The organism is Haloferax denitrificans ATCC 35960 (assembly GCF_000337795.1).
GTDB classification, from domain to species: Archaea; Halobacteriota; Halobacteria; order Halobacteriales; family Haloferacaceae; genus Haloferax; species Haloferax denitrificans.
Window position 1 is genome coordinate 388460 of the sequence record NZ_AOLP01000009.1, and the last position, 56208, is coordinate 444667.

53 protein-coding genes and 1 tRNA gene (1 of these 54 running past the window's edge) are annotated in these 56208 nt (G+C 67.9%); 36 read left to right on the plus strand and 18 right to left on the minus strand.

Annotated features, from left to right (window positions below; genetic code table 11):
- Positions 1–12 precede the first annotated feature (12 nt).
- From C438_RS09060 to C438_RS09085, 6 genes are all read left to right on the plus strand, one after another.
- Positions 13–2937, plus strand: coding sequence for a DNA-directed RNA polymerase subunit A' (locus C438_RS09060; RefSeq protein WP_004969059.1), 2925 nt, complete (start codon positions 13–15; stop codon positions 2935–2937).
- Positions 2930–4189: a DNA-directed RNA polymerase subunit A'' gene (gene rpoA2, locus C438_RS09065; protein ID WP_004969060.1), complete on the plus strand. Its 1260-nt coding sequence runs from the start codon at positions 2930–2932 to the stop codon at positions 4187–4189. The genes C438_RS09060 and rpoA2 overlap by 8 nt, the downstream gene beginning before the upstream one ends.
- Positions 4190–4191: 2 nt before the next feature.
- Positions 4192–4611 (plus strand): NusA-like transcription termination signal-binding factor, encoded by a 420-nt coding sequence (locus tag C438_RS09070; RefSeq protein ID WP_004044572.1) that lies wholly within the window; start codon positions 4192–4194, stop codon positions 4609–4611.
- A 54-nt stretch (positions 4612–4665) separates the two neighbouring features.
- Positions 4666–5559 (plus strand): mechanosensitive ion channel family protein, encoded by an 894-nt coding sequence (locus tag C438_RS09075; RefSeq protein ID WP_004969061.1) that lies wholly within the window; start codon positions 4666–4668, stop codon positions 5557–5559.
- Between the two features lie 227 nt (positions 5560–5786).
- Positions 5787–6215: a 30S ribosomal protein S12 gene (locus tag C438_RS09080; protein ID WP_004044570.1), complete on the plus strand. Its 429-nt coding sequence runs from the start codon at positions 5787–5789 to the stop codon at positions 6213–6215.
- Between the two features lie 2 nt (positions 6216–6217).
- Positions 6218–6832, plus strand: a complete 615-nt coding sequence (locus C438_RS09085) for a 30S ribosomal protein S7 (RefSeq protein WP_004969062.1) — start codon at positions 6218–6220, stop codon at positions 6830–6832.
- A gap of 112 nt (positions 6833–6944) precedes the next feature.
- Here C438_RS09085 and C438_RS09090 read toward each other — a convergent pair whose 3' ends face one another.
- Positions 6945–7700, minus strand: a complete 756-nt coding sequence (locus C438_RS09090) for a DUF5781 family protein (protein WP_004969063.1) — start codon at positions 7698–7700, stop codon at positions 6945–6947.
- Positions 7701–7889: 189 nt separating this feature from the next.
- Here C438_RS09090 and C438_RS09095 point away from each other — a divergent pair, with 189 nt between their 5' ends.
- The 8 genes from C438_RS09095 (at position 7890) to C438_RS09135 (ending at position 15310) form a co-directional block, all read left to right on the plus strand.
- Positions 7890–10073: an elongation factor EF-2 gene (locus tag C438_RS09095; protein ID WP_004969064.1), complete on the plus strand. Its 2184-nt coding sequence runs from the start codon at positions 7890–7892 to the stop codon at positions 10071–10073.
- Between the two features lie 364 nt (positions 10074–10437).
- The gene (locus C438_RS09100; RefSeq protein ID WP_004969065.1) at positions 10438–11007 is read left to right on the plus strand and encodes a hypothetical protein; all 570 of its coding nucleotides are present in this window, start codon (positions 10438–10440) and stop codon (positions 11005–11007) included.
- Complete coding sequence (locus C438_RS09105; protein ID WP_004969066.1) at positions 11004–11957, plus strand: homoserine dehydrogenase; 954 nt, start codon at positions 11004–11006, stop codon at positions 11955–11957. The genes C438_RS09100 and C438_RS09105 overlap by 4 nt, the downstream gene beginning before the upstream one ends.
- A 191-nt stretch (positions 11958–12148) precedes the next feature.
- Positions 12149–13414, plus strand: a complete 1266-nt coding sequence (tuf, locus tag C438_RS09110) for a translation elongation factor EF-1 subunit alpha (protein WP_004969067.1) — start codon at positions 12149–12151, stop codon at positions 13412–13414.
- 2 nt (positions 13415–13416) lie between these two features.
- Entirely contained in the window at positions 13417–13725 is a 309-nt protein-coding gene (rpsJ, locus tag C438_RS09115) for a 30S ribosomal protein S10 (RefSeq protein WP_004044563.1), read from the plus strand.
- A 254-nt stretch (positions 13726–13979) separates the two neighbouring features.
- Positions 13980–14051: transfer RNA gene (locus C438_RS09120), tRNA-Ala, on the plus strand.
- Between the two features lie 548 nt (positions 14052–14599).
- Positions 14600–14974 carry a hypothetical protein gene (locus C438_RS09130; protein WP_004969069.1) on the plus strand — a complete coding sequence of 125 codons (375 nt, stop codon included), beginning with the start codon at positions 14600–14602 and terminating at the stop codon, positions 14972–14974.
- A 96-nt stretch (positions 14975–15070) separates the two neighbouring features.
- Positions 15071–15310: a DUF7385 family protein gene (locus C438_RS09135; RefSeq protein WP_004969070.1), complete on the plus strand. Its 240-nt coding sequence runs from the start codon at positions 15071–15073 to the stop codon at positions 15308–15310.
- A gap of 137 nt (positions 15311–15447) precedes the next feature.
- Here C438_RS09135 and C438_RS09140 read toward each other — a convergent pair whose 3' ends face one another.
- Both C438_RS09140 and C438_RS09145 read right to left on the minus strand, forming a co-directional pair.
- Entirely contained in the window at positions 15448–16767 is a 1320-nt protein-coding gene (locus tag C438_RS09140) for an RNB domain-containing ribonuclease (RefSeq protein ID WP_004969071.1), read from the minus strand.
- 120 nt (positions 16768–16887) lie between these two features.
- On the minus strand, positions 16888–17190 hold the full coding sequence (locus tag C438_RS09145) for a DUF7562 family protein (protein WP_004969072.1): 303 nt from the start codon (positions 17188–17190) through the stop codon (positions 16888–16890).
- Between the two features lie 186 nt (positions 17191–17376).
- Between C438_RS09145 and C438_RS09150 the strand changes: the two genes are divergently transcribed.
- Positions 17377–17856 carry an RNA-binding protein gene (locus C438_RS09150; RefSeq protein WP_004969073.1) on the plus strand — a complete coding sequence of 160 codons (480 nt, stop codon included), beginning with the start codon at positions 17377–17379 and terminating at the stop codon, positions 17854–17856.
- 54 nt (positions 17857–17910) lie between these two features.
- Here the strand turns inward: C438_RS09150 and C438_RS09155 are convergent, their stop codons facing one another.
- On the minus strand, positions 17911–18609 hold the full coding sequence (locus C438_RS09155; RefSeq protein ID WP_004969074.1) for a DUF1028 domain-containing protein: 699 nt from the start codon (positions 18607–18609) through the stop codon (positions 17911–17913).
- Between the two features lie 219 nt (positions 18610–18828).
- Between C438_RS09155 and C438_RS09160 the strand changes: the two genes are divergently transcribed.
- From C438_RS09160 to C438_RS09170, 3 genes are all read left to right on the plus strand, one after another.
- Positions 18829–19185 carry a cell division protein SepF gene (locus C438_RS09160; protein WP_004969075.1) on the plus strand — a complete coding sequence of 119 codons (357 nt, stop codon included), beginning with the start codon at positions 18829–18831 and terminating at the stop codon, positions 19183–19185.
- A gap of 120 nt (positions 19186–19305) precedes the next feature.
- Positions 19306–22254: an excinuclease ABC subunit UvrA gene (uvrA, locus tag C438_RS09165; protein WP_004969076.1), complete on the plus strand. Its 2949-nt coding sequence runs from the start codon at positions 19306–19308 to the stop codon at positions 22252–22254.
- Positions 22255–22383: 129 nt separating this feature from the next.
- A complete protein-coding gene (locus tag C438_RS09170) occupies positions 22384–22806 on the plus strand; it encodes a hypothetical protein (protein WP_004969077.1) in 423 nt (140 codons plus the stop codon).
- Positions 22807–22870: 64 nt separating this feature from the next.
- Here C438_RS09170 and C438_RS09175 read toward each other — a convergent pair whose 3' ends face one another.
- Positions 22871–24823: a COG1361 S-layer family protein gene (locus C438_RS09175; protein WP_004969078.1), complete on the minus strand. Its 1953-nt coding sequence runs from the start codon at positions 24821–24823 to the stop codon at positions 22871–22873.
- Positions 24824–24955: 132 nt separating this feature from the next.
- On the opposite strand from C438_RS09175, the gene C438_RS09180 reads away from it, so the two are divergent.
- From C438_RS09180 to C438_RS09195, 4 genes are all read left to right on the plus strand, one after another.
- Positions 24956–25993, plus strand: a complete 1038-nt coding sequence (locus tag C438_RS09180; protein ID WP_004969079.1) for an ABC transporter ATP-binding protein — start codon at positions 24956–24958, stop codon at positions 25991–25993.
- A complete protein-coding gene (locus tag C438_RS09185) occupies positions 25986–26789 on the plus strand; it encodes an ABC transporter permease subunit (RefSeq protein ID WP_004969080.1) in 804 nt (267 codons plus the stop codon). The genes C438_RS09180 and C438_RS09185 overlap by 8 nt, the downstream gene beginning before the upstream one ends.
- Before the next feature lie 66 nt (positions 26790–26855).
- Entirely contained in the window at positions 26856–27905 is a 1050-nt protein-coding gene (locus tag C438_RS09190; RefSeq protein WP_004969081.1) for a WD40/YVTN/BNR-like repeat-containing protein, read from the plus strand.
- A 75-nt stretch (positions 27906–27980) separates the two neighbouring features.
- The gene (locus C438_RS09195) at positions 27981–29063 is read left to right on the plus strand and encodes a geranylgeranyl reductase family protein (protein ID WP_004969082.1); all 1083 of its coding nucleotides are present in this window, start codon (positions 27981–27983) and stop codon (positions 29061–29063) included.
- Between the two features lie 36 nt (positions 29064–29099).
- On the opposite strand, the gene ygfZ is transcribed toward C438_RS09195, so the two are convergent.
- Together ygfZ and C438_RS09205 are read right to left on the minus strand one after the other, a co-directional pair.
- Complete coding sequence (gene ygfZ, locus C438_RS09200; RefSeq protein WP_004969083.1) at positions 29100–30197, minus strand: CAF17-like 4Fe-4S cluster assembly/insertion protein YgfZ; 1098 nt, start codon at positions 30195–30197, stop codon at positions 29100–29102.
- 162 nt (positions 30198–30359) lie between these two features.
- The gene (locus C438_RS09205) at positions 30360–30659 is read right to left on the minus strand and encodes a DUF6432 family protein (RefSeq protein WP_004969084.1); all 300 of its coding nucleotides are present in this window, start codon (positions 30657–30659) and stop codon (positions 30360–30362) included.
- A 104-nt stretch (positions 30660–30763) separates the two neighbouring features.
- Here C438_RS09205 and C438_RS09210 point away from each other — a divergent pair, with 104 nt between their 5' ends.
- The 7 genes from C438_RS09210 (at position 30764) to C438_RS09240 (ending at position 37134) form a co-directional block, all read left to right on the plus strand.
- Positions 30764–31819, plus strand: a complete 1056-nt coding sequence (locus C438_RS09210) for a DUF7093 family protein (protein ID WP_004969085.1) — start codon at positions 30764–30766, stop codon at positions 31817–31819.
- 70 nt (positions 31820–31889) lie between these two features.
- Positions 31890–32270 carry a DUF5611 family protein gene (locus C438_RS09215; RefSeq protein WP_004969086.1) on the plus strand — a complete coding sequence of 127 codons (381 nt, stop codon included), beginning with the start codon at positions 31890–31892 and terminating at the stop codon, positions 32268–32270.
- 192 nt (positions 32271–32462) lie between these two features.
- Entirely contained in the window at positions 32463–32921 is a 459-nt protein-coding gene (locus C438_RS09220) for a universal stress protein (protein ID WP_004969087.1), read from the plus strand.
- A gap of 79 nt (positions 32922–33000) precedes the next feature.
- Positions 33001–33678, plus strand: a complete 678-nt coding sequence (locus C438_RS09225; protein WP_004969088.1) for a TIGR00266 family protein — start codon at positions 33001–33003, stop codon at positions 33676–33678.
- Positions 33679–33762: 84 nt separating this feature from the next.
- Positions 33763–34731, plus strand: a complete 969-nt coding sequence (locus C438_RS09230) for an ROK family protein (protein WP_004969089.1) — start codon at positions 33763–33765, stop codon at positions 34729–34731.
- Positions 34732–35181: 450 nt separating this feature from the next.
- Positions 35182–36657, plus strand: a complete 1476-nt coding sequence (locus C438_RS09235) for an LVIVD repeat-containing protein (protein ID WP_004969090.1) — start codon at positions 35182–35184, stop codon at positions 36655–36657.
- 144 nt (positions 36658–36801) lie between these two features.
- A complete protein-coding gene (locus tag C438_RS09240; RefSeq protein ID WP_004969091.1) occupies positions 36802–37134 on the plus strand; it encodes a NifU family protein in 333 nt (110 codons plus the stop codon).
- A gap of 319 nt (positions 37135–37453) precedes the next feature.
- Here C438_RS09240 and C438_RS09245 read toward each other — a convergent pair whose 3' ends face one another.
- Both C438_RS09245 and C438_RS09250 read right to left on the minus strand, forming a co-directional pair.
- On the minus strand, positions 37454–38860 hold the full coding sequence (locus tag C438_RS09245) for a DUF402 domain-containing protein (protein WP_004969092.1): 1407 nt from the start codon (positions 38858–38860) through the stop codon (positions 37454–37456).
- A complete protein-coding gene (locus C438_RS09250; RefSeq protein WP_004969093.1) occupies positions 38857–39231 on the minus strand; it encodes a DUF7532 family protein in 375 nt (124 codons plus the stop codon). Before C438_RS09250 ends, C438_RS09245 begins: the two co-directional genes overlap by 4 nt.
- Before the next feature lie 192 nt (positions 39232–39423).
- On the opposite strand from C438_RS09250, the gene C438_RS09255 reads away from it, so the two are divergent.
- Positions 39424–40461: a PrsW family intramembrane metalloprotease gene (locus C438_RS09255; RefSeq protein WP_004969094.1), complete on the plus strand. Its 1038-nt coding sequence runs from the start codon at positions 39424–39426 to the stop codon at positions 40459–40461.
- Between the two features lie 48 nt (positions 40462–40509).
- On the opposite strand, the gene C438_RS09260 is transcribed toward C438_RS09255, so the two are convergent.
- Together C438_RS09260 and C438_RS09265 are read right to left on the minus strand one after the other, a co-directional pair.
- A complete protein-coding gene (locus C438_RS09260) occupies positions 40510–41121 on the minus strand; it encodes a riboflavin synthase (RefSeq protein WP_004969095.1) in 612 nt (203 codons plus the stop codon).
- Positions 41122–41449: 328 nt separating this feature from the next.
- Positions 41450–41827, minus strand: coding sequence for a hypothetical protein (locus C438_RS09265; RefSeq protein ID WP_239640670.1), 378 nt, complete (start codon positions 41825–41827; stop codon positions 41450–41452).
- Between the two features lie 163 nt (positions 41828–41990).
- Between C438_RS09265 and C438_RS09270 the strand changes: the two genes are divergently transcribed.
- On the plus strand, positions 41991–42725 hold the full coding sequence (locus C438_RS09270) for a DUF502 domain-containing protein (RefSeq protein ID WP_004969097.1): 735 nt from the start codon (positions 41991–41993) through the stop codon (positions 42723–42725).
- Between the two features lies 1 nt (position 42726).
- Here C438_RS09270 and C438_RS09275 read toward each other — a convergent pair whose 3' ends face one another.
- Positions 42727–44553: an SLC13 family permease gene (locus C438_RS09275; RefSeq protein ID WP_004969098.1), complete on the minus strand. Its 1827-nt coding sequence runs from the start codon at positions 44551–44553 to the stop codon at positions 42727–42729.
- 148 nt (positions 44554–44701) lie between these two features.
- On the opposite strand from C438_RS09275, the gene C438_RS09280 reads away from it, so the two are divergent.
- On the plus strand, positions 44702–44944 hold the full coding sequence (locus C438_RS09280; protein ID WP_004969099.1) for a DUF7533 family protein: 243 nt from the start codon (positions 44702–44704) through the stop codon (positions 44942–44944).
- Between the two features lie 33 nt (positions 44945–44977).
- Here the strand turns inward: C438_RS09280 and C438_RS09285 are convergent, their stop codons facing one another.
- The 5 genes from C438_RS09285 to C438_RS09300 all read right to left on the minus strand — a co-directional run bounded on the left by C438_RS09285 (position 44978) and on the right by C438_RS09300 (position 51347).
- A complete protein-coding gene (locus C438_RS09285; protein WP_004969100.1) occupies positions 44978–46102 on the minus strand; it encodes a M24 family metallopeptidase in 1125 nt (374 codons plus the stop codon).
- Between the two features lie 6 nt (positions 46103–46108).
- Positions 46109–47959 carry a UvrD-helicase domain-containing protein gene (locus tag C438_RS09290; protein ID WP_004969101.1) on the minus strand — a complete coding sequence of 617 codons (1851 nt, stop codon included), beginning with the start codon at positions 47957–47959 and terminating at the stop codon, positions 46109–46111.
- Between the two features lie 157 nt (positions 47960–48116).
- Positions 48117–48293 (minus strand): HVO_0416 family zinc finger protein, encoded by a 177-nt coding sequence (locus tag C438_RS20175; protein WP_004044508.1) that lies wholly within the window; start codon positions 48291–48293, stop codon positions 48117–48119.
- A 91-nt stretch (positions 48294–48384) separates the two neighbouring features.
- Positions 48385–49899: a carboxypeptidase M32 gene (locus tag C438_RS09295; RefSeq protein WP_004969102.1), complete on the minus strand. Its 1515-nt coding sequence runs from the start codon at positions 49897–49899 to the stop codon at positions 48385–48387.
- Between the two features lie 353 nt (positions 49900–50252).
- Positions 50253–51347 (minus strand): M20 family metallopeptidase, encoded by a 1095-nt coding sequence (locus C438_RS09300; RefSeq protein WP_004969103.1) that lies wholly within the window; start codon positions 51345–51347, stop codon positions 50253–50255.
- 156 nt (positions 51348–51503) lie between these two features.
- Between C438_RS09300 and C438_RS09305 the strand changes: the two genes are divergently transcribed.
- A complete protein-coding gene (locus C438_RS09305; protein ID WP_004969104.1) occupies positions 51504–53135 on the plus strand; it encodes a methyl-accepting chemotaxis protein in 1632 nt (543 codons plus the stop codon).
- A 124-nt stretch (positions 53136–53259) separates the two neighbouring features.
- Positions 53260–55140, plus strand: a complete 1881-nt coding sequence (locus C438_RS09310) for a PINc/VapC family ATPase (protein ID WP_004969105.1) — start codon at positions 53260–53262, stop codon at positions 55138–55140.
- 114 nt (positions 55141–55254) lie between these two features.
- On the opposite strand, the gene C438_RS09315 is transcribed toward C438_RS09310, so the two are convergent.
- Positions 55255–55548 carry a MarR family transcriptional regulator gene (locus C438_RS09315; RefSeq protein WP_049917911.1) on the minus strand — a complete coding sequence of 98 codons (294 nt, stop codon included), beginning with the start codon at positions 55546–55548 and terminating at the stop codon, positions 55255–55257.
- A gap of 124 nt (positions 55549–55672) precedes the next feature.
- On the opposite strand from C438_RS09315, the gene C438_RS09320 reads away from it, so the two are divergent.
- Together C438_RS09320 and C438_RS09325 are read left to right on the plus strand one after the other, a co-directional pair.
- Positions 55673–55987, plus strand: a complete 315-nt coding sequence (locus C438_RS09320) for an EMC6-like membrane protein (protein WP_004969107.1) — start codon at positions 55673–55675, stop codon at positions 55985–55987.
- 2 nt (positions 55988–55989) lie between these two features.
- Positions 55990–56208, plus strand: partial view of a ribosome biogenesis/translation initiation ATPase RLI gene (locus tag C438_RS09325; RefSeq protein ID WP_004969108.1) — the 5' portion only. Its footprint extends 1596 nt past the window's final position; only the first 219 of its 1815 coding nucleotides appear in the window; its start codon is at positions 55990–55992; its stop codon lies off the right edge, out of view.

The window sequence follows — 56208 nt, forward strand, 5'->3', positions numbered from 1 at the left end:
CCACTCATGTCAATGCAGACACCCAAAGAAATCGGCAGTATCCAGTTCGGGTTGATGGACCCGGAGACGTACCGAGACATGTCCGCGACGAAGGTCATCACCGCGGACACCTACGACGACGACGGCTACCCAATCGACATGGGTCTCATGGACCCGCGGCTGGGCGTCATCGACCCCGGTCTGCAGTGCCGCACCTGCGGCCAGCACTCCGGGTCGTGTAACGGGCACTTCGGCCACATCGAACTGGCCGCGCCCGTCATCCATGTCGGCTTCACGAAGCTCATCCGTCGCCTGCTCCGCTCGACGTGTCGAGAGTGCGGTCGCCTCTCGCTCACGCAGGAGGAGGCCGACGAGTACCGCGACAAGCTCGGTCGCACGAAGGAACTCGGCGACGACTGGAGCGACGTGATGAAGTCGGCGGTCCGGCAGGCCCGCAAGGCCCACCGCTGTCCCCACTGCGGCTCGCCCCAGCACGACATCAAACACGAGAAGCCGACGACCTACTACGAGGTCCAGAACGTGCTCGCCGGGGACTACTCCGAGCGCATCGCCGAAGCGATGCAGCCCGACCCCGACGACGAGGACGACGAGGGCGTCGACCCCGTCACTCTCGCCAACGAGACCGGTCTCGACGCCGAGCGCGTCAATCAGGTGCTCGCCGGCGAGTTCCGCCCGGTCGGCGACGACCGCAAGGCGCTCGAAAAGGCGCTCGACCTCGACCTCACGGAAGAGGACATGAACAAGCTGATGCCCTCGGACATCCGCGACTGGTTCGAGGACATCCCGGACGATGACCTCGTCACGCTCGGCATCGACCCCGACCGGTCGCGCCCCGAGTGGATGATTCTGACCGTCCTCCCCGTCCCGCCGGTCACGGCGCGTCCCTCCATCACGCTGGACAACGGCCAGCGCTCCGAGGACGACCTGACCCACAAGCTCGTGGACATCATCCGCATCAACCAGCGGTTCATGGAGAACCGCGAGGCGGGTGCGCCACAGCTGATTATCGAGGACCTGTGGGAACTGCTCCAGTACCACGTCACCACGTTCATCGACAACGAGATTTCGGGCACGCCGCCGGCGCGCCACCGCTCCGGCCGCCCGCTGAAGACGCTCAGCCAGCGCCTGAAGGGCAAGGAGGGTCGCTTCCGCGGCTCCCTGTCCGGCAAGCGCGTCAACTTCTCGGCGCGTACCGTCATCTCGCCGGACCCGACGCTCTCGCTCAACGAGGTCGGCGTCCCGGACCGCGTCGCGTCCGAGATGACCCAGACGATGAACGTCACCGAGCGCAACATCGACGAGGCTCGGCAGTACGTCCGTAACGGTCCCGAGAGCCACCCCGGCGCGAACTACGTCCGTCGTCCGGACGGCCGCCGCCTGAAGGTGACAGAGAAGAACTGCGAGGAGCTCGCGGAGAAAGTCGAACTCGGCTGGGAGGTCAACCGCCACCTCGTCGACGGCGACATCGTCATCTTCAACCGACAGCCGTCGCTCCACCGGATGTCCATCATGGCGCACGAAGTCGTCGTGATGCCGTACAAGACGTTCCGCCTGAACACCGTCGTCTGCCCGCCGTACAACGCCGACTTCGACGGCGACGAGATGAACATGCACGCCCTCCAGAACGAGGAGGCCCGTGCCGAGGCGCGCGTCCTCATGCGCGTCCAAGAGCAGATTCTCTCGCCGCGCTTCGGTGAGAACATCATCGGCGCGATTCAGGACCACATCTCGGGCACCTACCTGCTCACCCACGACAACCCCGAGTTCGTCGAGACGCAGGCGCTCGACCTGCTCCGCGCGACGCGCGTGGACACGCTCCCCGAACCCGCGGGCGAAAACGAGGACGGCCAGCCCTACTGGACCGGCCAGCAGATCTTCTCCGAGCTTCTGCCGGACGACCTGAACATGGAGTTCACCTCGAAGGTCGGCGACACGGTCACCATCGAGGACGGCCAGCTCACGCAGGGCACCATCGACGAGGACGCCGTCGGCGCGTTCGGCGGCGAAATCGTCGACGCCCTCGCGAAGGACTACTCGAAGACGCGCTCGCGCATCTTCATCAACGAGATTGCCTCGCTCGCGATGCGCGCCATCATGCACTTCGGGCTGTCTATCGGTATCGACGACGAGTCCATCCCGGACGAGGCGACGGCGCAGGTCGACGAGGCCATCGACGCCGCCTACGACAAGATTCAGGAACTCATCGAAATCTACGAGGCGGGCGAACTCGAGTCCCTGCCGGGTCGCTCCGTCGACGAGACGCTGGAGATGAAGATTATGCAGCGCCTCGGCAAGGCGCGCGACTCCGCCGGCGAAATCGCGGAGGACCACTTCGAGGAGGACAACCCCGCGGTCGTGATGTCGAAGTCCGGCGCGCGTGCGTCCATGCTCAACCTGACCCAGATGGCCGGCTGTGTCGGCCAGCAGGCGGTTCGGGGCGAGCGTATCAACCGCGGCTACGAAGGCCGCACCCTGAGCCACTACCAACCGGGTGACCTCTCGGCAGAGGCCCACGGCTTCGTCGAGAACTCCTACCGCGCCGGTCTCACGCCGCGTGAGTTCTTCTTCCACGCGATGGGTGGCCGCGAGGGGCTTGTCGACACGGCAGTCCGGACCTCGAAGTCCGGTTACCTCCAGCGTCGGCTCATTAACGCCCTCTCCGAGCTCGAAGCGCAGTACGACGGCTCCGTCCGCGACACGTCGGGGACCATCGTCCAGTTCGAGTTCGGCGAAGACGGCACGAGCCCGGTGAAGGTCTCGTCCGACGACGAGAACCCCATCGACGTCGAGAACATCGCCGACCGCATCCTCACCTCGGAGTTCAGCTCCGCGGAGGAGAAGGAACGCTTCCTCGGCGAGCGCGAACCGCCGACCAACCTCTCCGAGCACGCCGAACCGCGTGTCGACGCCCGTGCGGGGGTCGAATCCGATGACTGAACACGACGCAACCGCCGACTACGAGTTCGTCGACGACGCCGTCGTCGACATCGTCGAGACCAAAGAGCTGTCTCGCCGACTGAAGGACCGCATCTACCAGACCATCGAGGAGCGCGAGGGCGTCACCCTCGACCAGGCCGGCGAAATCGCGCAGGCCGTCGAGGCGCGCTACCTCGACACCCGCGTCGACCCGCTCGACCCCGTCGGGACGGTCTCGGCGCAGTCCATCGGTGAGCCGGGGACGCAGATGACGATGAACACGTTCCACTACGCGGGCGTCGCCGAAATCGACGTCACGCAGGGACTGCCGCGGCTCATCGAACTGGTGGACGCGCGGAAGACCCCCGACACGCCGATGATGACGGTGTACCTCGACGACGAGTACGCGAACAACCGCGAGCTCGCCCACCAGGTCGTCTGGAACATCGAGTCCACGAAGATTCTGGCGCTCGGCGACATCTCGACGAACGTCGCCGACATGGTCGTGCAGGTCAACCTCAACGACGAGACGCTCCTCGAACGCTGGCCGACCTACGACGACGAAGGTGTCGTCGCAAGCGAGATTGCCGAGACTATCGAGGACGCGCTCGGCATCAAGACCCGCCGCGAGGGGACGCTCATCGAGTTCGGTCCCGAGAGCCCGAGCTACCGCCGGCTCCTCCAACTCGTCGAGGAACTGCGCGACATCGTGTTCAAGGGCATCGAGGAGGTCTCCCGCGTCGTCATCCGCAAGGAGGACAACGAGAACACCGACGGCGAGGAGTTCGTCCTCTACACCGAGGGCTCGGCGTTCGGCGACGCGCTCGCCATCGAGGGCGTCGACGCCTCCCGGACCACCTCGAACAACATCCACGAGGTGCACAAACAGCTCGGCATCGAGGCCGCCCGCGAGGCCATCATCGACGAGACGATGAACACGCTCCGCGAGCAGGGTCTCGACGACGTGAACATCCGCCACCTGATGCTCGTCGCGGACATCATGACGAACGACGGGACCATCGAGTCCATCGGCCGTCACGGTATCTCCGGGTCGAAGGACTCCGTCCTCGCCCGCGCCGCGTTCGAGGTCACGGTCAACCACCTGCTCGACGCCGCCATCCACGGCGAGGAAGACGACCTCGACGGCGTCATCGAGAACGTCATCGTCGGCAAGCCGATCGCTATCGGCACCGGCGACGTGGACCTCCGCATGGGCTCGCTCGACGTCGAGGACGCGGACGCCAACGCGGCACCCGAACCGTCCGACGACTGACGATGAAAGTTACGCTGTCGGATACGGCCCGGCGCTTCATCGCGCTCTTCGAGGAGGAGACGGAGGCGACCGCCCACGACTGTCTCGTCTTCGACGACCGGGTCGTCTTCCTCGTCGCCGCGGGCGACATGGCGACGGCCATCGGCCCCGGCGGGCGGACCGTCCAGTCGGTCGAACGCCAACTCGGCCGGACGGTCGAACTGGTCGAAGACGCCGACACGCCCGAGGCGTTCGTCGCGAGCGCGCTCGCGCCGGCGGCCGTCCGACACGTGACTCTCTCGCGGCAGAACGACACCGTCGCGTACGTCGAGGTCGCCGAGGCCGACCGCGGCGTCGCCATCGGCGCGAGCGGGAAAACCATCGACACCGCCCGCGAACTGGCGCGTCGCCACTACGACATCGACGACATCCAGTTGACGTAACGCGGCGGTCGACTCGACCACACGTTTTTGTCCCCACCGAACGGCGAGCTACGCATGTCGCCGATACGACAGTCGCTCGGGGTCGCGGTCGGGCAACTCGACCCGACGCAGTTTTCGGAGTACGAGGAGCTCGCGAGCGCGACCGCGGGGTTCGCCGCCGCGGCGGTCGCGGTCTATCTCGTCGGCCGACTTCTGATCGTCCCCGGCGTGACGCGACTCGTCAGCGCCCGGAACCGGAACAACCCGACACTGCAGTCGGCGACGGAGACCTACGCGCACGCCTTCGTCATCGTCGTCGCCGCGCTCGCCGGCGTCGTCGGCGCGGGATACGTCTCGGTGCTCACGGACACGGCGCTCGTCGTCGCGGCGCTGACGCTCGTCGTCGGCGTCGCCGGACAGGAGGTCATCGGCGCGCTCATCAGCGGCCTCTTTCTCGTGGCCGACCCGGATTTCAACGTCGGCGACTGGATATCGTGGCCCGGCGGCGAGGGCGTCGTCGAGGCGGTCGACTTCCGGGTCACGCGCGTGCGGACGGTGAACAACGAGACCATCTCCGTGCCGAACACGGAGCTCACGACGAACGCGCTCACCCGGCCGTACGGCCGCGAACGGTACCGAATCACCGAGCGCGTCGATATCGCGTACACCGACGACGCGGAGTTGGCGCTCCGCGAACTCGTCGAGACGGCGCGGGAGGACGACCGCGTGCTGGACGAGCCGGAGCCGACCGCGCGCATCCTCGAATTCGCCGGGAGCTCGATCGGACTGCAGGCGGAGTTCTGGGTCGCCTCGCCGATGGACGTGAGCCTCGTCGACGTTCGCTCGGGGTACCGACGGCGCGTCAAGCGGCGGTTCGACGAGGAGGGGCTGACGCTCGGGCCGGCGTCGGGACGGGAGGTCAGCGGCCGCCTCGACGTGGACCTCGTCGGGGAGCGCGGCGGCGAGTGAGCCGGCGAACGGGGGCGAAAACGCCCGGTGTGTCGACAGTTCGCACGGAGGGGCAAAACGACACTATCTCCGGGCGGTTTAGTCGCTCTTCGACGCGGAGGGGCCGTCGTTCGAATCGGCGAAACGACCTCAGATTCCTCCTTAGGGGCCGCTAATCGCTCCTGAAGCCGTCTCGTCGGATTCGAAAAGGGAGGCTTAAGTAGCTCCATCTGGAACTGTTGTTCACTATGGCGAACGGCAAATACGCCGCGCGCAAGCTCAAGCAGGACCGGCAGAAGCGCCGCTGGTCCGACTCTGAGTACGCGCGCCGTGAGCGCGGTCTCGGCAAGAAGTCCGACCCGCTCGAGGGTGCCCCGCAGGGTCGCGGCATCGTCCTCGAGAAGGTCGGTATCGAAGCGAAACAGCCGAACTCGGCGATTCGGAAATGCGTCCGTGTTCAGCTCATCAAGAACGGAAAGCAGGTCACCGCCTTCTGTCCCGGTGACGGCGCGATTTCGTTCATCGACGAGCACGACGAAGTCACCATCGCCGGTATCGGTGGCGCGAAGGGTCGCGCGATGGGTGACCTTTCGGGTGTCAACTACAAGGTCGAGAAGGTCAACGGCGTCTCGATGATCGAACTCGTCCGCGGCAACGCCGAAAAGCCGGTGCGCTAACAATGTCGGAAAGCGACGCACCCGAGCCCGAGTCCCCCGCGAGTAGCGAGGAAGCAAAGGAGAACGCGCTTCTGTTCGGCGTCTGGGACGTCTCCGAGATGGAGTACACGGACCCCAGCATGAGCCGGTACATCAAGGCGACGCCCATCGCCCACACGATGGGTCGTCACGCCTCGAAGCAGTTCCAGAAGTCCGAAATCAGCATCGTCGAGCGGCTCATCAACCGCCTGATGCAGACCGAGGACAACACGGGACACAAACAGAAGACGAGCAAAATCGTCAAGGAAGCGTTCGAAATCGTCAACGAGCGCACCGAGGAGAACCCCGTGCAGGTGCTCATCCGCGCGGTCGAGAACGCCGGTCCCCGCGAGGAGACCGTCCGCCTCAAGTACGGCGGCATCTCGGTCCCGCAGGCCGTCGACGTCGCGCCCCAGCGCCGCGTCGACGAGGCGCTGAAGTTCATCGCGCAGGGCACCCTCAGCGGCTCCTACAAGACGACGACCACCGCCGCCGAGTCGCTCGCACAACAGCTCATCGGCGCGGCCGACTACGACGTCCAGACGTACGCTATCTCCCAGAAAGAGGAGAAAGAGCGCGTCGCCGAAGCGGCCCGGTAATCTCTCCGCTCTCTTTCGTTTTTCACCGCGTCGAGTGGCGACGCCGTACGGCGGGCTCGCGGGCCGTTCGCCCGCTCTCTCGCGGTCGGCGCGCGGCGTTCAGGCGCGGCGTTCAGTCGGCGGCCATCCCCGGGTTGACGACGTAGTGTTTCACCACGTCCACGAGCGTCCGGCGGTAGTCGCTTTTCGAGGGGTCGTCGGCGAGCGTTCGGAACCGCTCTTTGAACGTGTCGAGCGACACCGACGGCGCGTCGTCGGCCGCGGCGTGCGCGAGGTCGTACAGCCGGTGATCCGGTTCGACGAGGTCGTGCCGTTCGACGAGCGCGAGGGCGAACGCGGCGTTCACGGCCGTAATCTCGGGGTCCGACCCGGCGGTGACGAGCCGGGACCCCGGCCGCCCGGACGCCTGCGGTCGGTCGGCGAGCGCCGCGGCCAGTTGCGATTCGAGGAACTGGACGAGTTTGTCCGCGGGCGCGACAGACAGCGTCAGGTCGTCGGCGTAGATGTCCTTGCAGTGGTTGGCTATCTGGTAGCAGTGCGCGAGCTTTCGGCGCTCGACGGTGCGCCCCGCGAGCGCGAGAAAGACCGCCTCGCGCGTGGACTGGTAGTGCGAGACGTGGCCCTCCTCGTTTCGGGCCATGTGCGATAGCTCGTGGAGCGCGAGCTCGCGGGCCATCGCGCTGGTGGCGGCCTGCCGGGAGATGTTGAGGACGTGGCGGTCCTGATAGTGGCCGGCCCACGTGCGGGAGTCGGGGTCGTCGCGCACGCGCACGAACACGGGGTACGAAAGCTCGAACTCGGTTTCGAACAGGTCGGCGGCGCTCAAGAACGGGTCTGCCGGTGCGCCCCCGACGACTCGGAGGTCCATTCAACTTGAGAAATGTTATCAACCAACATGACTCTTGCGCCGACGCGGCGACGAGATTCGCGTCCGGCGGACAGTCTCGCCTATCGTGACAAAAATGCTCATACCCCGGCGGTAGGACGGCTGAAAATGGGAAATCCGCTCGGCAAAAACACTACTCTTTTGACCCTCCTGCCGGTAGACCCCTGTATAATGGGCCGACGAAAGAAGATCGTCCAGGAATGTGAGAAACTGATGGACAAGCCGGAGCAGATCCGGAACATCGCCATCGCCGCTCACGTCGACCACGGTAAGACGACCCTCTCCGACAACCTCCTCGCGGGTGCGGGCATGATCTCCGACGAGACTGCCGGCCAGCAGCTCGCGATGGACACGAAGGAAGACGAACAGGAACGCGGCATCACCATCGACGCCGCAAACGTCTCGATGACCCACGAATGGGAAGGCGAGAACCACCTCATCAACCTCATCGACACGCCGGGCCACGTCGACTTCGGTGGCGACGTGACGCGCGCGATGCGCGCCGTCGACGGCGCGCTCGTCGTCGTCGACGCCGTCGAGGGTGCCATGCCGCAGACCGAGACGGTCCTGCGTCAGGCGCTCCGCGAGGGCGTCAAGCCGGCGCTTTTCATCAACAAGGTCGACCGCCTCATCAACGAACTGCAGGAAGGTCCCGAGGAGATGCAGAAGCGCCTCGTCGACGTCATCTCCGACGTCAACGAGCTCATCCGCGGGATGACCGAGGAGAAGGACTACGACTGGACGGTCTCCGTCGAAGACGGGACCGTCGCCTTCGGGTCCGCCCTCTACAAGTGGGGCGTCTCCATGCCGTCGATGGAGGAGACCGGTATCTCCTTCGGCGACATCATGGAACTCGAACGCGGTGGCGACCGCCAGGAACTCCACGAGCGCACGCCGCTTTCGGACGTCGTCCTCGACATGGTCGCGGAGCACTTCCCCGACCCGCTCGACGCCCAGCCCCGTCGTATCCCGACGGTCTGGCGCGGTGACTCCGAGTCCGACCTCGCGCGCCAGATGCGCGAAGTCGACGACGAGGGCGAAGTCGTCTTCATGGCGACCGACATCTCGATGGACCCCCACGCGGGCGAAATCGCCACGGGTCGCCTGTTCTCAGGCACCATCCGCAAGGGTCAGGAGCTCTACGTCTCCGGGACCGCGGGCAAGAACCGCGTCCAGTCCGTCGGTGTCTTCATGGGCGGCGAGCGCGAGGAACTCGACCGCGGCGTCCCCGCGGGGAACATCGCGGCCGTCACGGGTCTCCGTGACGCTATCGCCGGTTCTACCGTCTCTTCCGTCGAGATGACGCCGTTCGAGTCCATCGAGCACATCTCCGAGCCTGTCATCACGAAGTCCGTCGAGGCAGAGCGCATGGACGACCTGCCGAAGCTCATCCAGACGCTCCAGCAGGTCGCGAAGGAAGACCCGACCATCCGCATCGAGATTAACGAGGACACGGGCGAGCACCTCATCTCCGGTCAGGGCGAGCTCCACCTCGAAGTCATCACCCAGCGTATCCGCGACAACCAGGGCATCCCGGTCCGCACCGGTGAGCCGATTGTCGTCTACCGCGAGCAGGTCCAGGGCAAGTCCCACGAGGTCGAGGGCGTCTCCCCGAACCGCCACAACAAGTTCTACATCACGGCGGAACCCCTCTCGCAGGACATCGTCGACTCCATCAAGCTCGGCGAAATCTCGATGGACATGCCCGAACTGGAGCGCCGCGAGGCCCTCCAGGAAGCCGGCATGGACAAGGACACGTCCCAGAACGTCGAACACATCCACGGGACGAACATCCTCATCGACGACACGAAGGGTATCCAGCACCTCAACGAGACGATGGAACTCGTCATCGAGGGCCTCGAAGAGGCGCTCGACGACGGTCCGCTCGCCGCGGAGCCCGTTCAGGGGACGCTCCTGCGCCTCCACGACGCGCGCCTCCACGAGGACACCATCCACCGCGGTCCCGCCCAGGTTATCCCTGCGACGCGTGACGCGGTCCACCGCTCGCTCATCGCGGGTCAGGTGAAGCTCCTCGAACCCATCCAGAACGTCCGCATCGACGTCGCCTCCGAATACATGGGCTCGGCCTCCGGCGAGATTCAGGGTCGCCGCGGCCGCGTCGACGACATGTATCAGGAAGGTGACCTCATGGTCATCGAGGGCATCGCGCCCGTCGAAGAGATGATCGGCTTCTCGTCGGACATCCGTTCGGCCACGGAAGGCCGCGCCTCCTGGAACACGGAGAACGCCGGCTTCCGCGTGCTCTCGGACAACCTCCAGCGCGAGAAGATCATGGAGATTCGCGAGCGCAAGGGCATGAAGCTCGAACTCTCGCAGGCTATCGACTACATCTAAGCGCGACCCTTCGCGCCTTCTTTCGATTTTTCACCCGGACAGCGATAGCCCCGGTTCGTCGGCCCCTCCCCGCGCCGCCGGGTGTCCCTCCGTTTCGCCTCCGGCCCCATTACGGCTCAGTTCGCTTCGGCGGAGCCACCACGGCGTGCCGCCTCGACTCGCGGGCGTCACCGCCTGTGACATATGCCAGCACGCCCTCGGCGTCGGCAAACCGTGTCGCCTGCGAAGGCTTATACCGCGTGGCCGAATCACGGGTAGATATGCGTAAGGGCACGTCTCTCGACTCCTGGCGCGACGACGCGAAACCACGACAAAGCCGCGCGTCGCGGACAACAGCGTCGGGACGGCCCGCGGGGGTGGGGCGATGAGCGCACAGGACCTCGACGGCGGGAGCGACGCCGAGGCCGACGGGAGCGGCGAGATGCCGAAGCCGCACACGATTCGGCTCGAACTCGCCGACGAGCCCGGACAGTTGCTGGCCGCGCTCGCGCCGATCTCCGACAACGGCGGCAATCTCCTGTCTATCTTCCACGAGCGCGGGAATCTGACCCCGCGCGGACACATCCCCGTGGAGGTCGACCTCGAATGCCCGCCCGACCGCTTCGAGCGAATCGTCGACGCGCTCCGCGACGCCGGCGTCAACGTCATCCGCGCCGGCGCGGAGCACTTCGGCGAGGAGGTGATGGTCATCCTCGTCGGCGACACCGTCGACTCCGACCTCTCGGACACGCTCCACCGCATCGAGTCCTCGGCTGACGCGACCTTACAGGACCTGTCGCTGTCCGCCCGCGAGGGGACCGACGAGGCGTCGAGCGCCCGTCTCCGACTCGCGGTCCGCTCGGGCCGCGTCGACGAGACGCTCGCGGTCGTTCGCGACCTCGCGGCCGAGAAAGGACTGCACGTCGTCGAGCCGCTCGCGGAGGGGTCCCAATGAGCCTCAGACTCGCCGTGCTCGGCGCGGGCGCGGTCGGCGGCTCCGTCCTCGACCTCGCGGGCGACTACGGCCACGACGTCGTCGCGTTCGCGGACTCGTCTTCCTCCGCTGTCGACCCCGCCGGACTCGACCCGAGCGCGGTCCACGACCGCAAAGAGCGCGACGGCGTGGTCGGCGACGCGGACCCCGAGTCGGTGTTCGACGCCGACTACGACGTGTTGGTGGAGGCGACGCCGACGACGCTCGGCGACGCCGAACCCGGCTTCTCGCACGTCGAGCGCGCGCTGGCCGACGACCGCCACGTCGTCTTGGCGAACAAAGGCCCGGTCGCAGAACGGTACGCCGACCTGCGCGCGCTCGAAGCCGAAAGCGAGGGGACCGTCCAGTTCGAGGCGGCCGTCGGCGGTGCGATTCCCATCCTCTCGACCATCTCGGACCTCGGCGCGCCGCACGTGACCGCCGCGCGCGGCGTGCTGAACGGGACGGCGAACTTCATCCTCTCGCGGATGGCCGCCGAGGGCCTCGACTACGAGCACGTGCTCGCGGAAGCCCAAGACCTCGGCGTCGCCGAGGCCGACCCGACCTTCGACGTGGACGGCATCGACGCCGCGCTGAAGTTCGTCATCCTCGCCAACGTCCTCTCCGACGGCGAGACGGAGTACGCGCTCGACGACGCCGAGGTCGAGGGCATCCGCAACGTTCCGGGGACGGCGCTCGACCTCGCCGCCGAGGACGGCCGGACGGTCCGCCTCATCGGCGAGGCGACCGCCGACGGCGTCCGCGTGGCTCCGCGGCTGATTCCGCAGGGCTCCGCGCTGTCGGTCACGGGCACGCAGAACATCGTCCAGTTGGAGACCAAACACGCGGGGCAACTGAACATCAGCGGCCGCGGAGCGGGCGGTCCCGAGACGGCGACGGCCGTCCTGTCCGACGTGTCTCGTCTCGAATAGCCACACAGACGGCTCGTACCCCTCGTTTTCTTCGACTGTCGACCTCGACGGAGCGCCCCGTTCCCGAGACCGTGGTATGGTTCCGCAAATCGCAGTACGGCGGTTAGACGGCCCGTAGCGCGTATCGAAATCGTTTTAGGGGTTTCAGCAAAAACATTCCCCACAGAGCGCCTTAGCGCGTGAACACACCAATGAGCGACAAACCCCACCAGAACCTGGCCATTATCGGCCACGTCGACCACGGTAAGAGTACGCTCGTCGGCCGACTCCTGTTCGAGACCGGCTCCGTCCCGGAGCACGTCATCGAGCAGCACCGAGAGGAAGCCGAGGAGAAGGGCAAGGGCGGATTCGAATTCGCCTACGTCATGGACAACCTCGCCGAAGAGCGCGAGCGCGGTGTCACCATCGACATCGCCCACCAGGAGTTCGACACGGACGAGTTCTACTTCACCATCGTCGACTGTCCTGGCCACCGCGACTTCGTCAAGAACATGATCACCGGTGCTTCGCAGGCTGACAACGCGGTCCTCGTCGTCGCCGCCGACGACGGTGTCGCACCTCAGACCCGCGAGCACGTCTTCCTCGCCCGCACCCTGGGCATCGGCGAACTCATCATCGCGGTCAACAAGATGGACGTCGTCGACTACAGCGAAGACAAGTACAAGGACGTCAAGGAGCAGGTCAACAAGCTCCTCAAGCAGGTCCGCTTCAACTCCGACGACGCGACCTACGTCCCGATTTCGGCCTTCGAAGGCGACAACATCGCCGAGCGCTCCGACAACACGCCGTGGTACGACGGCGACATTCTCCTCGAAGCGCTCAACAACCTGCCGGCACCGCAGCCGCCGACGGACGCGCCGCTGCGCCTGCCCATCCAGGACGTCTACACCATCTCCGGCATCGGTACGGTCCCGGTCGGCCGTATCGAGACGGGTACCCTCAACCCCGGCGACAACGTGAGCTTCCAGCCCTCTGACGTCGGCGGCGAGGTCAAGACCGTCGAGATGCACCACGAGGAAGTCGACCAGGCCGGACCTGGCGACAACGTTGGCTTCAACGTCCGTGGCGTCGGCAAGGACGACATCCGCCGCGGCGACGTCTGTGGCCCGGCTGACGACCCGCCGAAGGTCGCCGAGACCTTCAAGGCGCAGGTCGTCGTCATGCAGCACCCCTCGGTCATCACCGCTGGCTACACGCCGGTCTTCCACGCCCACACGGCGCAGGTCGCGTGTACCATCGAGTCGATCGACCAGAAGCTCGACCCCGCGTCGGGCGAGGTTGCTGAGGAGAACCCGGACTTCATCAAGTCCGGCGACGCCGCTATCGTGACCGTCCGTCCGCAGAAGCCGCTCAGCATCGAGCCGTCCTCCGAGATCCCGGAGCTCGGCAGCTTCGCTGTCCGTGACATGGGTCAGACCATCGCGGCCGGCAAAGTGCTCGAAGTCAACGAGCGATAACGATGCAACAGGCACGCGTTCGGCTCGCCGGCACGAGTCCGGAAGACCTCGACGATATCTGCGACGACGTCCGCGAGATCGCGAACAAGACGGGCGTCAACCTCAGCGGGCCGATCCCGCTGCCCACGAAGACGCTCGAAGTCCCCGCCCGCAAATCGCCTGACGGCGAGGGGACGGCGACGTGGGAGCACTGGGAGATGCGCGTCCACAAGCGTCTCATCGACCTCGACGCTGACGAACGCGCTCTGCGCCAGCTGATGCGCGTTCAGGTTCCGAACGACGTCAGCATCGAGATCGTCCTCGAAGACTAACGACGGCGCTGTCCGGGCTCTCCCGGACCGTCCGTTCGTGACGGCCCGCCCGTCACACTCGCGGCTGTCGAGGCGCGCGTCCGGAGGACTCTGCCTCCGAGCTGACCTTCAGCGCTAAGGCGCGTGTCATCTCACTTCCGTTCGACACGCGAGCAGATGCCCGCAGAATCGCCCGACGGAACGGGATGCTATCGCATGCCCGACCGCGGACAAAACATAGGGTATAAGTGTATCCCACGACTCGGTGGGAATGAGGGCTCGTAGATCAGTGGCAGATCGCTTCCTTCGCAAGGAAGAGGCCCGGGGTTCAAATCCCCGCGAGTCCATTTCCTTCGTCACTTCGTTCCGTCAGTCAATGGACTCGCTTGCCCCCGTTCGCTTCGCTCACGGGGACCCCGCGAGTCCACTCCCATTTTCGCGACGCAATACAACGAGTCGTGACTTCGTCAGGAGTCCGACGAGTATCAACTGCGTCGCGTGATGTAGTGTCTGTTCGAGTGGGGATTTGAATTAGGGAGCGAGAGGTCCACGTCCATTCTGGCACAAGACTTTCACAAACCTCGTGTCAAGAGTAATTAATGTTCGAGACACCTGCGTCGACTCAGGGTTACAGACCTGTCGTCGCAGTCTTTTGGGTTTACGTTCTCCTCGCACTCGGGGTTACGCTGAGCCTTCGCCAGTTCGGTTTGCCGGACGGAGCGACGCTGTACGTTCTCCTCGGGGTCGCACTCGTCCTTCTCAAACCGTTCGTCCCGTTGTTCAAGCGTTACTCCCCGTAGCGGTATCGACTCCCGAGCGTTCACTTCCGCCGAACCCGACACTTTCACTCCGCTCATGGCGGACCCTCTTACCCTCTCGCTCCGAGGCCGTCGGTATGGAAACACGACGAGGCGAACCCCCGTCGGACCCGACGGCCCTCTTTCGAGCCATCGTCTCGAAACTCCGCGAGACGCGCGGCGGTGTCCACCAACACCGCATGGCGCAGGCGCTCCTCCAGCGGGACGCCAACGGCTCGCGGTTGGTCGGACTCGACGAGGCCACCGAGCGGGCGGTCTTTTTCAACCCTGCGTCGCAGACGCTCGAACTGATACCGTTCGACCGGGAGGGAACCCACGAGGAGCGCGCGGAGGTGCTGTCGCGTCGGCTGAGCGACCCGTCGTCGTGGGTCGAAGCCAACGCCGCGGGGCTGTCGTGGGTTCACCCGCACTTTCGGTGGGTCTGTGGGTTGGACGACGCCGGGCCATCGTGAGCCGGGAGTCGTGAGCCGACAATCCGTCGTCACGTCCGACCGCGGTCGGTGTCCGACCGTGAAGAATTATACGCACGCCCCGCGCACAACACGTCCATGAACGACGAGGAACTCGACGAACTCCGGTCGTCGCTCACGCCCTACGAGTCCAGCGGGGGCGTCACCACCTACCAGAACACCGTCTCCATCGCCTGTCCGGCGTGCGAGAAGCCGTTCGACGACTTGGTCGTCTGCGAGAACGACTACAATAGTCTCGAACTGAGCATGATGCTCGACCTCTGTGTGACCCAGCACGACGGTGACGTGTTGCTGTTCACGCACAAACAGGAGGACTAGGCGGTCGCGGCGGGAGCGCGGTCCGCCGCTTCGCTCTCTCATTCGGTCGACTCCGTAGCTCCGCGGTCGTCTCGCCAGTCGCGGCTGGTCGTTTTGTCGGTCGAAAGCGAGTCGGTCGAACGGGAGCGACCGCCCGGTTATTCGCGCGGCGGGAGGCCGTTTTCGTCGATGACCTCGCCGTCGTCGTCGACGGTGACGATGCCGCGGTTGTTGACGGCGTAGGGGTCCAAGCCGACTTCTTGGAGGAACTGCTTGTAGAGTCGCTCGGCCGTCTCGGCGTCCTTCTGGCGGTCCGAGGCGCGGTCGCAGAGTTCGATGAGGTCTTCGGGCACGTCGTTCTCGTGGACGATCCAGTGGTTGATGAGGTCCGACAGCCGGCGGATGGGCGAGGTGAAGTGGCCGTAGATGTCGAAGTTGAGCGCGTAGTGGCCCCCGAAGGGGTCGTTCATGTACTTCGCGCGGGGCATGACCTTCAGCACGGCGCGCTGAATCTTGTTGAGCGTGCGGGAGTTCGCGCTCTCCAAGGCGTCGTTGACGGCCTTTCGGGGCTCGTCCCACGACGTGGACTTGATGCTCACGCCGTCGAGTTCAGTGATTTCGCGGAGCGCCTTGTCCCACTGGTCGGGAGTGGGTTGCGGGTGGACGCGGTACATCGCCTCGACGCCGCGGTTCCACATGAGTTCGTGCGTGACGGCCTTGTTCGCCTTCAGCATGCACTCTTCGATGATGGTGTGGGCGCGGTCGCGGCTCGGGTTGAGGACGAGCGAGCCGTCTTCCTTGCGCTGTTCGTGGAGCTGGTCGGCGAGGTCGAAGACGAGGGAGTTCTCCTCGTGGAGGGGGAGGTCGGGGTCTTCCAGCCGGTTTTCACACTGCGTGTAAGTGAGGCGTTCGTCGGAGTGGATGACGGACTTGTAGATGTCGATAGACTCGAACGAGAGCGTGTCCTTCTTGATCTCCATCTCGACGGTGTGGGCGAGGCGGTCCTCCTCGGGGACGAGGGAACACACCGTCTCGGCCAGCGCCGGCGGGAGCATGTGGATGGTGTACGCGGGGAGGTAGACGGTGTTACCGCGCTTGACCGCCTCGGCCCACATCTCCGAGCCGGGGTGGACGTAGTGGGTCACGTCGGCGATGTGGACCCACAGCGTGTACGTCTCCTCGTTCTCGCGGATGCTCAGGGCGTCGTCGAAGTCCTGGGCGTCGACGGGGTCGGTCGTCCACGTCGTGAGGTCTCGAAGGTCTTTGCGGTGTTCGAGCTCGTCTTCGATCTCCTCGTGGACGCCGTCGGTGCGCGCACGCGCCTCCGAGAGGACTTCCGGCGGGAACTTGTCTCGAATCTCGAACTCCTCGAACAGGTCCTCGCGCTTGTTCTGGAGGTGTCGCGCGAGTTCGGCGTCTATCTCCACCGGCCCTTGCCCTTCGGCGGTCCCGGCGTACGCCTGCGCGTCGTCTGACATAGCCCCGACTAGACGGGGCAGGGAGAAATGAGTGTCGGGCACGAGCCGCGACGTGCGAGAATCGATATCACTCGTCAGCGCGCGTTTGCGCGGTTCGGTGACGGACTGGCGGAGCCGACCTCAGCGACCGCGCTCGCCGGGCGATTCGTACCGCTCTTTGACCGCGTCGAAGTAGCGAAGCAGGAACTCCTCGTTTGAGATGCCGTGTTCTTCGATGTCGACGAGGAGGCCTTCGAGCTCCTCGCGGGGCTGGTGACAGAGTCCGCGGTAACAGGCCTTACAGAGGTGTTCGAACCGCTTGCCGTGCCGTTCCCAGCGGTTCCCCTCTTTGTCGTACTCGCGCGCCGCCGACCGGAGGACTGCGTCACCGCATGCGATGCACACGACACGCTTCCGGTCCCGGTTCGTCCGGGAGCGCCACATATCGTTGGAGTGGACCCAATCGTACTTAGCAGTTTACCCCGATACAGTCTGCCGCGCGTCAGACGCCGGTCCCGCTCAGTTCGTCCCGCGGCGGTCGGTCGCGGGCCGTCAGTCGCCGCGGTCGCTACCGTCGACCACTCGACGCGGAGCGGTCGATTTATCGGCCGTGAGCGTCCACGACCCGGTATGAAGGTCAAGTCCCGCCACCACCTCCGAAGCGACGAGATCGACGCGCTGTGCGACTCCATCGAATCGTCTCTCGGCGTCGCCCTCGACGGCGACGCGTTCGAGGCGGTCGAGTTCGCCGACGCCGACTACGAGGTCGTCCTCGTCGACGGCGAGCCGGCGGTCATGTACGTCGACGACCAGCCGTTCCTCACGGTCAAGGGCGCGAACCAGTTCCCGCCGACGACGAACGTCGTCACGGTCGACGCGGGCGCGGTCTCGTTCGTCTCCAGCGGGGCCGACGTGATGCGCCCCGGCATCACCGAGGCCGACGACACCATCGAGGCGGGCGACCTCGTCGTCATCGCAGAGGAGACTCACGGCAAGGTGCTCGCCGTGGGGCGCGCGCTCGAAGACGGGGCCGACCTCGTCGGCGACTCCGGCAAGGTCGTCGAGTCAATCCACCACGTCGGCGACGACCTCTTCGAGTTCTCGGTCTGAGCCCGCGGTCCAAGGCTCAGCGCGCGCGGTGCGCTCCGCTCGGCTACTCTTCGGCTACTCTTCGGCGTACTTCTCCAGCGCCGCCTCGTACCCCTCCCGCGCCATCGAAAACGTCTCTCGAAGGTCGCGAAGCGGCGTCTCCGTCGCGTCGACGCGGAGGTCGTTGTAGTACGGCTCCGTCTCGCGGTCCTCGGTGGAGGTCACGACGACCGCCGCGCTCTGGATGGCGAGGTCGTCGCGCTTGTCGCCGCCCGCGGCGTGTCCCGCGCCGAGCGCGTCGATGAGGCGCTTCGCGAGCGGTTCGTCGGCGTCGGCGTCGGCGTCGGCGTCGGCATTCCGCTCGTAGGCGTCGGCGGTGGCCTCGACGACGCCCTCGCCCGCGAGGAGGTTGCCAGCGACGGTGTAGTCGTCGCCCTCGCGGTGGCCCGCCCAGCCGAGGCAGTCGTCGCCGGTGAAGGCGAACGTCGCCTCGGAGCCGACGCCGTGGAGCTGTCGTTCCGCCCGGCCGTCGTCGGCGTTCAACAGCGCCCGCAGGGCGTCGTCGACGGCGAGGCCGTCTTCGAGGTAGTCCATGCCCTTCTCCCCGAGTTCGACGTTCGTCAGCGCCTGTGTCGCCACCGCGCCGTGTTCGCTTGCAAACGGACAGAGCGCGCCGACGCCCGGCAGGCGGGTCGTCACGGCGACGCCGAAGCGGTGCTGGTCGTCGCCGTCGGCGTCGACGTACGACTCGCGGACGCAGATGCTGAAGGTCATCGTGTTCGTCTCCCCCCGCGCGCCGCGAGGTAAAAACACCCGGCGAAACGCCGCGGCCGGCGCGCGCGTCGGGCGGTCGCCGGAATCGACGCCTCCCGCGACAGCGCCCTCGTGTGACGGTACTGCCGTCGATTCGGCGGGTCGTCGGGGCGATAAATGTCTGAAAACCGATAGTCGTCTGACGTAAGAACTAACCCCGTTGTGGCCTCTCTACGTCCTATGGGTATCATGAGTAAGATTCTCGGTGGTGGTGGTTCCCGAACGACCGAGGACTACGTCGAACTCGACCTCGACGACTTCGACACCGCTCGCGGCGACGCCGGTCTCTCGGTTCACATCGCCGAAATCGGCGGCCAGCAGGACGTTATCGCCATCAAGGACGCCGTCTACGACGGCAATCTGGTCATCGCGGACATCACCCGCCACACGACCTCCGACAACACGATGGAACACATCATCGACGACCTCCGACAGGTCGCGCGCGAGGTCGACGGCGACATCGTCCAGAAGGGCGACGACCAGATCGTCATCACGCCCACGGGCATCTCCATCTCGCGGCAGAAGCTCAACGGCTGACGCCGGCGGACGACACCTCCATTCCACTCCGATTTCTCCCCGACTCGCCGACGCGAGCGGTGCGGTTCAAACGGCCCGAACCGATGGCTATTCGGTCCTCTCGTTCCTAGAGTCGTCCGAATGAGCAAGGACTACATCGAGGTTCGCGGTGCCGAAGAGCACAACCTCAAGAACCTCGACGTTCGCATCCCCCGCGAGACGTTCACCGTCGTCACCGGCCTGTCGGGGTCAGGCAAGTCCTCCCTCGCGTTCGACACCGTCTACGCGGAGGGCCAGCGGCGGTACATCGAGTCGCTTTCGGCCTACGCGCGGAACTTCCTCGGCCAGATGGACAAGCCGAAAGTCGAGGCCGTCGAGGGCCTCTCGCCCGCCATCTCCATCGACCAGAAGAACGGGGCCAACAACCCCCGGTCGACCGTCGGGACCGTCACTGAACTCCACGACTACCTCCGCCTCCTGTACGCCCGCGTGGGCACCCAGTACGACCCCATCACGGGCGAGGAGGTCGGCGAGCAGTCCGCACAGGACATGGTCGACCAGATTCTCGAACTCCCCGAGGGCACCCGCGCGAAGGTCGTCGCGCCGGTCGTCCGCGACCAGAAAGGCGAGTTCAAAGACCTGTTTTCGGACCTCGTCTCCGAGGGCTACGCCCGCGTCGAGGTCGACGGCGAGGAGTTCGACCTCTCGTTCGAGACGCCCGAACTCGACAAGAACTACGACCACACCATCGACGTGGTCGTCGACCGCGTGAAGGTCGCGCCCGAGGCGCGCTCCCGCATCGCCGACTCCGTCGAGACCGCCCTCGACGAGGCCGGCGGCGTCCTCAAACTCATCGTCCCCGACCCGCCCGAGGACCTCCCCTTCGCCTCCAACACCCGGTCGACCGGGTCGCTCGCGGGCGAGAGCGACGACCGTCTCGTCGTCGAGTTCTCCGAGGAGCTCGGCAACCCGAACTCGTCGTTCCGCTTTTCGGAAATCGAGACGCGGTCGTTCTCGTTCAACAGCCCCCACGGGGCCTGCCCGGAGTGCGAGGGCCTCGGTAAGGCCAAGGAGGTCGACCCGGACCTCGTCGTCACCGAGCCGTCGAAGCCGCTCAAGCACGTCTTCGAGCCGTGGAGCTACAACCGGACGTACTACCGCCGCCAGCTCGACAACGTCGCCGACCACTTCGGCGTCAGCGTGGACACGCCGTTCGAGGAGCTTTCCGACGAGGTGCAGGACGCCTTCCTGTTCGGCACGACCGAGGACGTGGTGTTCGAGTGGACGACGAAAAACGGCACGCGCCACAAGGAACACCCCTTCGAGGGCGTCGTCGGCAACCTCGAACGCCGCCACGTCGAGACCGACTCCGACCGGACGCGCGACCACATCGAGGAGTTCATGGCCGTCACGACCTGTCCCGACTGCGACGGCTCGCGGCTCAAAGAGCAGTCCCGCCACGTCCGCGTCGGCGGCACGACGCTCCCCGAGGTCAACCGCATGACCATCGCGGGCGCGCTCGAACACTTCGAGGGCCTCGAAACGGAGCTCTCGGAGCGCGACCGCACCATCGCACAGGAGATTCTCAAGGAGATTCGCGCCCGCCTCGGCTTCATGACCGAAGTCGGCCTCGAATACCTCACCTTGGACCGCGAGGCCGCCACGCTCTCGGGCGGCGAGTCCCAGCGCATCCGCCTCGCCACGCAGGTCGGCTCCGGCCTCGTGGGCGTCCTCTACGTCCTCGACGAGCCGTCCATCGGCCTCCACCAGCGCGACAACGACAAACTGCTCAACACGCTCGAAGGCCTCCGCGACCTCGGGAACACGCTCATCGTCGTCGAACACGACGAGGAGACGATGCGCCGGGCCGACGAGATTATCGACATGGGCCCCGGTCCGGGCAAGCGCGGCGGCGAGGTCGTCGCGCAGGGCGACTTCGACGACATCGTCGCGGCCGACGACTCCATCACGGCCGACTACCTCTCGGGCCGCAAGGACATCGACGTGCCCGAGACGCGGCGCGACGGCGAGGGCGAACTCGTCGTCCGCGGCGCGCGCCAGCACAATCTCGCCGACCTCGACGTGCCGATTCCCCTCGGGACGTTCACGGCCATCACCGGCGTCTCGGGGTCGGGCAAGTCCACCCTGATGCACGAGATTCTCTACAAGGGACTGGCCCGCCGGATGAACGACAACACCTCCGTCGACCCCGGCGAGCACGACGCCATCGAGGGCTACGACGAAATCGAGACGGTGCGGCTCATCGACCAGTCGCCCATCGGCCGCACCCCGCGGTCGAACCCGGCGACGTACACCGGCGTCTTCGACTACGTCCGCGAGCTGTTCGCCGAGACGAAGCTCTCGAAACAGCGCGGCTACGAGAAGGGCCGCTTTTCCTTCAACGTCAAGGGCGGCCGCTGTGAGGCCTGCAAGGGACAGGGCAACGTCAAAATCGAGATGAACTTCCTCTCGGACGTGTACGTCCCCTGCGAGGAGTGTAACGGCGCGCGCTACAACGCCGAGACGCTCGACGTGACGTACAAGGACAAGACCATCGCCGACGTGCTCGACATGGAGGTCGACGAGGCGCTCGACTTTTTCGAGGCGAACTCGCAGATTCGCCGCCGCCTCCAACTGCTCCACGACGTGGGCCTCGGCTACATGCAACTCGGCCAGCCGTCGACCACCCTCTCCGGCGGCGAGGCCCAGCGCGTCAAACTCGCGGAAGAACTCGGCAAGAAGCAGACCGGTGACACGCTCTACCTGCTCGACGAGCCGACGACGGGTCTCCACAAGGAAGACGAGCGGAAGCTCATCGAGGTGCTCCAGCGCCTCGTCGACAACGGCAACACCGTCCTCGTGGTCGAACACGAACTCGACCTCGTGAAGAACGCCGACCACATCGTCGACCTCGGTCCCGAGGGCGGCGCGGGCGGCGGCACTATCGTCGCCAGCGGCACGCCCGAGGAAGTCGCCGAGAACCCCGACTCCCACACGGGCCGGTACCTCCGCGACTACCTCCCCGACGTGGACGAAGAGGGCCCGCGCTCGGACCGCCGCAAGCCCGCGAAAGTGGCGAACGACGACTGAGACGGCCGGACTGCGGAGTTCCGTTTTTTTTGACGCCCGTCTCGCACTAGCGGTCGCTCGCAGGCGGCTCGCTTTCGCCAATCAAACTACTCTGGGGAAAGACATTTCCGACCGTTTCACATCAGGTCCATGTGTATGTCACGCATACTCAAAACGTCGGGGTTCCTCGGGCTCGCGACGATGATGGTGGTGGGGCTGTACCAGTACACGTTACTGGAATCGGGGGGCGTGCCGTCGTGGCTGGTGGGCGGCCACGCGCACTTGGGCGTGCTCTCGATTCTCGCGGTCGTGATGGGCTTTGCGGTCGACGCGTTCGCGCTGACGGGGCGACTCCGGGCGGCGGTGAGCGGGCTGTTCGTCGTCGGGCAGTGGCTGTTGCCACTCACCATCTGGGTCGGCGTCGGTCTCGGACTGACGTTCCTGATTCCGACGACGTTCCTGTGGGGGGTCTGTCTCATCGTCTCCATGCTCATCATGGCGTGGCAGGCGTGGGTCAGCGAGCCGACGACGCCCGGCGGGATGCCCGGTCCCGCGACGCCGGCCGACGACTGAACGCGCGCTTCGGCTTTTTTCGGCGACGACATCCTCAGCGCCGCCAGAAGCGTCACCGCTGGCCTCAGCGCCGCCGGTACCACCAGTAGCCGACGCCCGCGAGCGCGAGCGCCACGACGAGCGCCGGGAGGACGGGGAACGTCGTCGCCGGTTGGACCACCTCGACGGCGACCTGCTGGGTGCCCGTCGAGAGCCGTCTGCCGGCGTCGTCCTCGTAGCTCACGTTGACGCCGACGACCTGCGTCTTCGGGACGGCGTCGCCGCTCACTTCGAGGTCGAAGACGACGAGGCGCGTCTCGCCGGCGTCGAGCCGCGGGACGAACGCCACGGCGTCCTCGCTCGAAAGCGGCTCCTCGGCGACGAGTCTGACCGTCACGTCGGTCTGCGGCGTCGACTCGGTGTTCGTCACCGCGAGGACGAGCCGACCGGTCGAGTCCACCTCGAACGTCGCGTTCCGCGGTTCGACCGCGACGGCGGGCGTGTCGGTGCGCACCGCCGCGAGCACGTCGGTCCGGTCGGCCGCGCGCAGTTCGTCGCCCGGCGGCCGGTACTCGACGACGAACGGGAGCCGGCGCGTCCCCGGCGTCGACCCCTCGGCGATGCCGATGGCGTACTCGAACTCCGCCGCCTCGCCGGGCGCGAGCGTGCCGACGGTCACGTCGACGTCCGTCGGCGTCAGCGCCGGGTCCTCGGTTTCGAGGCGGAGCACCACGTCGCGGGCCTCGGTCCCGCCGACGTTCTCGACGGTGCCGACGACCCGACCGACGCCGCCGACCCTGAGCGTGCTCTCGTCGACCGTCACGGCGAACGCCGGGCCGGCACCGGGGTCGAGGCCGGCGACGAGCGACTGGGTCTTCCGGTCGCCGCCGGGGTTGCGGAACGAGACGGTCACGTCCAGCGAGTAGGGCCGGTCGAGCGCGTCGTCGGCGACGCGGGTGCGGAAGCTCACGCGCCTCGTCTCGCCCGGCTCCCACGCGCCGACGTAGGCCTCCGCGGCGGGCGCGCCGGCCCCGAACGTCACCTCGGAGTCGGAAGACGCCACGCCGACGGTCGTCGCCGCGGCGGTTGCGTCGCCGACGTTCACGAGTTCGAGCGTCAGCGTGCCGGTGTCGCCGACGGCGACCGCGGCGTCCACGTCCGCGAGTTCGAAGTCGGCTCCGCGGGTCGGCCGCACCCCGGCGACGAACGCCCGCGAGGTCCGCGCTTGGCCGTCCTCGTCGCGGTAGCTCACGGTCAATTCGACCGAGTAGTCGCGGACGATGGCGTCGTCGGCGACGCGGGTGCGGAACTCGACGCGCTCTGTCGCGCCCGCGTCCCACTCGCCGACGAACGTCTCCGCGGAGGCGACGCCGCTCCCGAACGTTATCTCCGGGTCCGTCGAGGCGACGGTCACGGTCGCGTCCGCGGCCCCGACGGGGCCGACGTTCTCGATGTCGATTGCGAGGGTCCCGCTGTCGCCGACCGCGAGGGCGGCGTCGACCGCCCGGACCTCGAACGCGGGGCGGCGCTCCACGACGACTTCGAGGTCCCGCGTGACGGTTCGGCTCCGATGGGTGGCGTCGACGTCGTCGCCGTCCACGAACACCGAGGCGGTGTAGTCGTAGCTGAACGTCACGGGTACGTCGTAGGTGCCGGGGCGAGCGCCCTCGGCGACGCGGAGCCGGAGCGACACCGGCCCGGCGACGCCCTCTGGGACGGTCCCGACGGGAATCTCGCCGCTGAGGACCGTAATCGGCCCTCTCGAATCCCCGCTGATGGTCAGCGCGCGGGCCGTCTGGACGAGCGCCTCGTACTCCTCGGGGCCGTCTTCCGTGACCGTCCCGCTGTTGACGACGAACACCTCGACCGCGGTCTCGGTGCCGGCGACGAGCCGGTTCTCCGGCGCGATAATCGTGAGGTCGGGACTTCCGGCCACCTGACTGACGGCCGCGGCGCTCCCCGTTGCACCGAGGAGGGCGGACAGGACCAGTAGGGTGGCGAGGAGCGCCGCGCTCGCGCGCCGGCCGCGGAGAGTCATGGTGAGGAGACGGGCGGGCGACCCCGCTTCAGTCGGTATAGATACGCGGCATGTAATCTTAACAACACGCTCGACTCTCGGCCGGCGGTAACGTCACGCAAGGGATACGTTCGGGGCGCGCCTACGTGTAGTATGTCCGTCCCCGCCATCGACATCGACGGTCTGACGAAGTTCTACGGGGACGTTCGCGGGGTCGAGGAGCTCTCGTTTTCGGTCCCGGAGGGCGAGCTGTTCGGCTTTCTCGGTCCCAACGGCGCGGGGAAGTCCACGACGATTCGCCTGCTTCTCGGCCTACTCAAGCCGACCGACGGCACGGCGCGCATCCTCGGCGTCCCGGTGGACGACCGCGCGGCCTTCCTCGACGTGCTCGCGCGCGTCGGCCACATCCCCGGCGACCCGCGGTTTTACGACGACGTGAGCGGCCGCAAGACCCTCGACTACTTCGCCGGCCTGTCCGGCGACGCCCGGCGCGACGAACTCCTCGACCGATTCCCGGTGCCGCTCGACCGGCCGGTCCGGGCCTACTCGCGCGGGAACCGCCAGAAACTCGCCATCGTGCAGGCGTTCATGCACGACCCGCGGGTGGTCGTGATGGACGAACCGACCTCGGGGCTGGACCCGCTCGTCCAACAGGAGTTCTACGAGTTCCTCCGCGAGGAGCGCGACCGCGGGGTGACGGTGTTCTTCTCGACGCACATCCTCGGCGAGGTCCGCGAGGTCTGCGACCGGGTCGCCATCATCCGCGGCGGTCGGCTCGTCGCCGTCGAGGACATCGACGACCTGCTCGCCCGAAGCGGGAAGGTCGTCACGGTCCAGTCGCCCGACGCCATCGACCTCGCGGACTTCGACTTCCCCGAGACCATCGACGCCCGAATCGACCCGGACGGCTCGCTCCGACTCGTCACCTCGGGCAACTACGACGCCCTCGTGGACGCCCTCGACGGCTACCGCGTCGACGACCTCGAAGTCCGCGAGACGGCCATCGAAGACGTGTTCATGCACTTCTACGACGAGAGCGAGGTGGAACGCGAGGACGACGCCGATGCCGCTGATGTCGCCGACACCGCTGATGCCACTGACGCCGACGCCGACGCTGATTCCCGCGACGGCGAGAGCGATGCCGCCGCGGAGCCGTCGCCCGCGGACGCCGAGGAGTCCGCGGATGCGTGAACTCGACATCGCGGCCTTCGAGTTCGCCCGGCGACGGCGCGGCCTCCTCGTCGTCTGCGTGCTCCTCGTGGCGACCGCGGGGCTCACCATCGCCGTCTTCCCGTCGTTCGGCGACTCCGACATCGACTTCGCTGAACTGCTGGAGTCGTATCCCGAGGAGCTTCAGGCGGCGTTCGTCGGGAGCGTCACCGACATCTCCTCGCTCGAAGGCTACCTCGTCATCGAGCTCTACCAGCTCGTCTGGCTCCTCATCGTCGGGAGCTACTTCGCCTACGCCGCGGGGTCGCTCGTCGCCGGCGAGGTCGACCGCCAGTCGGTCGAACTCGTCCTTGTCCGCCCCGTCTCGCGCACCCGGTTCGTCGTCGGCAAGTTCCTCGCGATGCTCCCGGCGGTCGCCGTCGTCGACCTCGCGCTCCTCGCGGCCGTCGTCGTCGGCGCGGGCCTCATCGACGAGGAGATTCACCTCGGTCGCCTTCTCGCGGTCCACGCCGTCGGCGGCCTCTACCTCGTCGCCTGCGTCGCCGTCGGCCTCCTCGCGTCGGCGTTCTTCGGGCGCGTCCGCCGGGCGCAGGGCGCGGCCATCGGCGTCGTCTTCGGGACGTTCCTCCTCGACTCCCTGACGGTCGACACCGACTACGAGTTCCTCGGAGCCCTGTCGCTCACGCGCTATCTCGACCCCGGCGAACTCCTCGTCGCCGGCGACGTCGACTGGGGCGGCGTCGCCGTGCTCGTCGCCGTGACGTGCGCCCTCGTCGTCCTCGCGGCCGAGGTGTTCGAGCGACGCGACCTGTCGTAGTCGTCATCCGGTCGCCCCGAACGCGGCCCGCGCCCGCTTTTTCACCGTGGAGCGCCTACGTCCCCCATGCATCTCTACGCCGCCGCCAACGGCGCGGTGCTCGCGGTCTCGGGGTCGCCCGACGACTTTACCGCCCGCCGGCGACTCGACGAACACCGCATCGAGTGCGTCGCGGCCGACCCGCGCGCGCCGGACCGGGCGTTCTGCGGAACGTTCGACGCCGGCGTCTTCCGAACGACTGACGGCGGGGCGTCGTGGTCCGCGGTCGGCACCGACGCGCTCCCCGAGTCGGTGACGAGCCTCGCCGTCTCCCCGGCCGACCCCGACGTGGTCTACGCCGGCACCGAGCCCTCGGCGGTCTTCCGCTCTCCCGACGGCGGGGAGACGTGGGCAGAACTCGCGCCGCTTTCGGACCTCGATTCGGCGTCGTCGTGGGCGTTTCCGCCCCGCCCGCACACCCACCACGTCCGCTGGATAGAGCCGGACCCGACCGACCCCGACCGGCTGTTCGTCGCGGTCGAAGCCGGGGCGCTCGTCCGCTCTTTCGACGGCGGCGAGACGTGGCAAGACCGCGTGCCGTCCGGGAAGCGAGACACGCACTCGATGGCGACGCACCCGGACCGACCGGGCCGCGTCTGGGCCGCCGCGGGCGACGGCTACGCCGAGACCGACGACGCGGGCGAGACGTGGACGACGCCGACCGAGGGACTCGGCCACGGCTACTGCTGGAGCGTCGTCGTCGACCCCGCGGACCCGGACGCGGTGCTCCTGACGGCCGCCTCCGGGCCGATGCGAGCCCACCGGGTCGAGTCGGCGGAGGCGTATCTCTACCGCCGGGCGGCGCGGGACGACGACGGCGACGGCACCGGCGATAGTGACGGTGACGGCGACAGCGACGACGACGAGTCGTGGGAGCGCCTCGACGACACCGGACTCCCGACCGGGCCGGGCGCGACCCGCGCGGTCTTGGCCGTCGGGCGGACCGGCGGCGAGTGCTACGCCGCGAACGACCGCGGGCTCTACCGGACGGCCGACTTCGGCGACTCGTGGGACCGAATCGTCGTCCCGTGGGACGGGACGCGGCGGACCGCGGCGGGGCTGGCGGTCGTCGCGTAGCCGGGCGGTTTCCGTCGGGGCGGTCCCCTCGTCCGAAGCGAGAAGATTCATTGGTCGGCGCGGCGACGCCCAACCATGTACGATTTCGCCGTCGTCGGCGTCGGTCCCGCCGGCGCGCGGTTCGCCCGCCGCGCGGCCGACGCGGGCTACGACGTGCTCGCGCTGGAGAAAGGCGAGGTCGGGACGCCCCTCGCGTGCTCCGGCCACGTCAGCACCGACATCTGGGAGTACGTCCCCGACGGGGCGCGCGACCGCCTGTTTCAGAACCGCATCTACGGGGCGAACTTCCGCGTCGGCGGGCCTGACTCGAAGGCCTACCCGTTCTACAAGCAACGCGAGGTCTCGAACGTCATCGACCGCGTCGAACTCGACCGCACCCTCGCCGACTGCGCCCGCGAGGCCGGCGCAGACGTGCGCGAGGGCCACACCGTCACCGCCGTCGAGGAACTCGACGACCGGGTCCGACTGACCGCCAGCGTCGCCGGCGAGGCCGGCACCGTCCAGTTCGAGGCGAAGATGGTCGCCGGCTGTGACGGCCCGACCTCGCGGGTCCGCCGGGCGCTCGACCTCCCCGAACCGTCGGAGACGCTCCACGGCGTCCTCGCGTTCGACCCCGAGCCGGACGACGGCGACTTCGTGGACGTACACCTCACGGTCCCGCGATTCTTCGCGTGGCGCATCCCCCGCGGCGACGCCGGCGTCGAGTACGGCCTCGCGGCCCCGCCGGGCGCTGAGGTCACCGAGCTGTTCGACGCGCTCACGAACACCTACGACGTGGAGACGGAGCACTTCTGTTCGGGAGCCATCCCCATCGGCCCGCCGGACCGGACGACGACCCGGCGAGCGTTCCTCGTCGGCGACGCGGCCGCGCAGACCAAGCCGTTCACCGGCGGCGGCATCCTCTACGGGATGACCGCGGCCGACATCGCCGCCGCAACCATCGACCCCGACGACCCCGAGACCTTGTCGGCCTACGAGTCGGCGTGGCGCGACGAGCTCTCCCGGGAGATTCGGCTGGGCCATCTCGTCCGCCGGTGTTACTCCTTTCCCGAGTGGCTCCAGCGGGTCGGCCTCCGGTCGCTGTCGGGCGAAATCGGCGTCCACATGGACAAGCCGAGCTCGTTCTTCTCGCGCGAACACCTGAAGAAACTGCTCTGAGACGGCCGGGAGCCGCCCAACTCTCCGCTCCCGCTCCTATTCCGCGCCCGGATACGTCGGAATCCGCGCCGACACCGCGCTCCCCTCGACGAACGGGAGCGACTCGCGGGTCGCGCCGACGCGGTCGCCGTCGACCGCGACTTCGAGGGCGTCGGTGTCGAGGCCGTAGTCCACGAGCGCGAAGCCGATGGGCGCGTCGAGCACCGGGCTCTCGACGGCGCGGGTGACGGTCCCGACCGACTCGCCGTCGGCGGAGACCTCGGCACCGGAGTCGGGGAGGGCGTCGGCGCGGAAGCCGACGAGTCGGCGCGAGGGTCGTCCGCGGTTTTCTATCTTCGAGACGAGTTCCTGACCGACGAAACAGCCCTTGTCGAAGTCCAGCGCGTTGCGGACGCCGACGACGTTCGGGACGTTGCCGCGGAGTTCCGTCTCGAAAAGCGGCGTGCCGGCCTCGGCGGTGAGGCTGTCCCACGTCCGGTAGCCGACGGGAACCGAGGGGTTGCCGTAGAACAGGAGCGCGTCGAGCACGTCTTCGGCGTCCTTCGCGCGGCAGATGACGTCGTAGCCCTCCTCGCCGGTCGGGTTGTCGGAGGCGACGACCGTGACGCCGAGTTCGCCGCCGATGGAGCCGCGGACGAACGAGAGTTCCGGCTCCGGCGCGCCCGCTCCCGAGAGGACGCTCGCCACCTTCTCGGTCGACTGCGGGCCGTGGACGCCGAAGACGCCGAACTCGTCGGAGGCGTCGCGTATCTTGACGCGCTGGAGGAACGTCTTCGAGCGCCACTCCTCGACGAGCGGTTCGGCGCGGTCCCGCGGGGTGAAAATCAGCAGGCGCTCGCCCGCGTTGTAGACGTACATCTCCGTCTCGATGCGGCCGTCGGGGTCGAGAAGCAGGGCGTAGACGCCCTCGCCGTCCTCGTCGGGGACGGTGTTGGTCACCGCGTTGTCGACGTAGTCGACTCTATCTTCGCCCTCGACGACGACCACGCCGTAGCCGTGTTCGATGACGCCGACGCCGTTTCTGACGGCGCGGTGAGTCCGTTCGGGGCGGCCGTAGTGGCTCACGACCTCGATTCCGCCGCGCGTCTCGAACGTCGCACCGTGTGCCTCGTGGATGTCGGCGACGAGTGTCATTACCCCCCGTTTCGCCTTCGGCGCGTAAAACCCTCCCACTCCCGGACGACTCCCCCGGCTTTCGGTACGAGACCGTCCCGGTCTTCGGTACGGGACCTGCCCGGCGTCTCACGACCCGGCGGACGGGTAGTCAAAACGAGTCTGTAGTCCGCGTCGCCGCGCTCAGAGTCCGAACCGCTCGCGGAGTCTCTCGAACAGCGACGCGTCTTCTTCGACGGCTTCGCTCGGGTCCGGAACGACGCGCTCGTCGGCGTGGATGAGCACCCGCGTGTCGGCCTCTTCGACCACGATGAGGCTCTCGTCTTTGAGCGCTGACAGCGCCTCTTCGATGGTGTCGATGTCGGCGTCCACGGCGGCACGGAGTTCGAACACCGTCATCCCCTCGTCGTGGCGGTCGACGAGCGCGTCGAGCACCGCGACCTCGATGTCGCGGCGGTTCCGAAACTCCCGCCTCGCTCTCATAGCGGGTACATCGTTGGCCTCCTGTTTACTTGTACCGCCCGTCTGACGGGCGTCGGACGGGCAGGGGGTACCTTTTTGTTTCCGAACCCCGGAATCCTCGCGTAATGGGACTTACTTGCCGTCTTCTCGGGCACTCCTACGGAGACGCCGAGACGGAACGGGAGCGCGAGGAACGCGGCGACGAGGTGGTCGTCTCGATTCGGGAGATACAGGTCTGTTCGCGGTGCGGAAACGAACAGGTAATCAGCGAGAACAAGGAGGTCACGGCCATCCGGACGCCCGAGGAGGTCGGGATGACGGAAGGCGAAGTCGAGACCGCGGCCGCGGGCTTCGAGCCGGCGAAGCCGCAACCCGGCGTCTCCGAGGCCGAAGACGCCGCCATCGAGACGGCTCCGGACGCGGAGACGCGGGCAGAGGCCGACGCCGCCAACGCCGAGGCCGACGCCGCCGCCAGCGACGCTGAGGCGGGCGCGGGCGCGGACGCTGACCCCGCGGCGCAACAGCCGAGCGAGGCGGCGAGCGCGACCGACGCCCGGCCCGCCGACCAGCCGGACGCGAGCGCCGACGCCGGTGGCGCTGACACCGGGAGCGCCGAAAGCGCCGACGCCCCGCCGGTGACCGACGACGGCATCATCCTCGGCGACGACGAATCGCAGTCGGAACCCCGCGACCGGACGCAGTGGCCCGACGAGGTCGACGAGGTGGAGACCGACGACCCGACGCCGCCGGCCGACGGCGACGATGCGGAGTTCATCGATGCGGACGCCGAGGCGAGCGTCGAGACCGACGCCGAGGCGGAGGCCGAACAGGGCCAGACCCGCGAACGCGGCGCGTGGCCCGACGCGCCGGGCGACGACGAGGGCTGGAACGCCCAGCCGGACGACGGCGAGCCCGTCTCGGTCTCGTTCGGCGGCGGGCTGGCGCCGGAGGGGAGCGCCCCGCAGAGCCAGCGGTCCAACGGCCAGTACGTCGAGGCGGAAGACGAAGACGAGTTCGTCCGCGCCGACGATTCGAACGTCGGCAACGAGGCCCCCGACGACGCCGTCGAGTACTACTGCCCGAACTGCGGGCACGCCCGCGGCGCGTCCTCGTCGTCGATGCGGGCCGGCGACATCTGCCCCGAGTGTAAAAAGGGCTACATCGCCGAGCGGGAATCCTGACCGCGGCACGCCCTCGCAGGCGTCGCAGAGTCGCGAAACAGGTAAACCATCCCCTGTCGAAAAGGCGTCCATGAAGGAGTACAAGATGCGTCGTGGGGAGACGCTCGAAGAGCGAATTCCGGACATGAAAGCGACGGTCGAAGACTACTTCGGCCCCATCACCGGCACCGAGGAGTTCAAAGGAAGCGACCTCTACGTCGTCGGCGAACCCAAGAACCCCGTGTTCACCCGTATCGTCGCCGGCGCGGTCAAGTACAGCGGCAAGAAGGACAAGCTCGCGGTCAACTTCGAGGAGGCCGACCCGGCCGACCTCGCTCCCGAAGACCTCGAAGCCGCGGGCGAGGCCGTCAGCGCGAAAAACGACTTCCTGTTGGAGGCGACGGGCCGCGACGCGAAGTCCCGCCGCGACTCGATGAAGCGCGCGGTCGAAGACGACGCGCCCGACGTCTGAGCCGTCCGTCGCACTCTGGTTTTCTTGCACACCTCGTCCGCCGAGCGGCCGCGCCACCGGCGAAACGTACATAGTGTTACCGCGTGACACTCTGGCCGTCTGCGACCGCGACACGCCTAGACACGAATTTTTATTTCGGTTGTGAGTAAAAACTTCCGGCACGGTTAAGTGCCGACGGGGTGAACTGACTATATGGCCATCGAGACTATTCTGCTCGCTATCGGCGCGGGCGACTCCAGCCGAATCGACAGACTCGCCGAAGAGACCATCGACGTAGCCGGACCGACCGGCGCGACGGTCGTCATCGGGCACGTCTTCACGAGAGACGAGTACGACGACGCGCTCGACAACCTCGATTTCGACATCACGGCCGAGGAGGTTTCGCCGGACGACGTGGCCCGACGACACGCCACCGTCCGCGAACTCACGCGCCACTTCGACGACGCCGACATCGACTACGTCGTCCACGGCCGGGTCGGCCACCACGGCGAGGAACTCGTCGAACTCGCGGGCGAGGTCGACGCCGACCGGCTCGTCGTCGGCGGTCGGAAGCGCTCGCCGGCCGGCAAGGCCGTCTTCGGGAGCGTCGCACAGGAGGTCATGCTCGAAGCGTCGTGCCCCGTGACGTTCGTCCGCGCGGACACCAAGTGACGGTCTGCGGGCGGCGTGACCCCCGATATCCCTGATTTTCGGAGGCAACTACATATCTTAGCGCGCCGTCAGCTTCCGCATGGACCACTCCATCGATTACCGCCCGTCGTTCGCCCTCCTCACCGTCTCGCTCGACGAGGGCGAGTCGCTCCGGTCGGAGGCCGGCGCGATGGTCAGCTACTCCGACGGTATCGACATCGAGACGAACGCGAAAGGCGGCCTCTTCGGGTCGCTCAAGCGGAGCGTCCTCGGCGGCGAGTCGTTCTTCCAGAACACGTTCAGCGCGCGACAGGCGGGCGAGATTTCGTTAGCGCCCCCGCTTCCGGGCGACATCGTCCACCACGGCCTCGCCGACGAGACGCTGTACGTCCAGTCCGGGTCGTACCTCGCTTCGGACCCCGCGCTCGACCTCGATACCTCCTTCGGCGGGGCGAAGACGTTCTTCGGGAGCGAGGGGCTGTTCCTGCTCAAACTGACCGGCACCGGCGACAGCTTCCTGTCGAGCTACGGGGCCATCCACGAGGTCGAACTCGACGACGGCGAGCGCTACACGGTCGACACCGGCCACATCGTCGCCTTCGACGAGACGACGGACTTCTCCGTCGAGCGCGTCGGCGGCCTGAAGTCCACCCTGTTCAGCGGCGAGGGACTCGTCTGTACCTTCACCGGACCGGGGACCGTCTGGACGCAGTCGCGTAGCATGGACTCGTTCCTCTCGTGGCTCATCCCCAAACTCCCGACCAACAACTCCGCGTGACCGCGTGCCGGGAGTTACATCGCCGCGAGTAAATCTGCCGAAAATCCCGCTTAGTTAAGTGGTGGGCGCATCCCTATGGGAACGATGGCGTACTACGTGGGCGTCGACTTGGGGGCGACGAACGTCCGTTCCGTGGTGGGCGACGACGAGGGAACGATCCTCGGAGAGGCCCGTGACAACACTCCGCGCGGCCCGACGGGAATCGCGGTCACCGAGGCGGTCCTCGGCGTCGTCCGCGAGGCGTGTGCCGAGGCGGGCATCGACCCGAGCGACGCGGTCGCGGCCGGCATCGGCGCAATCGGCCCGCTCGACTTGGCCGAGGGCGCGGTCGAGAACCCGGCGAACCTGCCGGACACCATCGACCGCATCCCGCTGACCGGTCCCCTCTCGGTGCTGTTGGAGACGGACGAGGTGTACCTGCACAACGACACGAACGCCGGCGTCATCGGCGAGCGGTTCCACTCCGACCGCAACCCCGACGACATGGTGTATCTCACCATCTCGTCGGGTATCGGCGCGGGCGTCTGCGTCGACGGGCACGTCCTCGCCGGGTGGGACGGCAACGCCGGCGAGGTCGGCCACCTGACGCTCGACCCCCACGGCTTCATGACGTGCGGGTGCGGCCACAACGGTCACTGGGAGGGCTACTGCTCGGGGAACAACATCCCGAAGTACGCCCGCGAACTCCACGAGGAGGACCCGGTCGACACCGCGCTTCCCGTCTCCGACCCCGATTTCTCCGCGGTCGACGTGTTCGAACACGCCGGCGAGGACGAGTTCGCCGACCACATCATCAGCCAACTGGGCCACTGGAACGCGATGGGCGTCGCCAACATCGTCCACGCGTACGCGCCGCTCATCATCTACGTCGGCGGCGCGGTCGCGCTCAACAACCCGGACCTCGTGTTAGAGCCCATCCGCGAGCAGATGAGCGAGATGGTCATGTCGAACATCCCCGAGATTCAACTGACGACGCTCGGCGACGAGGTCGTGGTCGAGGGGGCGTTGGCGAGCGCGATGACCGGTGGAACTGGCGACCGCTCGCGGCTGTGAGGCCGCGAGGATTCGCGGGTTTCAGCGCAGGTGGCACCGGTGACCGCTCGCAGCTGTGGCGTGGCACTTCCTGTCACCACGACCGAATTATCTCGATTGATACTCGGTGGCGCAGTCTTATAACCCCGGTCGAGAAACGCGATGACGTGCACCCGACGACGCCGAGTCATTCGGCGCACCGGTCGGCGCGTTCCCGTTCTCGTCGAACCGCGCGGTGCACGGGCGTTCCACCGGAAGCCTAGAACGGGACCGGTCGACACCCCCCACCACCATCGTCGACCGACCGACGCCAGCGGGGATATCCCACACCCACCCACCCACCCACCCACCCACCCATCCCCGCCGGCGTCGCTTCAGTTCTCACGCAACCCAGTGCAGACTGAGCGGTCCCCGCTCAGACCGGTTCCGCTCCTCCGTCCGATTTTTCTCCTCGGCACCCGCAGACTCACCGTGGACCGCCGCCAGTTCCTCCGCACCGTCAGTGCGAGCGCGCTCGCCGCCTCGACCGCCGCCGTCGCCGGTTCCCGCCCCGCTACTGCCCATCCCGGTCCGTTCGAGCCGTTGGGCCGCATCGATATCGACGGCGCGAAAGAGGCCGTCGTCTCGGCTGACGGCGAGACCGTGTTCGTCGCCGCGACCAGCGGCTACGCCGTCGTCGACATCTCCGCGCCCGACCGTCCCGAACTCCTCGCCGAGCGTCGCGACCTGCGTTCCGACCGCGAGGACGGCCCCTTTCGCGGCCTCTACGACGCGAAACTCGACGGGGACACCCTGCTGGTCGTCGGCCCGGCCAATCCGATTCCGGGCGCGCCGGCGGGCGTCCTCGTCGTCGACGTGTCCGACCCCGCGAGCCCCGAAGAAATCGCGTTCCACGAGACGGACTTCCCCATCCACAACTGCTTCGCCGCCGACGGCCGGGCGTATCTGACCGCCAACGACGGCGACCGGAACCCGCTCGTCGTCCTCGACGTCGACTCCGGCGACGAACTCGGCCGCTGGTCGGTCGTCGACGCCGACGACCGCTGGGCCGACGTGTCCCCCTCGGTTCGGTCCGTCCACGACGTGTGGGTCAGCGACGCGGTCGCGCACGTCGCCCTCTGGGACGCCGGCACGTGGCTCGTCGACCTTTCTGACCCCGCGTCGCCGTCGGTCCTCGGCGCGGTCTCGCCCGGTGACCCCGAGGACATCGCCGCGCTGACCCCGCGCGGCCGCCACCGCGAGAGACGGACGCCGCCCGGGAACCACCACTACGTCGCCACCGACGACGCCGGCGACCTCCTCGGCGTCGGCGTCGAGTCGTGGGCCGTCGAGGTCGACCGCGACGACGGCACGACCGAACTCGTCGGCGGGCCCGGCGGCGTCGAACTCTGGGACGTGGCTGACCCCGCGAATCCGGAGCGGCTCTCGACCATCGAGCCGCCGGCCGGCCCGGACCCGACGGTCGGCGGCGTCTGGACCACGGCGCACAACTTCGACTTCCGCGACGACAGGCTCTACACCTCGTGGTACCGCGGCGGCGTCAAGCGCCACGACGTGTCGGACCCGACCGACCCCGTCGAACTCGCGTGGTGGCGCGACCCCGACCGCGCGAGCTTCTGGTCGGCGCAGTACGCCTACCCGTTCGCCGACGAGGGCGTCTTCGTCGCGTCGAGCTGGGGCGTCGGCGACGCGTCGCCCGCGCTCTACACGTTCCCCGACCACGCCGGCGACCAGCGCGACCCGCCGACGCTCGGGGCGGAGCCGACCACCGAATCACTCGTCAACACGCCGTCCCCGACCGGAAACGAGACGGCCGCGTCCACGTCCGCCACCGAATCGGCGACGTCGACATCGACGACCGACGCGCCGGGCTTCGGGTTCGGCGTCGGCGCGGCGGCGCTCGGACTCGCCGGCTGGCTGGCCCGCCGTCGCGGGCGGCGCGACTGAGGGAGCGACGTAGCACCCGGCGCGGCGACTCGCGTGGTTTCCGCGTCGAATCTGTCACGAACGACCGAGACAGCCTTTCTCTCGTCGCCCGGCGCGTCGGGAGAACCGTTTCATTCTAATCCGTGGGGTTCGAAGTGTCGGGGTATGAGCGACGAGTCGGAGAGCCTCAAAGAGCGCGTCGAGACGTGGATGGTCGGCCAGATGCCCATCATCCAGATGCACGGCGGCAACAGCGTCGTGCGCAAGGCCGATGCGGAATCGGGGGAAGTCGTCGTCGAACTCGGGGGCGCGTGCGCCGGGTGCGGCATCTCGAACATCACCGCCCAGAACATCCAGTCGGACCTCATCATGACGTTCGACGAGGTGACCGACGTGCAGGTCAAGGTCCCCAGTTCGGGCGACCACGGAAGCAGTACCGTCGAGGGCGGCCGCGGCGGCGAACTGCAGTACGGCGACGAGGGACCGGGGCACTTCTAACCCATCTTTTTTCACGGGGTCCTCGGCAACGTCGTTGCCTCGAACCCCGCCAAAAAATCTGGACCAAAAAAGCCGGCTACTCCCTTCGGTCGTAGCCGTACGGTTCCCTCCAACACTCCATCCTGTTCCGCGATTCTCGATACGTATTCAGTCGTGTCGACCGTGTGAATCGGCCGGCCGTCCTCACGCTCCCGTTCCTCGTGGCCTTCGCGGAGTGTTCGTCGCCGGCCCGGATATCGGCCTCTCGACGACTCCCGCCACCACGACGACCGAGTCCTCCCCGGCAACGACGACTGACCGTCTTCCGAAGTTGCGATGTCTACCCCGACAGCGCCGACTCCAGACTCGACGCCACCGACCGCGCCTTCTCGGCCAGTTCTTCCGAGATGTGCCCGGCCTCGACGGCCTCGTCGAGTTCGTCGTCGTCGACGCGCTCGACCGTCCCGTCGGCGTGTTTCACCACGTCGACGTGGAGGTCGACGTACCGAATCTCGTCGGGGAAGCACTCGACGGGCGTGCAGATGTTGACGTAGGTCCCCTTGACCGTGCCCTCGGAATCGCGGTACACCGTCGGGTACCACCATCGCCCCTCGCGGAACTTCGTGACCGCCACGTCGCCGGACTCGCGGTCGACGCCGAGGGCGTCGTAGGTGCCACCGCCGGTCATGCTCCGCCGGAGTTCGACGGTTCCCTCGGAGTCGCGTTCCGTCACCTCGCCGGAGCCGAGCGTGATGAGTCGGCCGTCGGGCTTGCCGTGGCCGATTTCCACGTCGTCGCCTTCGAGCGGGCCGAACTGCGCGGTCACCACGTCGAAGGGGAACTCGCCGTCGGCGACCGACTCGCAGAGCGCCTCCGCGAGGTCGACGCCGGCGGAGGCCTTCGGCGAGGCGGCCTTCGTCCGGTGGTGGCCGGGCATCGTCGTCTCGACGGCCCGGCGCTGGGCGTCGAGTTCGAAGCGGGTCTCGCGGCCGAACCAGACCCACGTCGTCGCGGTGGGCGCGGCGACCGCCCGCGGGGCGTCGACGGGTTCCGAGAGCGCGTCGTCGAGTTCCGCGGCCACCTCGGCGGCCCGGTCGAGCGCGTCGTTCAGGGCGCTCATGTCGGCGTCGACGGCGTCGCGGTGCCAGCGGATGCCCCAGCCATCGGGCGGGTCGCCGCCGAGGAGGTCCGTCATGCCGGCCAGTTCGCGGGCGGCGGCCTCGTCGCGGGTGTCGACGCGGACGCCCTCCGAATCGGGGTCGAGGGTCGCCAGCCCCGCGACGGCGCGGACGTCGCCGGTCAGTTCGGCCCGGTGGGAGGCCCACGGCGGGGCCGACTCGGACACTTGCACGCGGACCTCGTCGCCGACTTCCACGCGGCCGTCGACGTCGCCGTACGAGAGGTAGCCTTCGGCCTCGCCGAGGTCGCAGACCGCGCCGCCGCCGAGGGTGTCGGTCACGCGGGCGTCGAACACCGCGCCGGTCGGCGCGGGGTCGTCCCACGCGAAGGTGTCGATACCGAGGTCGGTGAGGCGCTCGGTGGCCGTTTCGACCGCCTCTGGCGCGCCGGTCGCGCCGACGCCCTGTCGGTTCCGGGTCGTCTCGACCGACACGTCGTGGTCCGACGAGTCGAACTCGGCGTCGAAGCGGTCGCGAATCGGGCCGGACGCCTGCACCACGTCGTGGCCGGCGTCGAGGAAGACGCTCGTGAGCGCGGTGGCGTAGATGCCGCGGACGCGGACCCTCATAGCTCGTCGGCGTCGCGGGCGAAGGTGACGCGGGCGTCGACCGTCGGCCCGAGCGTCAGTTCGATTTTCTCCTCCGAGAGGACGCGACCGCCCTCGATGGGGACGCCCCACGAGTCGAACTTGAGGTAGCCGCGGAGGTCCGCGCCGTGGGTGTAGAGGTCGACGTGGTCGACGGCGTGTTCCTGCACGTCGGTGGCGCTGTGGGCCATCTCCATGTCCGAGTAAACCGTGCCGCCGTCGCCGAAGAACGCGGCGATGGCGTCTGCGTCCGATTCGACTGCGTCGCTCACGAGGTCCGACGCGGCCCGGAGGTCGTCGGTGTCGAGGCCGACCTCGCGGAGCGCCGCCTGTTCGCGGGGGTCGAAGTGCATACCCGCCCTTCGGAGCGGAGGCATTAACGTCGTACGGTCGGTCGCCGGCCGCTGGGCCGGGCGGCTGGTCGTCAGTCAGTCGGTCGTCGGTCAGTCAGTCTGTCGCCGGCCACCCGACTGTCAGCCCTTCGGCCGGTCGCGGGATGTCGTGGCCGAAGCTATTACCAGATGCAATACCCTTTGTGCTACGTGATGGACCAGCAGGACCCAGTCGAGCAGGCGTCCGACGGCTCGGACGACCTCTACGACATCGCCACGTGGGAGGAACGAACCTCGGTTGACGGGCTCGCGGTCGCGCTCTACCGGGTGTTGCTCGCGTCGACCCGCGCGCTGGTCATCCTCGCCGCGCTCCTCATCCTCGTCGGTATCGGCGGCCTGTCGGCGCTCACCGACCCGCAGGTCGGCGCGCTCACCCTGCTTTCGGCGCTCCCGGCGCTCGCGCTCGCGGGCTACGTCTACTACTCCGACGTGACCCAAAACGAGCCGCTGTCGATGCTCGTGGTGACGTTCCTCCTCGGCGTCCTCACCGCCACGTTCGCCGCGATTCTCAACTCGCTTCTGAGCAACGTCGGCCAGACCATCGCGGCCGAGTTCCAGTTGGCGCTCGGCTTCCTCGGGAGCGCCGTGTTCTACTTCCTCGTCGTCGGCCCGGTCGAAGAGACCGTCAAGCTCCTCGCGGTCAGGCTGTACGCCTACTCCCACGACAGCTTCAACGCCGTCATCGACGGGGCCGTCTACGGCGCGATGGCCGGCCTCGGCTTCGCCACCATCGAAAACGCCCTGTACATCACCCGCAACCTCACGTCTTCGGGGCTCGATGTCGGCTCCGGCGGCGTCGGCATCATCGCCGCCGGCGGGACGATTACCGCGGTCCGGGCGCTCGCCGGACCGGGCCACGTCATCTACTCGGCCATCGCGGGCTACTACCTCGGCCTCGCCAAGTTCAACAAGGAAAACGCCGGTCCAATCGTCATCAAGGGCCTCGTCCTCGCGGCGCTGGTCCACGCGACGTACAACACGACGGTCGGCCTCGGCTCGACCGTCATCGCGGGGATAACCGGCCTCGGCGGTCTCGCGGCCTTCCTCGTCTACGTCATCATCTACGACGGCGTCTTCGGGCTCTACCTCATCGGGAAGCTCCGCCGCTACAGCCAGGCGTACCACCGCGCCCACGCGCCCGGCCCGAGCGCGGCGTCGTTCAGCTCCGAACGGACGGAGTTCGAGGACTGAAGCGACGACGGCAGAACACGCGAGCCGAACCGACTCGCGGCGTCCTCTTTACTCGGCGACCAACCGCTCGGCGTAGCCGTCGAGCATCGATTCGACGTACTTCGCCACCACGTCCACTTCGACGTGAATCGGGTCGCCGACCGCCTTCTCCGAGAGCGTCGTGAGGTCGTAGGTCGTCGGGATGATGGCCACGGCGAAGGAGTCCTCGCGGCGGTCGGCCACGGTGAGGCTGATGCCGTCGAGACAGACCGAACCCTTCTGGACGACGTAGTTCGCCAGCGACTCGGGGAGGTCGAACTCGAAGAACCAGTCGTCGCCGACGCGCTCGACGTTCGTGACCGTCGTCGTGCCGTCGACGTGGCCCTGGACGATGTGGCCGTCGAAGCGGTCGTCGGCCGCGAGGGCGCGTTCGAGGTTGACGCGGTCGCCCTCGACGACGTCGCCGAGGTAGGTCTTCTCGACGGTCTCGGCCGCGAGGAACACCTCGAACCAGTCGTCGCCGAACGCTTCGACGGTCAGACAGACGCCCGAGACCGCTATCGACTGGCCGTGGTGGAGGTCGTCGAACGCGAGGTCGGTCCGGATGCGGAGGCGGCGACCGCCGTCGGTGTCGGTCACGTCGACGATTTCGCCCGGCCCCTCCACGATTCCCGTGAACATATCCGCGGCTTCGGACGGGCCGGGTTAATGCCTATCGTTTCCGTGTAGCATCACGTTTCCGTGATTATCGGGCCGTCTGCCGGTGTGGTCACCGCTTCCGACGAACCGTGTTCGACGGGAGAACACGGCGAGCTACCCTAAGTTGTAGTAAATCTTCTTTCCACAGCTCTTACACGCTGACTGGTTGTTCCGACCGAGACTGTTGGTGCCGATCCGCAGTATGTCGTCGCTCTTCGAATTGACCGTGATGTTCGCAATCTCTCCACAGCTCGGACAGGCGACTTTCGTGACTGGCATCCGTGATGTCCTCGTGATTCGTGAACGCGGCCTACTCCTCGTATCCGTCGATGTAGTCGTCGGTGACGCCTCCCTCGTAGCCATCGATGTACTCCTCGTCTTCGCTCGACGGCTTCCGTCCGGAACCGTCGCCACCTCCGGACCGAGGCGTCGACCCGGACGACGGTTCGTCGTCGATGGTGCGACGGCTCCGCAACTCGCGCCGCACGGCGTCGACTGCGGGGCTCCCGAGGAGTTCGTTTCGGAGCGCCTCCAACTCGGCCTCGGAGTACGACGATAACTCTGCGGTACCGGTCATCGCGTCCGCTTCGAGCTCTTCGACGTACTCGTACCCGCCGACCTTGTCCATGACCGGCGCTTCGAGCGGCGTTCGCCCGCCGTGTGGGTCCTCCGGTGGCCCGGTGTTCATGTCTAATCGGAGTCAGGACACGCTATTGAAACTATGGGAGCGAGTCGCACGAACACGACCCGACATCTCGCGGCGCTTCGTCGTTTCGACGGTTTCCGTGTCGTTCGTCTCGGTGTGGTCATTGATACCATACAATTTTACCGTCGTCGTCCGGAGAGTCGGTATGGACGTTCTGGCTCGACTGCGGAGCAGTTTCGTCACCGGTCTCATTCTCGTCACCCCGCTGGCCGTGACCGTGTTCGTCCTCCAGTTCGCGTTCAACCGCATCACCGCCGCGCTCCGCCCGGTCGTCCGTCAGGTGACGCCCTTCCTCGCCGACGCGCTCAACTACTCCGGCGACATCGTCCTCATCTCGCAGGTGCTGTCGGCGCTCATCATCGCCGTGGCCGTCTCGCTTCTCGGCTATCTCGCGTCGATGAGCCTCGGCCAGCGGCTCTTCGGGAGCTTCGAGCGCGGCGTTCGGCTCCTGCCGCTCGTCCGCACCATCTACTTCGGCGTCCGGCAGGTGTCGGAGTCGCTCACCGAACCGACTGCCGGCTACGACCGCGTGGTGTTGGTCGAATACCCGCGCGAGGGGCTGTTCTCCATCGGCTTCGTCACAAACGAGGCCCCGCCGTCGGTCTCCGAGGTCTCCGACGACGACCTGTTTACCGTGTTCGTCCCGCACAGCCCGAACCCGACCGCCGGGGCGCTCATCATGGTCTCGTCCGACGAGATTCGCGAACTCGACATGCCGGTCCGCCGCGGCCTCCGGCTTCTCGTCACCACGGGCCTGAGCGTCGACGACCCGGAGACGCTCCCCTCCGGGCCGGCGGGCTACGACCCCTCGAACGGCGAGGACGGCGTCCGGGCGGAGTCGGACCAGCGTCGCAACGCGGGCGAGAGCCGAGCCGAGTGACCTAGACTCCCCACAGGAGGACGATACCGCCCGTCGTGACGGCCGTGAGAAGCAGTTGGAGCGGCGCGCCCACGCGAAGGTAGTCGGCGAAGCGGTAGCCGCCCGGCCCGTACACCATCAGGTTCGTCTGGTAGCCGATGGGCGTCATAAAGGCCGTGCTCCCGCCGAAGGTGACCGCGAGGGCGAAGCCGAAGGGGTCGGCACCGAGGCCGAACGCGGTGTCGATGGCGACCGGAAGCATGAGGACGACGCTCGCAACCGGCGTGATGACGTTCGCCAACAGCCCCGTGAGCAGGTAGAACGCGGCGAGCACGACGACGACGGGCAGGTAGGTCGCGGCGACGCCGACGAGCTCCGAGATGAGCGCGACGCCGCCGGTCAGTTGGAGCGCCCGCCCCAGCGGGATGACGCCCGCGAGCAGGAAGATGACGTTCCAGCTCACCGCGCCGTAGGCGTCGCTCGCCGAGAGACAGCCGAGCGTGACCATCGCGGCGACGCCGCCGAGCGCGGCGATGGCGATGGGCACGACGCCGAGCGCGGCCAGTCCGATGACCGCCGCGATGACGGCGAACGCGCGGAACGACGTCGGTGACAGTCCGCCGTTGTCCTCGATGAACTCGTCTGCGACCTCGCTGGTCACGACGAAGTCGCCGCTGTCGCGGAGGTATCGCGCCGTCTCGTTCGTCGTCTGGAGGAGCAGTGAGTCGCCGACTTGGAGTTCCACGTCTCTGAAGTGCTCGCGGATGAGGTCGCCGCCGCGCCGACGGACCGCGAGCACCGTCGCGTCGTAGCGCTCGCGGAGTCGCGCGCCGCCGATGGTCTCGCCGACGAGGCCGGACTCGCGGGGGACGACGAGTTCGACGAGCGCCACGCGCTCGGGGCGGTCGAGTTCGGCGTCGGTGACCGACGCGCGCGGGAGGAACCGCAGGTCCGCGAGGTCGCAGAAGCGCCGAATCGTCGCCGGGTCGCCCCGGATGGTCAGGATGTCCCGCGACTCGACCTCGCGGTCGGAGTCGGCCGCGATGAAGTGCTCGCCGCCGCGGAGCACGTCGAGGATGTCCACGTTGAGGTCGCGGTAGGTGTCGTCGGAGACCTCGCCCGCCGGGATGCCGACGAGCGGCGACCGCGCGGGGACGAGCACGCGGGCGAGAAACGGCTCGACGCCGTAGTTCCCGGTTCGGTTTCCGGGCTCGATTCGCTCGGGGAGGAGCCGCGGCGCGACCGTCAGGAGGTAGCCCGCGCCGACGACGAACACCACCGCACCGAGGGGCGTGAACGTGAACATCGAAAACGGCGGCAACCCGGTCGCCTCGGCGTAGGCCTCGCTGGCGACGAGGTTCGTCGCCGTCCCGACGAGCGTGAGCGTGCCGCCGAGCATCGAGGCGTACGAGAGGGGAATGAGGAGCTTCGACGGCGAGACGTTCGCCTGGTCGGCGAGGTCCGAGACCATCGGCACGAACACCGCCACGACCGGCGTGTTGTTGACGACGCCCGCGATGGGGCCGGTGAGGCCGACGACCGCGGCGAGCAGTCGGGACTCGCTCCCGTTCGTAAACGAGGCGACCGCGTCGCCGAGGACGCGAATCGCGCCGGTCTGTCGCACCCCCTCGCTGAGGGCGTACATCGAGAGGACGGTGATGGTCGCGGCGCTCGAAAACCCCGACAGCCCCGTCTGGAGGTCCACCCGCGTCCACGGTTCGAGGACGACGAGCGCGACGATGACGCCGATGGCCGTCACGTCCGGCGGGGCCGCCTCCGTCACGAACAGCGCCATCGTGACGACGACGAGCGCGAAGACGACGAGCATCCCGGAGGTGACGGCGACCATGCGGGCAGTCGATTCGGAGGCGGCTTAATGCTACCCCGCGTGACCGTCGGCCGCGACGACGGGTCGCCCCGCTCCCACCGCCCGAACGACGCGCTCGTCCGCCCGCCGGTCGCGACGCTTTTACTCGCCCGTGGTGTAGCCTCGGGCGATGCGACTCGGAATCCTGGAGATGGTCGGTCTCGCGGCGACCCTCATCTTCGCCATCCCCGTCGGCGGCTTCGGCCTCACGCTCCTCGCCGACGGGCGGACCGTCTTCGGCGGCGCGATGCTCCTTCTCGCGGTGCTCATGGTCGCGCTCCCGAAGTTCCTCACCATGCCGCAGGACATCCCCTCGCTCGCGGCCGAGAAAGTCATCGGCGGCGTCGCGAAAGAGCCGGACGACGAGGAATAACTCCCCGCGAGGGACGCGAGGGACGCGAGCCGACTACCAGCGACTCGGGTCGAGACCGGTCGGCGCGTCGCCGAGCAGTCGGGGGCCGCCGTCGCCGACGACCAGCACGTCGGTCAGTTCGACCCGGCCGTGGTCCGGGTGCGTGACCGCGGCGCGGACCCGGAGGACGTTGCCGGCGACGAGTTCGCGGTCGCCGTCGAGCGGCGGGTCCTCGCGGGCCGCGAGACCGATGCCGCCGCCCACGTCTCTCGTCACCTCGTCGGCCATCGAGAAGCCGAACGCGGCGGTCTCCGCGCGGAGTTCGCTCCCGAGGAAGCCGGCGTCGTCGCCGGGGTCGGCCTCGACCAGACTGACCTTTCTGGCGGCGTCGCAGGCGACGTGCGCCCGGCGCTCCCACCCGCCGTCGGGGTCGACGACGAAGGTGCGAGCCAGCGCGCCGCGGTAGCCCGCCGGCCCGCGCGGGCCGACCGAGACGACGATGGGCTCGCCCGTCCGGAGTTCGACCGGTTCGCCCCCGTCGCCTCGGGTTCCCGCGCGAATCGTCGTCGCGCCCGCGGCATCGACGCCTTCGGCCGCGAGCGTCGTGTTCACCTGCCGCCGGAGCCGCTCGGTCGAAAGCGGCGCGCCGTCCCAGTAGAGCGCGGACTGTTCATCGTTGTCGGCGTCCTCGACCGTCGCCGCCGACAGTATCGCGGCGGCGCGCCCGACGCCGCGGGTCGCCGCGCGCTGGGCGGCCTCGATGGCGTCTCGCTCGGCGTCGTCTTTCACCGCGCGGGCGGCTTCCACCGCCGGGGTCGACGCGAGGTCGTAGCCCGCCGATTCGAGGTGGAGCGCGGCGTCGTGCGGAATCGTCCGGGGCGCGAGGACGGTTCCTTGGGCCGCGTCGTGCTCCGCGAGGACGGCCGCGGCGGCCTTCCCCGGCGGGCGGTCGTCGACGCGGACCGAGGCGACCGGGAGGGATGGCGGTTCGACGGTCGAGGGGACCCGGAGATGCGTCTCGCCGTCGACGCGGACGAAGGCGAGGTCGCAGTCGAACTCGCGGCCGGTGAGGTAGCGACTCGTGGGGTCGGAGCCGCCGGAGACGGCGACGAAGCCGACGGCGTCTCGCTCGGAAACGGCGGCGTCGATGGCGTCGCCGCCGCGCGGACCGCTCCGCACGGGACGTTACGCCTCGGGTTCGGGCGCGGGCGGTTCCTGCGCGTCGTCGACGAGTTCCTGCGCGGGGGCCTCGCGAATCTCGTTGTGGAGCAGGACGCTGATGGGGAGCGTCGGCGCGCCGGTGACGAGGTTTTCGAGGACGATGAGGCGCTCGCGGGCGCGGGACATCCCGACGTAGAAGACGCGGCGCTCGTTGTCGGTGATGAGCGGGACGGGGCTCGTCGTCGCGGTGAACTCCTCGATGCCGCGGGCTTCGAGCTCCTCGTCGGAGACGGAGGCGGCCATCTGCTCGACGACCTTCTCGGTCAGGTCGGTCGCCATGAACACGTGGTCGGCCTCGCGACCCTTCGCGGAGTGGATAGTGCCGACGCGGACGCGACTGGGGTCCATCCCCTCGTAGCCGCCGCCGAAGTACGCGTTGACGGACTTGCGCTGGAAGCTCGTCACCTTACGAACCATGTCGCTGGCGGACGAACTGTCCGGGGCGAAGGGCGCGAAGTTCTTGATTTCCTTCGGCGTGAACTCGATGTTCGTGATGTCGTCGACGCCGGCCTCTTCCTGTCTGTCGTCGATGGCGTCGAAGAGGTCGTCGCGGTCGTTCGTGCCGAACGCGGAGTCCTGGAGCATGTCGGCGAGGCGGCGCGCCTGCAAGCCGTCGACGGGTTCCTCGGCGTCCAGCGCCTCGACCGCGCGGACGTACTGCGTGAGTCGGTCGGTCCACATGCGCTGGTCGGTCAGCGTCGAGAAGGGGATGCCCGACGGGAGGAACTCGTCGATGAACTGGAACATCTGGTAGCGCGCGCGGAACAGCACCATCACGGTGCCCTCGTCTTTCTCGACGGTGTAGCGGACGTTCCGGGCGAGTTCGAGCATCGACGGGCTCTCGACGGCCTCGACCGCGCCGCCTTCCTTGCGGGGTTTGAGGTCCTTCTCCTGTCGCTTGTCGATGTGGCGAATCTCCCGGTTGACGACGTTGAGCACGTTCGACGGGAGCCGATAGGAGTTCGGCAGAATCTCGTCGTTGTCGCGTTCCGCGTCGAGGAGGAGGTTCGGGTCCGCGCCCTGCCACGCGTAGACGACCTGGTCGTCGTCGCCGGCGATGAGGACGCCCTTCATGTGGGGCTTCCACTCCTCGTACACGTCGTACTGGAGGGTCGTGATGTCCTGGAACTCGTCGATGACGAGGTAGTCGACGTTGGGGACGAGCGCGCGCTGTTTGACGCGTTCGAGCATGTCAGCGAATCCGACGAGCCCGTTTTCGCCCTTGTAGGCGCGCCACGCGCGGATGGCCTCGGGGATGTCGATGCGGTCGTCGTCGGACGGCCACGTCGGCGTGTACTTGTTGCCCTCCTGGGCGTTCGGGTCGACTTCCGGCGGGAGGCGGACCTCCTCGACGTTCCACTGGAACGGCACGTCGTACCAGTCGGAGACGTCGCGGCGGGTGCGCTGGAGCCACTGGCTCGTCGCGATGACCTTGTTCCCGATGGTGGTCGAACGGGCGGTCCGGCGGCCCGCGCCGCCGTACTCGTCTTCGAACTCGATGCCGTAGTCCTCACAGAACTCCTGTTTGTCGCTCTCGCCGACCACGTCGTTCCGCGAGAGGCTCAGCAGTTCGTACGCCTTCGCGTGCATCGTCGAGACGTTCCCCTTCAGCGACCGGGGGTTGATGTCGAGTCGCTCCGCGAGCCGGTCGCGGACCTCGGCCGCCGCGGCTCGGGTGTAAGAGACAACGAGAATGTCGCGGATGGTGACGCCGTCTTGTTCGAGAATCTCCTCGACCTTGTCGAGCAAGGCCGTGGTCTTCCCGCTTCCCGGGCCGCCGAACAGCCGGGTGACGGTCACGTCGGATTCGCTCATTGTGCACGTTCACGGTCTTATCGGTGATAAGCGACGTGCTTCGGACGAGGGCGAACGCGCCCGGAGTTGCGTACTCGCCGGGCGTTCGCGGACGGCTCACCGAGCGGGTGAAAACCGTCGAGAACAGGTGCTTCGTGGCTTGGTCAGTTCGGACGCGTCAGGCCTCCGGCACCCACCCGCAGACGGAGCAGGTCGCCGCGCCCATGTCGTGCAGGGCCCCGCAGTCGGGGCACTGCAGTTTGTTATAGGATCGGTCCCAGCGTGCCGGTTCTGTCTCGTGACCGCGGTCGGTCAAGAACTGGTCGAACAAGTCGTCACTGGGTGCTGAGGCCATACGTGGTATGATATGACATACCCCTATTTAGTTCCTGCGACGACTCCGAGCCGTCGAAAATCGGGGGACTGCGACGGACTGTCAGTCTCGCCTACAGGTCGTACAGCGCCCCGTATTTCGACTCGACGTAGTCGAGGAACGCGTCGGCGGCGAAGTCTTCACCGGTGGCTCGCTTCACGAGGTCGTTGGTCTCGTAGCGGCGGCCGTGGCGGTGGACGTTCTCGCGGAGCCACTCGCGGAGGTCGCCGAACTCGCCGTCGGCCAGCTTCCCGTCGAGGTCGTCGATGTCCGCCTCGGCGGCCGAAAACAGCTGGGCGGCCATGATGGAGCCGAGCGAGTAGGTCGGGAAGTAGCCGAAGTTCCCGTACGCCCAGTGGATGTCCTGCAGACAGCCCTCGGAGTCGGTGTCCGGCCGGATGCCGAGATACTCCTCGTACTTGTCGTTCCACGCCTCCGGCACGTCCTCGACGGCGAGGTCGCCGGCGATGAGGTCGCGTTCGAGTTCGAACCGGATGACGATGTGCAGGTGGTAGGTCAGCTCGTCCGCCTCGACGCGGATGAGGTTGTCGTCGTACACCTGATTAGCCGCCTCGTAGGCCTCCTCGACCGTCGCGTCGACCTCGGGGAACCGCTCTTCGAGCGTGGGCAGGAAGTGCCGCCAGAAGGCCCGCGAGCGCCCGACGTGGTTCTCCCAGAGCCGCGACTGCGACTCGTGGACCGAGAGGTTGCGGTTCTCGCCGAGCGGCGTCGCGTAGTGCTCGTCGGGCAGGCCGAGGGTGTACAGCGCGTGGCCGAACTCGTGGACGGTCGAGAACAGCGACCCGAGCACGTCGGAGTCGTCGTAGCGGGTCGTCACGCGGGCGTCGAACTGCGTCCCCGACGAAAACGGGTGCGGCGCGGTGTCGAGGCGGCCGCGCTCCCACGGGTAGCCGAGCGTCGTGAGCGCGTCGCGGACGAGTTCCTCCTGTTCGTCCTCGGGGAACTCACCCTCGAAGGCGTCCACCGCGAGGTCTGTGTCGGACTCACGGATGTCCGCTATCATCGAGACGAGCACCTCGCGCACCTCGGCGAGAATCTCCTCGGCCTGTTCGAGCGGGAGACACGGCTCGTAGTCCTCGAACAGCACCTCGTAGGGGTCGCGGTCGGGGTCGATGTGCTCGGCGTACTGTCGCTTCAGTTCGACGTGTGTCTCCAGATGCGGCGCGAATTTCTCGAAGTCGTCTTCGGCCTTCGCCTGCTTCCACGCCGGGATAGCCTCCGAGGACGCCGCCGAAATCCGCTCGACGAGGTCGTTCGGCACGCGGGCCGCCCGCTCGTAGTCGCGGCGGAGTTCGCGGAGCACGTCGGCCTGCTCGTCGGTCGGGTCGTCGGCCTCGGCCGCGTCGAGCAGGTCGCCGAACTCGTCGTCGGTCAGGAGTTCGTGGCTCAACGCGGAGAGCGCGGACATCTGCTGGGAGCGCGCGGGCGTCCCCTCGTCGGGCATCATGACCTGCTGGTCCCACGAGAGGATGCCGCCGGCGTTCTCGACGTTGGCGATTCGCTTGTACTTCTGGAGGAGTCGGTCGTACGCCGACTCCGAGTCGGATTCCGCGGAGGACTGTGCCATGGTACGTACGGTGGTCTCGGAGGCGTATTAAATCGCAGGAGCCGGGTATCGGTGTGGGTGTTTCGAGATTCGCCCGCAACTGGTTGCTCTACTGGCACCGACAACGTGCCAACCGGACTCACCGACACAACAGCCGTGACCAACACCGCGAAAGCCCCCGCGAGCGACGGCTCCCGCGGCGACGCGCGCTCCTCGGCCTCCAGCCTGCGGTGCTCACGCCGCCGGGGTTCGCCCTCGCTCACGGCCCCTTTCAGTCCCGCCCGGTGGTTTGTCGGGAGTCGTCGCGGATGGAGTGTTCAGGTCTCGTCGCGGGCGGGGCGTTCAGTCGTCGTCGCGGCGGCGGTTGGCCGCTCTCACCAGTCTTCCACGAGCGCGCGGTACGTCTCGTAACACCGCGCCAGCACGTCGAGCGACACGCTCTCGTCTCTCGTGTGGGCCTCGCCGGGTTCCGAGGGGCCGTAGACGACGCAGGTCGTGCCCGCCTGCGCCAACCACCCCGCGTCGGTCGCGTGGGGTTTCGTCGCCTGCTCTGGGTCCGCGTCCCCGCGGGCCTCGTGGACCGACCGGGCGGCGTCGAGGACGCGCTCGGCGAACTCGGCGTCGTCGCACGCCATCGGCGGGAGGTCCTGTTCGACCACCCACTCGACGCCCTCGAGTTCCGCCGTCAGCGCGAGGTCGGCGAAGCCGCCGGGGACGGTCCGCTCGTCGATGGTCACTTCACAGCGGTCGGGGATGACGTTCCACGCGCTCCCGCCGTCGATTTCGGTGACGGCGACGCTCCCCGAGACGGGGTGTCCGAGGACCTCGGCGTCCGGCACCGAGAGGCCGCGGACCACGTCCACCGCGTCGGTCGCGCGGTAGACGGCGTTCTCGCCGCGCTCGGGCTCGCTGGCGTGGCAGGCGGTCCCCGAGGCGACGAGGGTGCTCGCCCGGCGGCCCCGGTGGGCGACGGCCACGTCGGTCCGGTCCGGGCCGGTGTAGTTCGTCGACCCCTCGGCGACGACGGCGTAGTCGAGTTCGAAGCCGTCGTCGAGCGCCGCGCGGACGCCTTCGCCGCCGATTTCCTCGCCGACGAACGAGGCGAAGACGACCTCCGAGTCGGCGTCTGCGGCCGCGTCGCGGAAGGCGAGCATCGACGCGGCGACGGCCCCTTTCATGTCCGCCGCCCCGCGGCCGTAGAGGCGGCCGTCGCGGGTCTCGACCACGTAGTCGCCGTCGTCGGTCGTCTGCCGGTCGGCCGGCGGGACCACGTCGTGGTGGCCGACGAGCGCGAGCGACGCGCCGACGCCGGGATTGACGCGGGCGACGACGTTCCCCGCGCCGTCTCTGGTCACGTCGGCGTCGGTCTCCTCGCGGAGCCACGACTCGATGCGGTCGCCGACGGCGGTCTCGTCCTCGTGGCTCGGCACCGACACGAGCGTCTCCGTGAGGTCGCGGAGTTCGTCCATGCCGGCCCGTCGGCGGGTCACCCCAAAAGCGTGTGGCGTCCGGCAGTCCCGCAGGGGGCCGGCGCGACCGCGGTCGATTCGTCCTTCTCCCGACCTCGTTATCAGTATTCGAGAATGCGCGCCCCGGCTTATTGTGCGCTCCACGCACCTCGGAGTATGCGACTCGTCTCGACGTACGAACGGTTGCTCTGGGGAAGCATGGACGCGCTCGGCATCTCGGATTCGGTCGAGAGAAAGGTCGTCGCCGCCGTCGCCATCCAGTTCGCGGTGTCGCTCGCGCAGGCCGCGCTCCCGTTGGTCGCGACCGGCGCGTTCCGGCTCGAACTCTCGGCGGTCCTCCTGTTCGGTGCCGGCCTCGCGTTCGTCAACACGATTATCATCACGCGAAAAGACATCGTCTCGCCAATCGAGTCCATCTCGTCGGCGGCCGCGGGCGTCGCGGCGGGCGACCTGTCGACCCGCCCCCCGGACGTGAGCGGGAGCGACGAGGTGGCCCGCCTCGCCGACGACTTCAGCGCGATGCACGACCACCTCCGCGTCGTCGCCTCGCAGGCGGGCGCACTCGCCGACCAGCGGTTCGACGACCCGGCGCTCGACGAGGACCTGCCGGGCGAGTTCGGCGCGGCGCTCGACCGGATGCAACGCGACCTCGCCGACTACACGCGCAACCTCCAGCACCTCGTGGAGGCGTTCGCCGAGGCGACCTCGCGGGCGCAGGCGGGCGACCTCACCGCCACCATCGACACCGACGACTGGGGCGTCGACGACGAGCGGTACGAGGAGGTCGCGGCGACCTACAACGACCTCGTCCGCACCCTCTCGTCGACCATCGGCGAGGTGCAGTCGTTCGCACAGGAGGTGTCGCGGATGAGTTCGACCGCCCGCGAGCACGTCCGCCGGGCCGACGCCGCCAGCGAGGAAGTCGCCGCCTCGGTCACCGAAATCTCCGACGGCGCGGGGGCGCAGACCGACCACCTCCAGACCGTCTCCGACGAACTCAACACGCTCTCCGCGACCGTCGAGGAGATAGCCGCCTCCGCCGACGAGGTCGCCACCACGGCCGAGACGGCCTCCGAGCGCGGCGAGGTCGGCCGCGACGCGGCGACCGAGGCGATGGAGGAGTTAGACACGGTGGAGGCCCGCATCGACCGCACCGCCGACGCCGTCGCCGAACTCACCGAGAGCATCGAGGAGATAGACGAAATCGCGGCGTTCATCGACCACGTCGGCTCGCAGACCGACCTGCTCGCCATCAACGCGGCCATCGAGGCCGCCCACGCGGGCGAGGCCGGCGACGGCTTCGGCGTCGTCGCACAGGAGGTCAAGTCGCTCGCCGAGGAGACCCGCGACTCCGCCGACGAGGTGTCGGGCCTCATCGCCGACATCACCGACCACTCCGAGGAGACGCTCGCCGACGTGCGGGAGATGAACCGGCAGGTCGCCGACAGTCTGGAGACGGTCACCGAGGCCATCGGCGAGTTCGAGACCATCGTGGACATGGTGACGGACATCGACGCCAGCGTGGCCGAGGTGAGCGCCGCGACCGACCAGCAGGCCGAGTCGGCGGCGGACATCGCCGCCCGCGTCGACGACGTGGCGAACATCTCCGAGGAGACCGCAGGCCAGTCGCGGACCGTCGTCGAGACGGCACAAGAGCAGTCCGAGTCCATCGGCGACCTCGCGGACCAGACCGAGGTGCTGTCGTCGCAGGCGGCCGACCTCGACGGCCTCGTCGGGTCGTTCGAGGTCGTCGACGGGGAGCGAACCGTCGCGCCGGGCGACGACTGAGTCGAGGGCGCGGAACGCGGGACGCGGGACGCGGGACGCGTGACGTGGTACCGCCCGACGCCCCGCCGGCGGTGTCACCGCTTTTATCTACAACCTTATCCGTCACCCGCCCAAACTCACGCGCATGAAAATAGTGCCGGACACGAGCGCGGTCATCGACGGTCGCGTGTCCGAGCGAATCGACGACGGCACCTACGAGGGTGCCGACGTGCTCGTCCCCGAGGCGGTCGTCAGCGAACTCGAATCGCAGGCCAACGACGGCCGTGACACGGGCTGGGAGGGCCTCTCCGAACTCCAGCGCCTCGCCGAGTTCGCCGACGACGGCGTCATCGACCTCAAGTACGTCGGCCGTCGCCCGAGTTCGGGCGAGACGAAAGGTGCCGGCGAGGGCGACATCGACGCGCTCATCCGCGACATCGCCACCGAGCGGTCGGCGACGCTCCTGACGAGCGACGTGGTGCAGGCCGAAGTGGCGAGAGCGAAGGGCGTCTCGGTCGAGTACGTCGAGGCCGCGGTCCGCGGCTCCGGCGGGCTCATCATCGAGCGTTTCTTCGACGACCAGACGATGTCGGTCCACCTCAAGACCGACACCCGCCCGAAGGCCAAACGCGGCGCGGTCGGCGAGATGCACTACCAGCCCATCGCCGACGAGCCGACCGACGAGGCGACGATGAAGGAGTGGGCCGACGACATCATCAACTCCGCCCGCGCCGCCACCGACGGCTTCGTCGAACTCTCCGAGCCGGGCATGGACATCGTCCAGTTCCGCGACTACCGCATCGCGGTCGCCCGCCCGCCGTTCGCCGACGGCATCGAAATCACCGCCGTCCGGCCCATCGTCAAGACCGAACTCGACGACTACGAGTTCGCCGACGAACTCCGCGACCGACTCGCCGAGCGCCAGCGGGGCGTCCTCATCGCCGGGTCGCCCGGTGCCGGGAAGTCCACGTTCGCGCAGGCGGTCGCCGAGTTCCTCAACGACAGCGACTACGCGGTCAAGACGATGGAGAAGCCGCGGGACCTGCAGGTCGGCCCCGACATCACCCAGTACACCGCCCTCGGCGGCGACATGGCGAAGACGGCCGACTCCCTGCTCCTCGTGCGCCCGGACTACACCATCTACGACGAGGTCAGAAAGACCGAGGACTTCTCGGTGTTCTCGGACATGCGACTGGCGGGCGTCGGCATGGTCGGCGTCGTCCACGCCACCCGCGCCATCGACGCGCTCCAGCGCCTCGTCGGCCGGGTCGAACTCGGCATGATTCCGCAGGTCGTCGACACCGTCGTCTACATCGAGGACGGCGAGGTCCACACGGTGTACGACGTGCGCACCGAGGTGAAGGTGCCCGAGGGCCTCTTCGCGGAGGACCTCGCCCGCCCGGTCATCCAGATTCGGGACTTCGAGACCGGCACGCCGAAGTACGAGATTTACACGTTCAACCGGCAGGTCGTCACCGTCCCGCTCGGCGAGGACGGCGAGGAGAAGGAAAGCGGCGTCTCCCGACTTGCGAAACAGGAGATCGAACGCGAGATTCGCTCCATCGCCCGCGGGCACGTCGACGTCGACCTGCAGGGCCAGAACCGCGCGGTCGTCTACGTCGAAGACGACGACATCTCCTACGTCATCGGGAAGGGCGGCGGCCGCATCTCGGACGTCGAAGACCGCCTCGGCATCGACATCGACGTGCGGACCCACGACGAGAAACCCTCGTCGTCGGGACAGCACGCGGGCGCGAACGCCGGCGGGCAGTCCGGCGCGTCCGGCTCCGCGGGCGGGGCCGACGAGGGCGTCGTCGTGACGCCCGAGGTCACCTCGCGGCACGTCGTCGTCCGGATGGACGGCCACGTCGGCGAGACGGTCGAGGTCCGCGCCGACGGCGAGTACCTGTTCACGGCGACGGTCGGCCGCGGCGGCGACATTCAGGTCTCCCGCGGGAGCGCCATCGCCGAGGAACTGGAGAACGCAATCGATAGAAAACAGCAGATTACGGTCGTTCCGGCCTAACAGAACGGCCGAATCGTCGTTTTCGTCGGTCGGGGCTCGACCGGGTCGACACGTCGCAACTGGTCTCTTACGACACCGACTGCGAAGCGTGCGGTGGTTCCGCGGCGGTTCTCACTACTCGGCGCAACAGGCCTTTTCCTTGCCGCCGTCGGCTTTGGCCTGCGCCTTCTGCGGCGCGAGATCGGTCAACTGATAGAGGTTCTGTCGGGCGTCGGCGAAGTAGACGTCCTCGTCGACGATACCGATTCCCTCCAGTCGTTCGAGCGCGTAGCGAACGGTTCGCGCCGAGAGCATCGACTCTTCGACGATGCCTTTCTGGGTGAGCGGACCGTTGTATTCGAGCACTTTGAAAACAAGCTTCGCACTCGGTGGGAGGTCGTCGAGACTCTCCTCTTCTGTTCCAGCCATCGTTACGAATCGAAACGCGCTACCAGCATAAACCTTGTTGGCCTGCGACCGGCCGACAACGCTTTACCCGCGGGGCGGCGGGAGGAACGAACGCCTTTTGACGCCGGATATCGCACGGGAACACATGGCCACGGAAACGCAGACCGGACTCTCCAGTCACATTCGCGGAGTGACGGTCACGACACTCGCCTGCCTCGCCGGCATCGCCGCCGCGGTGGTCTCGGGTGCTGTGGTGGGGACGAGTCCCGAGGCCGCGACCAATCAGTTGGCCGTGGGTATCCTCGGGGCGCTCGTCCTCATCCAGTTCCCCGTGCTCCGCGTCGTCGGCGTCGACGTCACCGGGTTCGGCGCGAAGGACTACCTCTACGTGGTGTTCATGACCTTCGCGCTCTGGTTCATCACGTTCGCCATCCTGCTGACTTCGGGTGTTCAGCTCTAACGATGGCCGACGATAGTATCGCCGTCGTCGACTTAGACCGGTGTTCTCCCGACCGCTGTAGCTACGAGTGCTCGAACTTCTGTCCGCCGAACCGGACGGGCAAAGAGTGCATCACGCTCCGCGGCGAGGACGCCGAGCAGGGCGGTCCCGACCAGGTGCGCATCTCCGAGGAAATCTGCCTCGGCGAGACCTGCGGCATCTGCGTCGAGAAGTGCCCCTTC

Bases quoted from the DNA above. Each gene is read 5' to 3' on its own strand.
- C438_RS09060 (WP_004969059.1), top strand. From the start codon at position 13: ATGCAGACACCCAAAGAAATCGGCAGTATCCAGTTCGGGTTGATGGAC.
- rpoA2 (WP_004969060.1), top strand. From the start codon at position 2,930: ATGACTGAACACGACGCAACCGCCGACTACGAGTTCGTCGACGACGCC.
- C438_RS09070 (WP_004044572.1), top strand. From the start codon at position 4,192: ATGAAAGTTACGCTGTCGGATACGGCCCGGCGCTTCATCGCGCTCTTC.
- C438_RS09075 (WP_004969061.1), top strand. From the start codon at position 4,666: ATGTCGCCGATACGACAGTCGCTCGGGGTCGCGGTCGGGCAACTCGAC.
- C438_RS09080 (WP_004044570.1), top strand. From the start codon at position 5,787: ATGGCGAACGGCAAATACGCCGCGCGCAAGCTCAAGCAGGACCGGCAG.
- C438_RS09085 (WP_004969062.1), top strand. From the start codon at position 6,218: ATGTCGGAAAGCGACGCACCCGAGCCCGAGTCCCCCGCGAGTAGCGAG.
- C438_RS09090 (WP_004969063.1), bottom strand. From the start codon at position 7,700: ATGGACCTCCGAGTCGTCGGGGGCGCACCGGCAGACCCGTTCTTGAGC.
- C438_RS09095 (WP_004969064.1), top strand. From the start codon at position 7,890: ATGGGCCGACGAAAGAAGATCGTCCAGGAATGTGAGAAACTGATGGAC.
- C438_RS09100 (WP_004969065.1), top strand. From the start codon at position 10,438: ATGAGCGCACAGGACCTCGACGGCGGGAGCGACGCCGAGGCCGACGGG.
- C438_RS09105 (WP_004969066.1), top strand. From the start codon at position 11,004: ATGAGCCTCAGACTCGCCGTGCTCGGCGCGGGCGCGGTCGGCGGCTCC.
- tuf (WP_004969067.1), top strand. From the start codon at position 12,149: ATGAGCGACAAACCCCACCAGAACCTGGCCATTATCGGCCACGTCGAC.
- rpsJ (WP_004044563.1), top strand. From the start codon at position 13,417: ATGCAACAGGCACGCGTTCGGCTCGCCGGCACGAGTCCGGAAGACCTC.
- C438_RS09130 (WP_004969069.1), top strand. From the start codon at position 14,600: ATGGAAACACGACGAGGCGAACCCCCGTCGGACCCGACGGCCCTCTTT.
- C438_RS09135 (WP_004969070.1), top strand. From the start codon at position 15,071: ATGAACGACGAGGAACTCGACGAACTCCGGTCGTCGCTCACGCCCTAC.
- C438_RS09140 (WP_004969071.1), bottom strand. From the start codon at position 16,767: ATGTCAGACGACGCGCAGGCGTACGCCGGGACCGCCGAAGGGCAAGGG.
- C438_RS09145 (WP_004969072.1), bottom strand. From the start codon at position 17,190: ATGTGGCGCTCCCGGACGAACCGGGACCGGAAGCGTGTCGTGTGCATC.
- C438_RS09150 (WP_004969073.1), top strand. From the start codon at position 17,377: ATGAAGGTCAAGTCCCGCCACCACCTCCGAAGCGACGAGATCGACGCG.
- C438_RS09155 (WP_004969074.1), bottom strand. From the start codon at position 18,609: ATGACCTTCAGCATCTGCGTCCGCGAGTCGTACGTCGACGCCGACGGC.
- C438_RS09160 (WP_004969075.1), top strand. From the start codon at position 18,829: ATGGGTATCATGAGTAAGATTCTCGGTGGTGGTGGTTCCCGAACGACC.
- uvrA (WP_004969076.1), top strand. From the start codon at position 19,306: ATGAGCAAGGACTACATCGAGGTTCGCGGTGCCGAAGAGCACAACCTC.
- C438_RS09170 (WP_004969077.1), top strand. From the start codon at position 22,384: ATGTGTATGTCACGCATACTCAAAACGTCGGGGTTCCTCGGGCTCGCG.
- C438_RS09175 (WP_004969078.1), bottom strand. From the start codon at position 24,823: ATGACTCTCCGCGGCCGGCGCGCGAGCGCGGCGCTCCTCGCCACCCTA.
- C438_RS09180 (WP_004969079.1), top strand. From the start codon at position 24,956: ATGTCCGTCCCCGCCATCGACATCGACGGTCTGACGAAGTTCTACGGG.
- C438_RS09185 (WP_004969080.1), top strand. From the start codon at position 25,986: ATGCGTGAACTCGACATCGCGGCCTTCGAGTTCGCCCGGCGACGGCGC.
- C438_RS09190 (WP_004969081.1), top strand. From the start codon at position 26,856: ATGCATCTCTACGCCGCCGCCAACGGCGCGGTGCTCGCGGTCTCGGGG.
- C438_RS09195 (WP_004969082.1), top strand. From the start codon at position 27,981: ATGTACGATTTCGCCGTCGTCGGCGTCGGTCCCGCCGGCGCGCGGTTC.
- ygfZ (WP_004969083.1), bottom strand. From the start codon at position 30,197: ATGACACTCGTCGCCGACATCCACGAGGCACACGGTGCGACGTTCGAG.
- C438_RS09205 (WP_004969084.1), bottom strand. From the start codon at position 30,659: ATGAGAGCGAGGCGGGAGTTTCGGAACCGCCGCGACATCGAGGTCGCG.
- C438_RS09210 (WP_004969085.1), top strand. From the start codon at position 30,764: ATGGGACTTACTTGCCGTCTTCTCGGGCACTCCTACGGAGACGCCGAG.
- C438_RS09215 (WP_004969086.1), top strand. From the start codon at position 31,890: ATGAAGGAGTACAAGATGCGTCGTGGGGAGACGCTCGAAGAGCGAATT.
- C438_RS09220 (WP_004969087.1), top strand. From the start codon at position 32,463: ATGGCCATCGAGACTATTCTGCTCGCTATCGGCGCGGGCGACTCCAGC.
- C438_RS09225 (WP_004969088.1), top strand. From the start codon at position 33,001: ATGGACCACTCCATCGATTACCGCCCGTCGTTCGCCCTCCTCACCGTC.
- C438_RS09230 (WP_004969089.1), top strand. From the start codon at position 33,763: ATGGCGTACTACGTGGGCGTCGACTTGGGGGCGACGAACGTCCGTTCC.
- C438_RS09240 (WP_004969091.1), top strand. From the start codon at position 36,802: ATGAGCGACGAGTCGGAGAGCCTCAAAGAGCGCGTCGAGACGTGGATG.
- C438_RS09245 (WP_004969092.1), bottom strand. From the start codon at position 38,860: ATGAGGGTCCGCGTCCGCGGCATCTACGCCACCGCGCTCACGAGCGTC.
- C438_RS09250 (WP_004969093.1), bottom strand. From the start codon at position 39,231: ATGCACTTCGACCCCCGCGAACAGGCGGCGCTCCGCGAGGTCGGCCTC.
- C438_RS09255 (WP_004969094.1), top strand. From the start codon at position 39,424: ATGGACCAGCAGGACCCAGTCGAGCAGGCGTCCGACGGCTCGGACGAC.
- C438_RS09260 (WP_004969095.1), bottom strand. From the start codon at position 41,121: ATGTTCACGGGAATCGTGGAGGGGCCGGGCGAAATCGTCGACGTGACC.
- C438_RS09265 (WP_239640670.1), bottom strand. From the start codon at position 41,827: ATGAACACCGGGCCACCGGAGGACCCACACGGCGGGCGAACGCCGCTC.
- C438_RS09270 (WP_004969097.1), top strand. From the start codon at position 41,991: ATGGACGTTCTGGCTCGACTGCGGAGCAGTTTCGTCACCGGTCTCATT.
- C438_RS09275 (WP_004969098.1), bottom strand. From the start codon at position 44,553: ATGGTCGCCGTCACCTCCGGGATGCTCGTCGTCTTCGCGCTCGTCGTC.
- C438_RS09280 (WP_004969099.1), top strand. From the start codon at position 44,702: ATGCGACTCGGAATCCTGGAGATGGTCGGTCTCGCGGCGACCCTCATC.
- C438_RS09290 (WP_004969101.1), bottom strand. From the start codon at position 47,959: ATGAGCGAATCCGACGTGACCGTCACCCGGCTGTTCGGCGGCCCGGGA.
- C438_RS20175 (WP_004044508.1), bottom strand. From the start codon at position 48,293: ATGGCCTCAGCACCCAGTGACGACTTGTTCGACCAGTTCTTGACCGAC.
- C438_RS09295 (WP_004969102.1), bottom strand. From the start codon at position 49,899: ATGGCACAGTCCTCCGCGGAATCCGACTCGGAGTCGGCGTACGACCGA.
- C438_RS09300 (WP_004969103.1), bottom strand. From the start codon at position 51,347: ATGGACGAACTCCGCGACCTCACGGAGACGCTCGTGTCGGTGCCGAGC.
- C438_RS09305 (WP_004969104.1), top strand. From the start codon at position 51,504: ATGCGACTCGTCTCGACGTACGAACGGTTGCTCTGGGGAAGCATGGAC.
- C438_RS09310 (WP_004969105.1), top strand. From the start codon at position 53,260: ATGAAAATAGTGCCGGACACGAGCGCGGTCATCGACGGTCGCGTGTCC.
- C438_RS09315 (WP_049917911.1), bottom strand. From the start codon at position 55,548: ATGGCTGGAACAGAAGAGGAGAGTCTCGACGACCTCCCACCGAGTGCG.
- C438_RS09320 (WP_004969107.1), top strand. From the start codon at position 55,673: ATGGCCACGGAAACGCAGACCGGACTCTCCAGTCACATTCGCGGAGTG.